Raw genomic sequence first — 53,199 nt, 5'->3', positions numbered from 1 at the left:
GCTGGGGCGCGACACCCGGGCCCCCCCCCGCGGCCGCGGCTGTAACAGCTGGTAAATCGTTTTGCCCGCGTGCGCGGGCTTTTTTAAGATGCGCTCGACCGTTTCCTCGTCGGTCGCGCTGTGCCAGGCGCGACGGGCTTTTCAAGGTAGTTTGCGCATGTTCAAGACCACTCGTTTCCTCGTTCGCGTCACCGTCGTCGCGGTGGTGCTCTCCAGCCTCGGCGCGTGCGCGATGACGCGCACCCAGCGCAATGCCGGGATCGGCGCCGCGGCGGGCGGCGCGCTCGGCTATCTCGTGACGGGCGGCCCGCTCGGCACGGTCGCGGGCGCGGCGGCGGGCGGGCTGGTCGGCGCAGGGGTGCGCTGAGCGCGCGGCGCACGCTTGTCGGACCGGCGCGCACGCGCGGCGGCGCGCCGGCGTCGCCGGGCTGCGGCCTCGCAGCCCGGTCCAACCCACCTCGCGCATGCGATTTCAGATCGCCCGCGCCGCCCGCAACGCCGCGATCGCGGCGTCGTCATAGCCCAGCACCTCGCGCAGCACCGCGTCGGTATGCTCGCCGAGCAGCGGCGGCGCGCTTTTCGCCTCGGGCGGGGTGCCGCTCATCCGGATCGGATTGCGCACGAGCCTGACGTTCGCGCCGCTCGGATGCGGCAATTCGACCTCCAGCCCGCGCGCGACCACCTGCTCGTTCGCGAACACCTCGTCGAGCGAGTTGATCGGCCCGCACGGTACGCCGGCCGCCTCGAGCGCATCGATCCATTCGCGCCGGCTCAGGGTCCGCGTCATCGCTTCGAGGATCGGCACCAGCGCGTCGCGGTGCCGGACCCGTTCCGGATTGGTCGCGAAGCGCGCGTCGTCGGCGAGCTCGGGGCGTCCGCCCGTCTCGACGAACTTGCGGAACTGGCCGTCGTTGCCGACCGCGACGATGATCCAGCCGTCGCGGGTCTGGAAGGTTTGGTAGGGCACGATGTTCGGGTGCGCGTTGCCCCAGCGGGTCGGCGCCTGGCCGCTCGCGAGATAGTTGGTGTTCATGTTCGCGAGCAGCGCCACCTGCACGTCGAGGAGCGCCATGTCGATGTGCTGGCCTTCGCCCGTGCGGTCGCGGTGCGCGAGCGCGGACAGCACCGCGATCGTCGCGTAGAGCCCGGTCGCGAGGTCGGCGATCGCGACGCCGGCCTTCTGCGGGCCGCCGCCGGGCTGGCCGTCGCGCTCGCCCGTGATGCTCATGAAGCCGCCCAGCCCCTGCACGATGAAGTCGTAGCCCGCGCGGTGCGCGTAGGGGCCCGTCTGGCCGAAGCCCGTCACCGAGCAGTACACGAGATCGGGCTTGAGCGCCTTCAGCGACGCGTAGTCGAGCCCGTACTTGCTCAGCTGGCCCGCCTTGTAGTTTTCGAGCACCACGTCGCTCTGCGCGGCCAGTTCGCGGATGATCCGCTGGCCTTCCGGCGTCGCGATGTCGACCGTGACCGAGCGCTTGTTGCGGTTCGCCGCGAGGTAGTAGGCGGCCTCGCGGGTGTCCCGGCCGTCCGGCGTCTTCAGGTACGGCGGCCCCCAGTGGCGGGTGTCGTCGCCCGCGCCGGGGCGCTCGATCTTGATCACGTCGGCGCCGAAATCGGCGAGCGTCTGCGCGCACCAGGGTCCGGCGAGCACGCGGCTGAGATCCAGCACGCGGATATGGCTTAAGGCACCCATCGTCTCGTTGTCTCCTTCCGTTGTGTTGCACGACGCGCGGGCGGGCCGGTCCGGCCGCGCCCGCGCGCGGGATGCACGCATCTTAAGGGATTTGTAACAGTCGGCGCGCGCGGACGCGAGGCGGGCGCGGCGGCGGGCCGCGCCCGGGGCGCTATCCCGTATAATCGATCGTTTCAGAAACCCAGAAACCCGCGCCGCCGCCCGCGAGGGCCGCAGGCGCCCACAGACAGCCTTCGTCAAGACCGTCCCCGCCCGCCATGAAAGCCGCTGAAATCCGCGAGAAATTCCTCAAGTTCTTCGAATCGAAGGGCCATACGATCGTCCGTTCGTCGAGCCTCGTGCCCGGCAACGACCCCACGCTGATGTTCACGAACTCGGGCATGGTCCAGTTCAAGGACGTGTTCCTCGGCACCGATCACCGCCCGTATTCGCGCGCCACGACGTCGCAGCGCAGCGTACGCGCCGGCGGCAAGCACAACGACCTCGAGAACGTCGGCTACACGGCGCGCCACCACACGTTCTTCGAGATGCTCGGCAACTTCTCGTTCGGCGACTACTTCAAGCACGACGCGATCAAGTACGCGTGGGAACTGCTGACCACGGTCTACCAGCTGCCGAAGGAAAAGCTGTGGGTCACGGTCTACCAGGAAGACGACGAGGCGTACGACATCTGGGCGAAGGAAGTCGGCGTGCCGGTCGAGCGCATCATCCGGATCGGCGACAACAAGGGCGCGCGCTACGCGTCGGACAACTTCTGGACGATGGGCGACACCGGCCCCTGCGGCCCGTGCACCGAGATCTTCTACGATCACGGCCCGGATGTCTGGGGCGGCCCCCCGGGGTCGGCCGAGGAAGACGGCGACCGCTACATCGAGATCTGGAACCTCGTGTTCATGCAGTTCAACCGCGACGCGCAGGGCACCATGACGGCCCTGCCGAAGCAGTGCGTCGACACCGGCATGGGCCTCGAACGCCTCGCCGCGGTGCTGCAGCACGTGCACAGCAACTACGAGATCGACCTGTTCCAGAACCTGATCAAGGCGGCCGCGCGCGAAACCGGCATGACCGATCTGTCGAACAACTCGCTGAAGGTGATCGCCGATCACATCCGCGCGTGCTCGTTCCTGATCGTCGACGGCGTGATCCCGGGCAACGAGGGCCGCGGCTACGTGCTGCGCCGGATCGTGCGCCGCGCGATCCGCCACGGCTACAAGCTCGGCCGCAGGGGTTCGTTCTTCCACAAGCTGGTGGCCGATCTCGTCGCGGAAATGGGCAGCGCCTATCCGGAGCTGAAGGACGCGGAGCAGCGCGTGACCGACGTGCTGCGCCAGGAGGAGGAACGCTTCTTCGAGACCATCGAGCACGGCATGACGATCCTCGAGGCCGCGCTCGGCGACCTCGATGCGAAGGGCGCGAAGGTGCTCGACGGCGAGCTGGCGTTCAAACTGCACGACACCTACGGCTTCCCGCTCGACCTGACGGCCGACGTGTGCCGCGAGCGCGGCGTGACGGTCGACGAAGCGGCGTTCGACGACGCGATGGCGCGTCAGCGCGAGCAGGCGCGCGCGGCAGGCAAGTTCAAGGCGGCGCAGGGGCTCGAGTATTCGGGCGCGAAGACCACTTTCCACGGCTACGACAAGCTCGTGTTCGACGACGCGAAGGTCGTCGCGCTGTACGTCGAGGGCGTGGCGGTCGACGAGGTCAAGACGGGCCAGCAGGCGATCGTCGTGCTCGACCATACGCCGTTCTACGCGGAGTCGGGCGGCCAGGTCGGCGACCAGGGCGTGCTCGCCAACGCGAGCGTGCGGTATGCGGTGGGCGACACGCTGAAGGTCCAGGCGGACGTGGTCGGCCATCACGGCGTGCTGGAGCAGGGCGTGCTGAAGGTCGGCGATGTCGTGAAGGCCGAGGTCGACTCGGCGCGGCGCGCGCGCACGGAGCGCAACCACTCGGCGACCCACCTGATGCACAAGGCGCTGCGCGAGGTGCTCGGCGCGCACGTGCAGCAGAAGGGGTCGCTCGTCGACGCGGACAAGACCCGCTTCGACTTCGCGCACAACGCGCCGATGACGGACGACGAGATCCGCCGGGTCGAGGCGATCGTCAACGCGGAAGTGCTCGCGAACGCGCCGGGCATCGTGCGCGTGATGGCGTACGACGACGCGGTGAAGGGCGGCGCGATGGCGCTGTTCGGCGAGAAGTACGGCGACGAGGTGCGGGTGCTCGACCTGGGCTTCTCGCGCGAGTTGTGCGGCGGCACGCACGTGCATCGCACGGGCGACATCGGCTTCTTCAAGATCGTGATGGAAGGCGGCGTCGCGGCGGGCATCCGCCGCGTCGAGGCGATCACGGGCGACAACGCGCTGCGCTACGTGCAGGAACTCGACGCGCGCATCAACGCGGCGGCCGCCGCGCTGAAGGCGCAGCCGTCGGAGCTGACGCAGCGGATCGGCCAGGTGCAGGATCAGGTGAAGGCGCTCGAGAAGGAGCTGGGCGCGCTCAAGTCGAAGCTCGCATCGAGCCAGGGCGACGAGCTGGCGCAGCAGGCGATCGAGGTCGGCGGCGTGCAGGTGCTCGCCGCGACGCTCGACGGCGCCGACGCGAAGACGCTGCGCGAGACCGTCGACAAGCTCAAGGACAAGCTCAAGCATGCGGCGATCGTGCTCGCCTCGGTCGACGGCGGCAAGGTCAGCCTGATTGCCGGCGTGACGCCGGAAGCGAGCAAGAAGGTGAAGGCGGGCGAGCTGGTGAACTTTGTCGCGCAGCAGGTCGGCGGCAAGGGTGGCGGCCGTCCCGACATGGCGCAGGCGGGCGGCACCGAGCCGGCGAACCTGCCGGCCGCGCTCGCGGGCGTGAAGGGCTGGGTCGAAGGCCTGCTCTAAGCGCCGCCGGGGCCGCGCAGGCGGCCCGTCCGGCAGCGTTCCTCGAAACCCCGCACCGGTTCGGCGCGGGGTTTTTTATTGGGCGGCGCGCGCGTTCAGGCCGGCTGCGCCGCCGCGCCGCGCCGCGCGCGGGATCGCGTCGTGGCGGCGGGCTGCGCCGTCGCACCGTCGAGCAGCATGTCGCGCAGCGCGCGCAAGGCCGCCGACGCGTGCCCCTGGCGCCAGACGAGCAGCGTGTCGATGGGCGGGATCCCGGGCAGCGGATGCACGCCGAGGTTGTCGGCTTCGATCTGCAGGTCGAGCAGCGCGCGCGGCGCGACCGCGACGCCCGCGCCGGCGGCCACGCACGCGATGATCGCGTGATACGAGCCCAGTTCCAGTTCCCGGTGCGGCTTCACGCCGTGCTCGGCATACCAGCGCTCGGCGTAGCTGCGATAGGCGCAGCCGCGTTCGAACGCGACGAGCGTCGGCAGCAGGATGTCGCGCGGCGTGCGGACGGGCGGATGGCCGCGCGGCGTCAGCAGCACCAGCTCTTCGCGGAAGATCGCCGCGGTCTCGAACGGCTCGCCCAGCGGCGCGGGCGCGAGCGGCGTCGCGACCAGCGCGACGTCGACCTCGAATTCGCGCACCTTGCCGATCAGGCAGCCGGTGGTGCCGGTCAGCAGTTCCAGCTCGACGTCGGGCCAGGCCTGGTGATAGTGCGCGAGCAGCCTGGGCAGGCGGCAGGCCGCGGTGCTTTCCATCGTGCCGAGCCGCAGCCGGCCGCGCGGGCGGTCCTCGCGCACCGCGTGCGCCGCCTCGTCGGCGAGCGCGAGCAGGCGTTCCGCATAGGGCAGCAGGGTTTCGCCCGCGGGCGTCAGCACGAGCCGGCGGCCGTCGCGCACGAACAGCGCGGTGCCCAGCTGTTCCTCGAGCTGCTTGATCCGCGTCGTCACGTTCGACTGCACGCGATTGAGCTTGGCTGCGGCGCGCGTGACGCCGTTCTCGCGCACGACCGCCCGGAAGATCGCCAGTTCGGCCAGATCCATGATTCTCTCCTTGGAATCGATTTGATCTCAATTATTCATTTTTAGAGATGATCGGGTCAAGCTACATTGAGCGCATTCCAATTCCCCGCGCGCGTCCATCATCGTGATGGCGCCCCTGTTGTGCGATGAGCGATATGTCCCTGTCCCGTACGCCGGCCGCGATCCCGCGGTCCCTCTCCTCGGTTGAAACCCTGCCCGACGACGATCGGCCCGCGCGTCGCGCGGCCTGGGCGTGCGCGCTCACGCTCGCGGTCGCGCTCGGGATCGGCCGGTTCGCGTTCACGCCGCTGCTGCCCTTGATGCTCGCCGGCGGCGAACTCGACATCCGGCACGGCGGCTGGCTCGCGTCCGCGAATTACGCGGGCTATTTCGTCGGCGCGCTGACCTGCGCGCGGTTCATGATCGCGCCCGCGCGCATGGTGCGGGCGGGCCTCGCGGCGACCGTGCTGCTGATGCTCGCGATGGGCGTCGCGAGTCCGTTCGCGGTGTGGGCGGGCGTGCGCTTCGTGGCCGGCGCGGTCAGCGCGTGGACCTTCGTGTTCGCTTCGCAATGGGGGCTGCGGCGGCTCGCGGAGCTGGACGCGCCGGAATGGAGCGGCGTGATCTACACCGGGCCGGGTTTCGGGATCGTCGCGACGGGGCTGCTCGGCAGCGCGCTCGCCGGGCAGCGCGCGGCCTACGGATGGATCGGCTTCGCCCTGCTGTCGGCGGTGCTCGCGGCGTGCGTGTGGCGCGTGTTCACGCCGTCGGCCGCGCATGCGACCGTGGCCGCCGGCGCGTCGCCGACGGCTCATGCGGAGGCCGCGCCGCGCGGCGCGGCGGGGTGGCTCGTGGTGTTCTACGGCTTGCCGGGCTTCGGCTACATCATCACGGCGACCTTCCTGCCGGTGATCGCGCGCGCCGCGCTGCCGGCCGGCTCGGCGTGGCCGGACCTGTTCTGGCCGATGTTCGGCGCCGCGCTGATCGCGGGCGCGCTGCTCGGCGCGCGGCTGCCGATCCGCTGGGACAATCGCGCGCTGCTCGCGGGCAGTTGCGCGCTGCAGGCGGCGGGCGTCGCGCTCGGCATCGCGTGGCCGACCGTGGCGGGCTTCGCGCTGGGCAGCGTGCTGCTCGGGCTGCCGTTCACCGCGATCACGCTGTTCGCGATGCGCGAGGCGCGCCGTCTGCGCGGTGAGCGCGCGGCGGGCCTGATGGGCTATGCGACCGCGTCGTATGGCATCGGGCAGATCGCCGGACCGCTCGTCGCCGCGCCGCTCGTCGCGCGCGCGGGGACATTCGCGCCGGCGCTGGGGCTGGCCTCGGCGTCGCTCGTGCTCGGCGCGGCGGGTTTCGCGACGATGGCCTGGCGCGCCTCGTCGCGCATGCGACAAACTCGCTAGAATGCTGGCTGTCCCGCGCTCCGCGGGCGTGGCGCGCGCAGGCCGCTGTACGCGCGTCCGCGCCCGCCTCATCCCCACAATGACCACTGCCGATTACCGTTTTTGCCCGCGTTGCGCCCGCCCGCTGGCCGACCGCACCGATCTCGCCGAAGACGGCGGCGGCCGCCTGCGGCGCGCCTGTCCCGACGACGCCTGCGGCTATGTCCACTGGAACAATCCGCTGCCGGTCGTGGCCGCGATCGTCGAATACGACGGGCGCATCCTGCTGGCCCGCAACGCAGCCTGGCCGGAAGGCATGTTCGCGCTCATCACGGGGTTCCTCGAAAGCGACGAGACGCCCGAGGCGGGCATCGCGCGCGAGGTGCTGGAGGAAACCGGGCTGCGCGCCGAATCGGTGGAACTGATCGGCGTCTATGAATTCATGCGCAAGAACGAGCTGATCGTCGCGTATCACGTGCGCGCGTCGGGCACGATCGCGCTGTCGCCCGAGCTGCTCGAATACCGGCTGGTCGAGCCGGCGCGGCTGCGGCCGTGGCGCGCCGGCACCGGGCCGGCGGTCGCCGACTGGATGCGCGCGCGCGGCCTGCCGTTCGAGTTCGTTGAGCGGCCGGGGCAGTAAGGCCGGGCACGGCCGCTTGCTGCCCTGACTGATCCTGCGCGCCGGGGGAGCCGTGGCGCGGCGTTCGCCCGGCCGCCTGCGCCCCGAGCGCCGCGCGCCGGCCGCGTCAGCGATCCGCCGCGACGACCCGCACCACCGTGCCGTAACACAGCACCTCGGTCACGCCGTTGCCGATTTCCGTCGCGTCGTAGCGCATCCCGATGAGGCCGTTGCCGCCCAGTTCGTTCATCTGGGCGAGCATGCGCTCGTAGGCGTCCTGCCGCGCGCGCTCGCACAGCGACGTATAGAGCGAGATATTGCCGCCGAACAGGGTTTGTATCGCCGCGCCGAACGAGCCGACGATCGAGCGCGAGCGCACGACGATGCCGCGCGCGACGCCGAGGCTGCGTTCGATCCGGTAGCCGGGCAGGTCGAAGGCGGTGGTGATCAGGTGCGGGTCGGTCATGGCGATTCCTCGGAAAAGATCGGCGGGTCACGACGGGCCGCACGACGTCCGCCGCCGTCGCGCGGTATGCTTGCCGCTGCGGCGCGCTCGCGCCGCGGACGCCGCATGTTCGCCCGCGCGGCGGCGTCCTGTCCAGCACGACGGGGGCGAGGAGGGGACGCGGTGGCCTATCTCTACTATCTGACCCACATCCATCTCGGCGACGACGCGCTCGCCATGCTGCCGTCCGAATGCGCGCGCAACGGCATCGCGCGGCCGCTCGTCGTGACCGACCGCGGCGTGGCGGCGGCAGGGCTCGTCGCGCGCGCGCTCGACGCGCTCGGCATGGGCGCGCCGCCTGTGTTCGACGAGACGCCGTCCAATCCGACCGAGGCCGCGGTGCTGGCCGCCGCGCAACGCTATCGCGACGCGGGCTGCGACGGCCTGATCGCGATCGGCGGCGGGTCGTCGATCGACCTCGCGAAGGGCGTCGCGCTCGCCGCGACGCATCCCGGGCCGCTGGCCCGCTACGCGACGATCGAGGGCGGCAGCGCGCAGATCACGGCCGCCGCCGCGCCGCTGATCGCGGTGCCGACCACCTCGGGCACCGGCAGCGAGGTCGCGCGCGGCGCGATCCTGATCCTCGCGGACGGCCGCAAGCTCGGCTTCCATTCGTGGCATCTGCTGCCGAAGGCGGCGATCTGCGACCCGGCGCTCACGCTCGGCCTGCCGCCCGGGCTCACGGCCGCGACCGGCATGGATGCGATCGCCCACTGCATCGAGACCTTCCTCGCGCCCGCGTATAATCCGCCCGCCGACGGCATCGCGCTCGACGGGCTCGAACGCGCGTGGGCCCACGTCGAACGCGCGACCCGCGACGGCGGCGACCGCGAGGCGCGTCTCGCGATGATGAGCGCGTCGCTGCAGGGCGCGCTGGCGTTCCAGAAAGGGCTCGGCTGCGTGCACTCGCTGTCGCACCCGCTGGGCGGCGTGAAGGTGAACGGCGCGACCTCGCTGCATCACGGCACGCTGAACGCGGTGGTGCTGCCCGCGGTGCTGCGCTTCAACGCGGATGCGCCGAGCGTGGTGGCTGAACGCCGCTACGCGCGCATGCGCCGCGTGATGAACCTGCCCGAGCGCGCGGACCTGCCGCAGGCGCTGCACGACCTGAGCGCGCGGCTCGGCCTGCCGACGGGCCTGGCGCAGATGGGCGTGCGCGCGGACGTGTTCGATCACGTGATCGAGGGCGCGTTCGCCGACCATTGCCACAAGACCAATCCGCGCCTCGCGACCGCCGACGACTATCGCCGCATGCTCACCGAATCCCTCTGACCGACCATGTCCGACGCCAAGCCCGTCGCGCTGCCGCGCAGCGCCTATCCGCATAGCCTGCCGATCAGCACGCGCTGGATGGACAACGATGTCTACGGCCACGTGAACAACGTCGTCTACTACAGCTACTTCGACACCGTGGTGAACGAATACCTGATCCGCGCGCGCGTGCTCGACGTCGAGCACGGCGCGACCATCGGGCTCGTCGTCGAGACCCACTGCAACTACTTCGCGCCGCTCGTGTTTCCGCAGCGCGTCGACGCGGGCCTGCGGGTCGCGAAGCTCGGCAATTCGAGCGTGCGCTACGAGATCGGGCTGTTCGCGGAAGGCGAGGCGACGGCGGCCGCGCAAGGGCACTTCGTGCATGTCTACGTCGATCGCGCGAGCCGCCGGCCGGTCGCGCTGCCCGACGCCTTGCGCGCCGCGCTCGCGCCGCTCGCGCGGTAGAGGCGCCCGCGTGCAGTCGCTGATCGTCACCACGCTGAACGGCGTGAGCTACGGGCTGTTGTTGTTCATGCTGTCCGCCGGGCTGACGCTCGTCTTCAGCATGCTCGGCGTGCTCAATTTCGCGCATGCGGGCTTCTACATGCTGGGCGCGTACGCCGGCTACGCGATCGCCGCGCACGCGGGCTTCTGGGCGGCGCTCGTGCTCGCGCCGCTCGCGGTCGGCGGCCTCGGCGCGCTGATCGAGCGCGGCCTGCTGCGGCGCGTGAAGGCGCGCGGACACCTGGGCGAACTGCTGCTCACCTTCGGCCTCGCCTACCTGATCGCCGAGGCGGTCAAGTTCGCGTGGGGGCTCGCGCCGCTCGCCACCACGGTGCCGGCCGCGCTCGACGGGCCGTTGGCGACCTGGGGCGGCGTCACGTTGTCGCGCTATCGCGCGTTCATGATGGCCGCGTCGGTCGCGATGCTGGTCGCGCTGGGGGTGGGCTTGCGCGTGTCGCGCACGGGCCTCGTGGTGCGCGCGGCGCTGACGCACCGCGGGGCGGTCGAGGCGCTCGGCCACGACGTGCCGCGCCTGATGACGGTCGTGTTCGCGGCGGGCGCCGCGCTGGCGGCGCTCGCCGGCGTGATCGGCGCGCCGCTCGCGGTGCTCGAACCCGCGATGGCCGAGACGATGGGCTCGGTCGTGTTCGCCGTGGTCGTGATCGGTGGGCTCGGCTCGCTCGGCGGCGCGCTCGCCGCGTCGCTGCTGGTCGGTTGGGTGCAGACCTTCGCCGCCGCGAGCAGCGCCTCGCTCGGCGCGCTCGCGGAACGGGCGGGCATCGCGCTGCCGCCCGCCTGGGGCGCGCTGACCTGCGCGCAACTCGCGCCGCTGACGCCTTATCTGCTGCTCGTCGCGGTGCTCGCGTGCCGGGCGCGCGGCCTGTCCGGCGAGCGCGCCGATGCGTAGCGCCGCGCGACGCGCGTGGCCCTGGGCCGCGCTGCTCGTCGGCCTGGGCGGCCCGGCGTGGCTGTGGCCGCAGGACTGGGTGCTCGGCTACCTCGCGCAGACCGCCGCGCTGATCGTGCTCGCGCTGTCCTACAACCTGCTGCTCGGCGCCACGGGCCTGCTGTCGTTCGGGCACGCGGCGCTCGCCGGGCTCGGCGCGTTCGCCGCCGCCCACGTGTTCGCCCGCCACGGCCTGCCCTTGCCGCTGCTGCCGCTCGCGGGCGGGCTCGCGGGCGCGGGTTTCGGCGCGCTGTTCGGCAGCGTCGCGACCCGCCGCGCGGGCACCGCGTTCGCGATGATCACGCTCGGGCTCGGCGAGCTGGTCGCGGCCGCGGCGTGGAGCGTGCCCGACTGGTTCGGCGGGCCGGGCGGCGTGCCGATCGACCGCGCGCGCGACGCCGCCTGGTACGGTCCGTCGCCCCATGCCTATGCGCTGATCGCCGGCTGGTGCATGCTGGCCGCGCTGGCGATGCGCGCGTTCACGCGCACGCCGTTCGCGCGTCTCGCGAACGCGGTGCGGGACAATCCGGCGCGGGTCGCGGCGCTCGGCACCGATCCGCGCCGGGTGCGTTTCGCGATGATGGTCGTGGCCGGATTCTTCGCGGGCATCGCGGGCACGCTGACCCTGATCGACGTCGAGGTCGCGTCGACCGAGAGCGTCGGCATGCTGCGCTCGGGCGCGGTGTTGTTCGCGGTCGTGATCGGCGGCACGGGCACGTTCTTCGGGCCGGTCGTCGGCGCGGCGCTGCTGGTCTTCTTCAGCGTGTTCGTCGCGAGCGTATCGCGTGCGTGGCTGCTGTACCTGGGCATCGGTTTCGTCGCAGTCGTGGTGGCCGCGCCGGACGGCCTCGGCGGCATATGGACGCGCCATGCCGCGCGCCGCGCCGCGGGTACGCGCGTCAACCGGCCGCGCGCGGCCTGCGCGCTGCTGGCCGCGCTCGCGGGCGTGGTTGCGTCGGTGATCGTGGTCGAGCTGGGCTATGCCTGGCGTTTTGCGCAGGACGCGGGCGGCGTGGCCGCGCTGGGCCCGTGGCGGGTCGCGGCCGATGCGCCGGCGGGCTGGTGCGCCGCGCTGGGCGCGGCGCTGCTCGCCCTCGCCCTGGGGCTGGCGGCGCGCCGCGCCGGCGGCGCGGAGCCGGCGCGATGACGGCGCCCGCGCTCGTGTTGTCCGGCATCGAGAAGCGCTTCGGCGCGACCACGGTGCTGGCGGGCGTCGACCTCACGGTCGAGGCGGGGGAGCGCCATGCGCTGATCGGGCCGAACGGCGCGGGCAAGTCGACGCTGTTCGACGTGATCGCGGGCGCGACGCCGCCGAGCCGCGGCCGGCTCCAGCTGCACGGCGTCGCGCTGCGCGCGCGCTCGCCCTACGCGGCCGCGCGGCGCGGCATCGCGCGCAGCTTCCAGCAGACGGCGCTGTTCGAGCGCCTGTCAGTGTTCGACAACCTGCGCTGCGCCGCCGAGCAGGCGGGCGCGCAGCGCCGTCGGTGGTGGGCGCGGCTGCGCGAATCGGGCGCGGTCGACCGTGCCGCGCGCGAGGTGCTCGAGGCGATCGGGCTCGCCGCGCGGCGCGACCTGCCGGCCGGCGCGCTGAGCTATGCCGAGCAGCGCGCGCTCGACGTCGGCGTCGCGCTCGCGAGCGGCGCATCGCTGTTCCTGTTCGACGAACCGACGGCCGGCATGAGCCGCGAGCAGGCGGCGCGCATCGTCGAACTGATCCGCACGACCACCGAGGGGCGCACGCTGTTGATGATCGAGCACGACATGGACGCCGTGTTCGGGCTCGCCGATCGCATCTCGGTGCTGGTGCGCGGCGCGGTGATCGCGACCGGCACCCCCGCCGAGATCCGCGCCGACGCGGCAGTGCGCGCGGCCTATCTGGGCGAGGCGGGCGCGGCATGAGCGGCCTGCTCGAATTGCGCGCGGTGCGGGCCGGTTATGGCGCGCGGCACGTGTTGAACGGCGTCGACCTGACGCTCGCGCGCGGCGAGGCGCTGGCGCTCGTCGGCCGCAACGGCTCGGGCCGCTCGACGCTCGCGAAGGCGATCATGGGCATGCTGCCGGTGGCCGGCTCGATCCGTTTCGACGGCGTGGAACTGGCGGGCGCGCCGACCTTCGCGATCGCGCGGCGCGGGCTCGGCTACGTGGCCGAGCAGCGCGACGTGTTTCCGCTGCTGAGCGTGCGCGACAACCTGCGCCTGGGGCTCGGGCCCGATTCCGCGCGCGACGCGCTCGATGCGGCGCGCGCGCGCTTCCCGGGGCTCGCCGCGCGCTGGGACGCGCGCGCGGGCGTGCTGTCGGGCGGCGAGCAGCAGATGCTCGCGCTGGCGCGCGCGCTGGTCGGCGCGCCGCGCCTCCTGATCGTCGACGAGCCGGCGGAAGGGCTCGCGCCGGCCGTGGTCGCGCAGGTGCGGGCCTGCCTCGTCGAACTGCGCGCGCGCGGCGTCGCGATCCTGCTCATCGAACAGCGCATGCAGCTCGCCCCGGCGGTCGCGTCGCGCGTCGCGGTGATGGGGCGCGGCGAGATCGTCCATGAGGGGCCGGCCGATGCGCTCGATCCGGACGTCGTCGCACGCTGGCTCGCAGCCGGCTGACCGCGTTTGATTTTTTTCGAGACAAATCCCCGCCGGGCAAGGGTCGCGAGGCCGTGCGGGCCGCGCCGGGCTGACCAGGCTTGCAGCGATCGCCCGGGCGCCGGAAAATTCTTATTTGGGATAGTTGTTTCCTGTTTGGTTGAAGTTTGGCGCGGTTGATTGATCGCATGGCGCGGCGCGGGCGACACAATCCCGGCTATGCCGACGCCCGAAGAAAAAGCGGCCTTCGCCGCCCGTCTGAAACTGGCCATTCAGCGCCGCCACGGCCGGATGCCGGGCCCGACCGAACTGGCGAACCGCTTCAACCTGCGCTACCCGGGCATGTCGGTCTCGCCGCAAACCGCCCACAAATGGCTGACCGGGCGCACGATCCCGGCCCGCGACAAGCTCGAAACCTTCGCCGACTGGCTCGACGTCGACCTGCACTGGCTGCACTACGGCCCGGCGCCGGCCGCGCGCAAGCCGGCGCGGCTGCCGCGCGACACCCGCTATCCGCCGACCGCCGAGACGCTCGAACTGGCCTCGCGCATCGGCGCGCTGTCGCCGCAGCGGCGCTACCTGATCCATCAATTGATCGATCAGTTTCCCGACGACGCGCCGGGACTCGACGCGCCGCCGGCCGACGACCCGCCGCGCTGAGCGCGCGCCGTCAGCGCGGCTCGATCATCCATTCGTGCGCGGGGTCGTTCTTGAAGTGCCAGACGCGCGTCGGGCCCGCCATCACGTTCAGGTAATAGGACTCGTAGCCGTACGGCACGACGACCGGGTGATAGCCGCGCGGCACCAGCACGACGTCGTGGTCGCAGGCGGCCATCGATTCGTCGAGGTCGCGCGCATCCGTGTACACGCGCTGGAACACGAAGCCCTGCGGCGGATGCACGCGGTGGTAATAGGTTTCCTCGAGCGCGCTTTCGGCGGGGATCGCATCGGTGTCGTGCTTGTGCGGCGGATAGCTCGACGAATGCCCGGACGGCGTGCGCACCTCGACCACGAGCAGCGCTTCCGCATCCTCGCCCTGCGGCAGGATATCGCACACGTAGCGGGTGTTCGCGCCGCTGCCGCGCACCGAGCGCTTCATCTGCGACGGCTTGATGAGGCGCGCCGGATAACGGCCGGTCGCGGGCGCGCTCGCGACGCCGAGTTCGGCGTCGCGCGTCGCGTGCACGGTCACGCGCCGCCCGGGCGGCAGGTACAGCGCGTAGGGCGCGACGCCGTCGAACACGCTGTCGCGCGAGCCGAGCGCGGTCCAGCGCGTGCCGTCGTCGGCCTCGATGTCGACGGAGCCCGTCAATACCACGATGCACATCTCGCGCGACGTCTCGTGCAGCGCGCGCGCCTCGCCGGCGGCGAGGCGGTAGGCGGCGAAGCCCACGTGCTTCCAGTGCGCGGATGCCGGCGTGACCTCCGCGATGGTCGCGCCGGCCGCGCCCTTGACGAGCAGGCTCATGACAGTACCTCCTCGATCGCGCGCGGCGCGTCGACCAGCGCGCGCAGGGTCTGGTAGCCGCGCTGCGCATAGGCGTAGCTCGGCGCGACGACGGGATCCTGCTCGGCCTCGACGACCAGCCAGCCGCGATAGCCGTGCTGCTTGAGCAGGCCGATCAGCGCGGGGAAGTCGATCGCGCCGTCGCCCGGCACCGTGAACGCGCCGTTGATCACCGCGTCGAGGAAGCTCCAGTTGCGATTGCGCGCGAGGCGGATCACGGCGGGGCGCACGTCCTTGCAGTGCACGTGGCAGACGCGCCCGATGTGCTTGCGCAGTTCGGTCGGCGCGTCGCCGCCCGCGAACGTGATGTGGCCCGCGTCGAACAGCAGCCCGACCGCGTCGCTCGTGGCGGCCATCAGGCGGTCGACGTCGGCGGGCGTCTCCACGTAGGCGCCCATGTGATGATGGTAGGCGAGCCGCACGCCGTGCGCGAGCGTATGGCGCGCGAAGGCGTCGAGCCGCGCCGCGTAGGCGTCCCACTGCGCGGCGCTGACGAAGCGCGGCCGCTGGTACAAGGGCCGCGGCGCGCCCTGGATCGAATTCGACACCTCGCCGTAGACCATCACGGTCGCGCCGTTCCGGGCGAGCAGTTCGAGGTGCGGCCCGACGGCGTCGATTTCCTCCTCGGCGCTGCGCTCGGCGAGCCGGCCGGAGTACCAGCCCGACACGAGCGCGAGATCGTACTGCGCGAGCAGCGCCTTGAGCGCCTGCGGTTCGCGCGGAAACTTGTTGCCGAGTTCGAAGCCCGCGTAGCCGATCTCGCGGCCTTCCGCGAGCGCGACGTCGAGCGGCGTCTCGCCGCCGAGCGACGGCAGGTCGTCGTTCATCCACGACAGCGGATTGATGCCGATGCGAAGGTCGAAAGCACTCATGTCGATGATTCCGGGGAAGACGGGGAAAGGGGCGCCGCCGCGCGCGCCGCGCACTGCGCGTCGTAGCGCGCGCGGGCCTCGCGCACCGCGGCGCGCGGCGAGACTTCGGGCACCGCGACCTCCCACCACCAGCCGCCGTCGGCGGTGGTGCGGGCGGGATCGGTGTCGATGCTGATCAGGCAGGTGCGGTCGGCCGCGCGTGCGCGGCGCAGCGCGGCGTCGAGCGCGCCGAGGTCGGCGACGTGCTCGGCCTGTGCGCCGAGCGCGCGCGCGTGCGCGGCGAAATCGATCGGCGGCGCGCCGAGCGGACCCTGCGCGCAATCGTCGAGCAGGTTGTTGAACGGCGCGCCGCCGCAGGCCTGCTGCAGCCGGTTGATGCAGCCGTAGCCGCGATTGTCGAGCACGACGATGATCAGCTTCGCGCCGAGCATCACCGAGGTCGCGATCTCGCTGTTCATCATCAGGTAGCTGCCATCGCCGACCGTGACGATCACCTCGCGATCGGGCCGCGCGAGCTTCACGCCCAGGCCGCCGGCGATCTCGTAGCCCATGCACGAATAGCCGTATTCGACGTGATAGCCGCCGGGCTCGGCCGCGCGCCACAGCTTGTGCAGCTCGGCGGGCAGCGTGCCGGCCGCGCACACGACGATGTCGCGCGCGGGCGAGTCGGCCGTCGAGCGCCGGATCGCGCCGATCACGTTGGCCTCGTAGGGCAGCGGCGCGCCGCCCGGCGTCGCGACATCCGACGCGGCGCCGCCCGACGCGCCCGTGAGCGCATCGACGCTCGCGCGCCATCGCGCGGCGTCCGCCTGCGCGCGCTCGGTCCAGGCGGGTTCGGCGCGCCAGCCGTCGAGCCGCGCGGACAGCGCGTCGAGCGCGCCGCGCGCATCGGCCTCGACGCTCGTCGCGCGGTATTTGAGCGCGTCGAACGGATGCGCGTTGATGCCGATCACGGCGGCGTGCGCGAACAGCGTGTTCGAACCGGTCGTGAAGTCCTGCAGCCGCGTGCCGACGGCGAGCACGCAGTCGGCCTCGCTCGCGAGCGCATTGGCGGCTGGGGAGCCGGTGACGCCGACCGCGCCCGCGTTGAGCGGGTGATCCCACGGCAGCACGCTCTTGCCCGCCTGGGTCTCGCCCACCGGCACGCCGTGACGCTCGGCGAACGCGCGCAGGGCCGCCGCGCCGCCCGCGCTGTACAGCGCGCCGCCGCCCGCGACGATGAACGGCCGGCGCGCGCCGCGCAGCCGCGCGAGGGCGGCGTCCAGCTCGGCGTCGATGGGGGCCGGGGCGTGGAAGGTCACGAGGCGCGGCGCGAACCAGGCGGCCGGATAGTCGTAGGCCATGGTCTGCACGTCCTGCGGCAGCGCAAGCGTGACGGGGCCGCACAGCGCGGCGTCGGTCAGCACGCGCAGCGCGCGCGGCAGCGCGGTGAGCAGCTGGGCCGGATGCACGATCCGGTCGAAATAGCGCGACACCGCCTTGAAGGCGTCGTTGGCCGACAGGCCGCCGTCGTGGAAGTCCTCGATCTGTTGCAGGACCGGGTCCGGCGCGCGCGACACGAACACGTCGCCGGGCAGCAGCAGCACCGGCAGGCGGTTCACGTGCGCGAGCGCGGCGGCGGTCACGAGGTTGGTCGCGCCGGGGCCGATCGAGGTGGTGACGGCCATCATGCGGCGGCGGAAGTGCGCCTTCGCATAGGCGATCGCGCTGTGCGCCATCGCCTGCTCGTTGTGCGCGCGATAGGTCGGCAGCGCGTCGCGGTGCTGGTACAGCGCCTCGCCGAGGCCGGCGACGTTGCCGTGCCCGAAGATCGCGAAGACGCCGCCGAACAGCGGCTCGGTGCGGCCGCTGCCGTCGTCGGCCGCGACCCGCTGGGCCGCGAGATAGCGCACCAGCGCCTGCGCCATGGTCAGCCGCAGCGTGCCGGGCGGCGCGTCGGCGCCCGGCGCGTCGGCGCCCGGCGCGGGGGACGGGATTCGGTCGTTCATGGTCCGTGCTCCTAGGCGACGCGCCGTTCGACGCCCCGGCCGCCCGCGCGGGCGGCGCGCCAGGCGCCAATCAGGGTCTCGAAGATGCCGCGCACGCCGGCGATCAGTGCGGCGTCGTCGATCTCGTTCGCGAGCCAGGCGCGGCTCGGCTCGTGGAAGATCGTGCGGCCGACCGTGAAGCCGCGGCAGGTCGCCGAGGCGGCGGCCGCGCGGAACCCGCCGATCATCTGCTCGACCGGCGCGGACAGGCCGAGCAGCACGACCCCGCGGCAATACGGATCGCGCTCGGCGATCAACTGGTCGACGGCCTGCCACTGCACGGCGTCGAGCGGGGCGAGCTTCCACCATTCGGGCTGGATGCCGAGGTTGTAGAGCCGCTTGAGCGCGCGGTAGACGGTGTCGGGCGCGTGCGGCAGGCCCGTGTGACGCGCCGGGATCACCTCGAGCAGCAGTTCGTGGCCGCTCGCCTGCACGGCGTCGTACAGCGCGCGCAGCTGGGTTTCCTGTTCGAGGCGCTGTTCGAGCGGCTCGTCCGGATGGTACTGGACGAGACACTTGACGATGTGCTCGGCCGGCCAGCTCGCGAGCGTCGTGCCGATCGAGCGGCCGTGGTCGAATTCGAGCGGCAGCGAACCGGGCAGCTCGACCGGCCGGCCGATCCACCAGCCGCGGCCGGTCGCGGCGTTGAGCGCATCCTGGCCGTAGCGGTCGTCGATCAGCACGCCGATCCGGCCTTGCAGGCCGAGTTGCGCCTCGGTCTGCGCGACGGCCTCGACGAACAGCCGCTTGAGCGCGTCGATGCGCGCGAGGGGCGCGCCCGTCTGCTGCGCGAGTTCGAAGAACTGGTTGCGGTGATCGAATGCGAAGCCGAGCACTTCGTCGCGCGGCGTGCGCGCGGGCGTCACGCGGTGCAGCCGCGCGAGCGCGTGGTCGAGGTCCGGGCGGCGCATGCGCGCGGGGTCGCGGGCCGCCTCGGCGACGAAGTAGTCGAGTTCGGCCGGCGTCGGCATCGCGGGCGAGCAGCCGTGGCGCGACACCACCAGCGCGCCGCAGGCATTCGCCGCGCGCGCGGCGATCTCGGGCGGGTCGCCGCGCAGCCAGTGCGACAGGAAGCCGGCCGCGAACGCGTCGCCGGCGCCGAGCACGTTCATCACCTCGACCTCGACGCCGCCGATCAGCGGCAGCGCGTCGAGGCTCGCGGGCACCGCGCCGTCGACGATCGAGCAGCCGAGCGGGCCGCGCTTGACGACGAGCAGCGCGGGCGTGACCGCGCGCACCATCGCGAGCGCGTCGGGCAGCGCGTCCTTGCCGCCCGCGATGCGGAATTCCTCCTCGGTGCCGATCACGATGTCGAACAACGGCAGGATCCGCTGCAGGTGCGCGGTCACGTCCTCGTTGGCGATGAAGCGGGTCTCGCCGTCGGCCTTGCCGGTCAGCCCCCACAGCACCGGGCGGTAGTCGATGTCGAGCACGGTGCGCACCTGGTGGCGGCGCGCGTAGTCGAGCGCGCGGCGGCTCGCGCGGTTCACCTGGCCGGTCGAGAAATGCGTGCCGGTGATCAGCAGCGCCTTCGACGACGCGATGAAGTCCTCGTCGATGTCGGCTTCGTCGAGCGCCATGTCCGCGCAGTTCTCGCGGTGGAACACGAGCGGGAAGGTGTCGCGGTCCTTGATGCCGAGCAGCACGAGCGCGGTCAGGCGCTCCGGATCGACGTGGAGATGACGGGTGTCGCAGCCTTCGTGTTCGAGCGCGTCGCGCAGGAAGCGGCCGAAGTGATCGTGGCCGACGCGCGCGAGCATCGCCGATTTCAGGCCGAGCCGCGCGCAGCCGAACGCGATGTTGCCGGACGAGCCGCCGAGGTAGCGGGCGAAGCTCGTCGCGTCCTCGAGCCGCGCGCCGATCTGCTGCGCGTACAGGTCGACCGCGACCCGGCCGACGCAGATCACGTCGAGCGGCCGGTCGGGCGCGAAGGAAAGGGCAGAGCGTGTCATGGGGAGTCCTGTATCAGATCGTGGCGCCGTCGAGTTCGCCGATCATCTTCTGCATCTCGGCGCCGCCCGCCATCATGTCGAGCACCTCGTCCTTGCTGATGGTGTCCTTCGTGTAGGTGCCGAGCGAGCGGCCGCGGTTGAGCAGCGTGAACGAATCGCCGATCGGATAGGCGTGGTGCACGTTGTGGGTGATGAAGATCACCGAGATGCCTTTCGCGCGCGCGGTGTGGATCAGCCGCAGCACGTTGAAGCTCTGCTTGACGCCGAGCGCGGCGGTTGGCTCGTCGAGGATCAGCACGCGCGCGCCGAAGTGGATCGCGCGCGCGATCGCGAGGCACTGCCGCTCGCCGCCCGACATCGTGCCGATCGGCTGGTGCGGATCGCGCACGTGGATGCCCATTTCGGCGAGCTTCTCGCGCGCGGTCTCGGCGCAGGTGTCGAGATCCATCACGCTCAGGCAGCCGAACAGCTTCTTCTGCGGTTCGCGGCCCATGAAGAAGTTGCGCGCGACCGACAGCAGCGGCACGAGCGCGAGATCCTGGTAGACGGTGGCGATGCCGAGGTCGAGCGCGTCCTTCGGCGATTCGAAGCGCACCGGCTGGCCGTCGACCAGATACTGGCCGTCCGAGGGCGTGTGCACGCCGGCCAGCGTCTTGATCAGCGTCGACTTGCCGGCGCCGTTGTCGCCGAGCAGGCAGTGCACTTCGCCGCGCTTGAGCCGCAGCGTGACGCCGGACAGCGCGATCACCTTGCCGAAGTACTTGCTGACGTTTTCGAGGGCGAGGATCGTCTCGCCGGATTGCGGAGTGGACATGGGCGGCTCCGTTACGACTGCGACACGCGGCGGCGCACGTAGTGGTTGAACAGCACGGCGATCAGCAGCATCACGCCGAGGAACACCCGGAACCAGTCCGAGCTGATGTTGGTGTAGGTGATGCCGATCTGCACGACGCCGAAGATCAGCGCGCCGAACGCCGCGCCGATCACCGAGCCGTAGCCGCCCGTGAGCAGGGTGCCGCCGATCACCGCGGCGATGATCGCCTCGAATTCCTTCTGCAGGCCGCGGTCGGCCGCGGCGGAGCCGATGTCGGCCACCTGCAGCACGGCGAACAGGCAGGCGCAGAACGCGGTCAGCACGAACAGCGAGATCTTCACGCGGCGCACCGGCACGCCGACGTTCTTCGCGGCATTGGCGTCGCCGCCGACCGCGAGGATCCAGTTGCCGTAGCGCGTCTTGGCGAGCACGAACGCGCCGAGCGCGGTGATCGCGAGCCACCACAGGATCACCTTCGGCACGCCGGGCACGAGCGGTTCGCCGGTGTCGAGCAGCTGGCCGATGCCCGCGTGCGCGAGCCAGCGGAACAGGTCGTGGAACGCGACGCCCTGGAACAGGAAGTGGATGACGGGGTCCGCGTGCGCGTAGTCGCCGAGCCCGGAGATGATGGTGCGGTCGGCGAACAGGATCGACAGCGCGAGCGTGAGGCCGCGCAGGATGAACAGGAAGGCGAGCGTGACGATGAACGAGGGCAGCCGCGTGCGCATCACCAGGTAGCCGTTCAGCGCGCCGAGCGCCATCGAGCCCGCGAACGCGAACAGCACCGCGGCCCAGAGCGGCCAGTGGAAATAGGCGGTCGGGATCGCCACCATCATGCCGGCGAAGCCGATCATCGAGCCGATCGACAGGTCGAATTCGCCCGCGACCATCAGGAGGCACGCGCCGACCGCGAGGATGCCGAGATACGCGGCCACCTGCGACCAGTTCATGATGCCGTCGAGATTGAACATGCCCGAGCCGCCCGCGCCGATCGCGAACACCGCGAACACGAGCGCGGCGCCGGAAATCGCGGCGAATTCGGGGCGGTTGAGGAAGCGCTGGAACCACGCTTCGCCGCGCACCCGCTCGTCGGCGCGCGCCTCGGGCGGGGAAGGCTCGCGCGCATGCGCGGGCAGCGGTTTGCCGGCTACACCCATGATGTCTCCTTGAAGCCCGGCCGGGGCGGGGTGCTCCGGCTGGTTAAGTGCGCGGCGCCCGGCGCCGCGCGGACTACGAAAACGCGCGCCGTTCAGCGGTACTGGCCCGCGTACTTGAGCACCTTGTCGAGATTCGCCTTGGTGATGAAACCCGGGCCCGAACGGATGTTCTTCGGGCCGTAGGACGGCTGCAGCCCGTAGGTGGCGAGGCGCGCCTGGAACTTCGGATTCGCCTCGAGGATCTGGCGGATCTTGACCGGGTCGGTGGTCTTGTCCTTGCGGACGATCGCGAGCACCGCGACCGGGATATAGCCCTGCAGGTACGGCTGCTGGTCGATCGCGAACTGGATCGTGCCGGCCTGGATCGCCTTCGCGATATCGTCGGAGAAATCGAAGGTGGCGAAATACACCTTGCCGGCCAGCCCCATCTGCTGGAGCGCCTTGAGCGTGGCGGCGGCGGGCACGGGGCCGAGCGTCAGCACCGCCTGGGTGCCCGGGTTGCGGCGCAGATAGGCGCTGACCTTCGACTGGATCTCGGTCGGATCCTGGCCGGAATCGATCGTCGAGGTCTTGTAGTCGGCGCCGATCGCATCGGCGAAGCCGCGGCAGCGGTCGAACGACACGGTGTTGGTCGCGAGGTGGTTCACGCACACGAACGACTTCACGCCGGCCGCCTTCGCCTTCTCGCCCGCCGCATGGCCCGCGACGTATTCCGGCTGGCCGACGTGCATCAGCGCGCCGAGCTGCGCGCTCTGCTCCTCGGTGCCCGAGTTGATGGTGACGAGCGGGATCTTCTTCGCGGTGACCTTGCCGATCGAGTTCTTTAGGACATCGAAATCGGCGATCGTCGTGATCACGCCGTCGTAGTCGCGCGCGGCCGACTGCTCGACGAGGCGCGCCATGTCCGCGATGTCGCCGTTGGGCGGGTTGCGGTAGTCGGTCGTGACGTTGAAGTCCTGGTCGGCCTGCTTGATCGCGTTCTTGATCGTGTTCCACCACGAGTCGGAGTCGGGTGCATGGCTGATCAGCACGAAGCGGGCGTCGGCGGCGTGCGCGGCCGGCGCCGCGACGCCCGCGGCAACCGCGAACGCGACGGCGAGTGCCCGCACGGCGGCCTTGCCTGAGCAAAGTTTCATGTCTCCACCTATCTCTATCTGTCGTTTTGGGTCGGGCGCGGCGGCATCGTTCCCGCCGTGCTCACGAGCAAGAATAGGCGAACTGCCCAAGCCTTGCAAAGGAAATTTCAATAAAAATAATTTTGGAAAATCTGTTCCATTTCGATCGAGGCGTGCCTATACTCGGCACACATCCAGAACCAGCCGGTTCGGTCGCGCGGCGTGTGCGCGCGGCGGGGCCGGCGCTCCCGACATCATGGAAGAGACCTCCCAGCCCGATCTTTCGGGCCTCGACGAACTGCTGCAGCGCATCACCGATGCGTACGACACGCTGCCGCGTCAGTTGAAAAGCATTGCGTCCTATATCGACGAGCATCGCGCGAGCGTGATGATGGATCGCACGAGCGACATCGCGACGCGCTGCGGCGTGCATCCGTCCGCGGTGGTGCGGTTCGCGCAGCGTTTCGGCTTCTCGGGCTTCTCCGATCTGCAGGCGGTTTTCAAGGAGGCCTACACGGGCCAGAACCCGAGCGCGCAGAGCTACCAGCAGCGCATCCGCACGCTGATCGACGGCGAGCACGGCACGCTCACGGGCGGCATGGTCGCGCGCCAGTTCATCGACGCCGCGCGCGCGGGGCTCGACGAGCTGGCGGCGGGCCTCGACGACGCGCAGTTCGATGCGGCCGTCACGATGCTCGAACAGGCCGACAACATCTACGTGATCGGCGTGCGCCGCTCGTTCCCGGTGGCGAACTACATCGTGTATGCGCTGCAGCACACGGCCAAGCGCGTGCATCTGGTGTCCGGGCTCGGCGGCATGTATCGCGAGCAGATCCGCAGCGTGAGGAAGGGCGACGTGGTGATCGCGATCAGCTTCGCGCCGTACGGCAAGGAAACCCAGTATTGCCTGCGCGCCGCGCGCGAGCATCACGCGCAGACGCTCGTGATCACCGACAGCCGGCTGTCGCCGCTCGTGCGCGACGCCGGCGCCCATCTGCTCGTGAAGGAGGGGAGCGCGTTCGCGTTCCGTTCGCTGACCAGCACGATCTGCCTGTGCCAGGCGCTGTTCATCGCGCTCGCGTACCGGCTCGAATTGAACGTGGAAGAAGTCAAGGACACTGGAGGATACGATGACTGAAGCAGTTCCGACGCTCGACGTCGCGGTATTCGGCGCGGGCCGGATCGGCCGCATCCATGCGGCCAACCTCGCGCGCCAGCCGCGCGTGCGGCTTCGCTACGTGGTCGACGTGAACCGCGCGGCGGCCGAGGCGCTCGCCGCGCAGCACGGCGCGCAGGCCGCCGATCTCGACGGTGCGCTCGGCGATGCGTCGATCGGCGCGGCGATCGTGTGTTCGAGCACCGACACCCATGCGGACCTGATCACGCGCGCCGCGCAGGCGGGCAAGCACGTGTTCTGCGAGAAGCCGGTCGACCTCACGGTCGAGCGCGCGCGCGCCTGCGAGACGGCGGTCGAACGCGCCGGCGTGGTCTGCATGATCGGTTTCCAGCGCCGTTTCGACCCGACCTTCGAGGCGCTGAAGGCGCGCCTCGACGCGGGCGAGATCGGCGCGCCGGAGATGCTGGTCGTGACGAGCCGCGATCCGGGCGCGCCGCCCGTCGACTACATCCGGCATTCGGGCGGGATCTTCAAGGACATGCTGATCCACGACTTCGACATCTTCCGCTGGATCCTCGACGACGAGGCCGAGACGCTGCACGCGACCGGCAGCTGCCTGTCCGATCCGGCGATCGCGGAGGCGGGCGACATCGATTCGACGGCGGTCACGATCCGCACCCGGCGCGGCCGGCTGTGCCAGATCAACACCGCGCGGCGCGCCGCGTACGGCTACGACCAGCGCTTCGAGGTGCTGGGCAGCGCGGGCATGCTGCAGGCGGGCAACCTGCGGCCGACCGAGGTCACCGCGTACTCGGCGCAGGCGGTGTCGAGCGATCTGCCCGAGGCGTTCTTCCTCGAACGCTACCGCGACGCCTACGCGCGCGAGATCGCGCATTTCCTCGCGGCGGTCACGCGCGGCGAGGCGGTGCGCACGAGCATCGCGGACGGCGTGAAGGCGCTCGAACTGGCCGAGGCCGCGACCCGCTCGTGGCGCGAAGGCCGCGCGCTGCGTCTCGACGAACTGGCCTGAAGGAGGGCGCATCCATGACTGATCATTCCTCGCTTGCGCCGGTGCGGATCGGCATCGCGGGCCTCGGCCGGCTCGGCCGCCGCCATGCGGAAAACCTCGCGCGCCGCGTGCCGGGCGCGCGGCTCGACGCGGCGTGCAGCCCGCTCGACGACGAACGCGCATGGGCGCGCGACGCGCTCGGCGTGCCGCGCCTCTACGCCGACTACGACGCGCTCGTCGCGGACCCCGACCTCGACGCGCTGTGGCTCGTCACGCCGTCCGCGCTGCATGCGGGGCAGATCGTCGCCGCGCTGCGCGCGGGCAAGCACGTGTTCTGCGAAAAGCCGTTGTCGCTCGATCTCGACGAATGCGAGCGGGTGTGCGCGGAAGCCGCGGCGCGCCCGCACCTGCGCGCGATGATCGGTTTCATGCGCCGCTTCGATCCGAGCTATCGCGACGCGCAGGCGCGGATCGGCGCGGGCGGCATCGGCCGGCCGTTCCTGGTGCGCTCGCAAACCTGCGACCGCAACGATCCCGAGGGTTTCTTCGTGCGCTTCGCGCCGACCTCGGGTGGAATTTTTCTCGACTGCACGGTGCACGACATCGACGTGGCGCGCTGGCTGCTCGGCGGGCCGCGCGCGACGCGGGTGTTCGCGGCGGGCACGATCGCGCTGCACGAAGGGCTGCGCGCGAGCGGCGACGTCGACAACGGCGTCGCGATCTGCGAATTCGAGGGCGGCGGGCTCGCGATGTTCTACGCGTCGCGCACGATGGCGCACGGCAACGACACCCATTCCGAGGTGATCGGCACGGCCGGCGCGCTGACCATCGGCCGCGACCCGCGCGCGAACCGCGTCGAGGTCTACGATGCCGAGGGGATCCGCCACGCGTGCACGCCGACCTTCTTCGAGCGCTTCGAGGAGGCGTTCCTGGCGGAGGCGCAGGCGTTCGTCGACGCGGTGCGCACGGGCGAGGACTCGGGCGGCGCGACGCTCGCCGATGCGCTCGAGGCGACCCGCATCGGCCACGCGCTGCGCGAGGCGCTGCACGGCGGCCGCGCGGTTGCGCTGTAGCCCGGGTGCGTAGCCCGGGGCGCGCGGCCGCGCGCTGCGGTAAAATCCGGCCTTCCTCCCGCGCCGTGCCGGCGCGTCATTCGAAGGTCGAAAGCCGATGCAAGTTCATAAGGAAGTGGATGCGCGCGGGCTCAACTGCCCGCTGCCGATCCTGCGTGCGAAGAAAGCGCTGGCCGACATGGAAAGCGGCCAGATTCTGAAGGTGCTCGCCACCGACCCGGGATCGCAGCGCGATTTCGCGGCGTTCGCGAAGCAGACCGGCAACGAGATTGTCGAGACGTCGACGCAGGACAAGACCTACGTGTTCCTGATGCGCCGCCGCTGATCGGGCAACTGCGTCAATCCACCACTGGTGTTTTCTGAATGCCGCCCGGGGTAAGCCCGGGCGGCATTTTATTTGGGTTTCCGAAACGGCTCGCTGCCGTTCGCCATTATGGCTCCGACATTATTTTCCGGGAATGTCGTTTAACTGAGTTTGATGATTGATTGGGCAAAATTTAATAATAGGTAACAGAAGGCTTACGGTCATATCTCGATAATGACCCGGTCGCGACGGACGGGGATGTTGATTTTTCGTCGCGTCCGACCATTGCTCCAACACCAATCAATCGCAGAGGTATTACATGAGGCAGATGCGCACGGGGATCCTGGCCGTGGCGGCGCCCGCCGCCTTCGCGGCGGACGGCACGATCACGATCAATGGCCAGGTGACGGCCCAGACCTGCACGATCAGCGGCAACGGCGGCGGCAAGGACTTCACGGTCACGCTGCCGACAGTTTCGGCATCCGCGCTGACGACGCCGGGTGCCACGGCCGGCCGCACGCCGTTCAACGTCGCGCTGTCCAAGTGCACGCCGAATTCGGGCAACGTGGCGGTTTACTTCGAGCCGGGCGCGACCGTCGACGCCTCGACGGGCCGTCTCGTCAACACGGCGAGCAGCGGCGCGGGCAACGTGCAGGTCGGCCTCCTGAACAGCGACAACAGCGAAATCCGCCTGGGCGGCGCGCTGGCGACCCAGAACTCGAAGCCGGTGGCGCTGACGGGCGGCGCGGTGACGCTCGGCTACTTCGCGCAGTACGTGGCGACGGGCCAGGCGACGGCGGGCAGCGTGACGACCTCGACGCTGTACTCGATCGTCTACCAATAAGCCGCGCGGCACGCATCGCGCGCAGCGGCCGGCGGGCATCGCGCCCGCCGGCCGGATACGGGGAAGCGGGCGCCACAGCCCGCATCATGATTCGGAATTCGAAATGTCTATCCGTCGGACCTGGCGCGCCGCGTTCGCGGCGTGAGCCATCGCGGCCGCCGTGTCGGCCGCGCACGCTTCCGTCGTGCTGAACGGCACGCGGGTGATCTATCAGGCCAAGGAGCGTGAAGTCACGCTCAAGCTCAACAACGAAGGCGATGCGCCGGCGCTCGTGCAGACCTGGGGCGACGACGGCAACGCGAACGCGCAGCCCGACGACGCGAAGGCGCCGTTCACGCTGACGCCGCCGCTGTTCCGCCTCGACCCGAAGAAAGTCCAGACGCTGCGGATCATCTATACGCAGGAGCCGTTGCCCCAGGACCGCGAGTCGGTGTTCTGGCTCAACGTGCTCGAGGTGCCGCCCGTCGCATCGACGGCGGCCGACGCGCCGAACTCGCTGCAGCTCGCGTTCCGCTCGCGGATCAAGCTGTTCTTCCGTCCGGCGGGCCTGCCGGGCGACGCGAACGACGCCGCCGCGCAGGTCGGCTGGAAGTTCGTGCGCCGGGCGGCTGCGCGCTGGCCGCGACCAACCCGACGCCGTACCACGTGACCTTCAGCGCGGTCGCGGTGCGCATGGGCGGCGCGACCCGGCGCGACGACCGCGGCGCGATGGTCGCGCCGCACGCGACGGTCGAGTTCGACCTGGGCGCGCTCGACGCGGTCGGCGCCGAGGTGCCGGCCGAAGTGGACTACACGACGATCAACGACTACGGCGCGGGTGTCGCGGGAACGTTCCGTGCGCGGCCGCAGCGGCCCTGACGGGCGCAGGCCACGCGAGGCACCGCGCGAGGAGACGCGGGCCGTCACACGAACGGGGTGCCGCTTCCCAGCGGGAGGCGGCGGTCGGCAACACGTCGCCTAGACGTAATTAGCAAAACGATGCGAACGAGAGACCAGCATTTGCGATCGCGCGCCGAGCGACGGCCCGCGGTCCGGCGCAGCCATGCCGTGATCCTGGGCGTGCTGGCGTCCCAGCTGAGCGCGAGCGCGCTCGCGGGTGAAGGCAACGCGGGCGAGGTCCTTACTGTCCGATCCACAAGCGCGCGACCGTCAACGGAATGCCGGTGCCGGGGATGCCGGACACTTATCAGACGAATGTGCCGGGCGTCGGCGTGCGCTTTTTCACGACGACGGACTGGAACGGCACGTGGGAGCGCGCGCCGTCGTCGACCGCCTACTATCCGCCGTCGTCCTGGTACGCATCGACCGCGTGGTACACGTCGGCGGCGCTGGTCGTGACGGGGCCGGTGGGCAGCGGCCGCCTGACGTCGCTGCCGAGCATGACGGTCGAATTCACGGGCAGCTGCTTCCGTTCGGTGACGCGGATCCAGACCATCGCGCCCGGCACGGTGATCACGCCGGCCACCTGCATGGTGACCACGCCGTCGGTCTCGGTCACGCTGCCGAACGTGAAGGCCAGCGATTTCAGCGGCGTCGGCGCGACGCGGGGCGACACCGGGCTGCGCATCGGTCTCAGCTGCCGCGGGGGCGTGGGCGCGGATGTCCACATGACGCTCACCGATGCGACCGATCCCGGCAATGCCACGAACCGGCTGACGCCGGTGCCGGGCTCGACGGCGCGCGGCGTGCAACTGCGCGTGCTGTACAACGGCATGCCGGTGAATTACGGACCGGACTCCGCGATGGCGGGCAACCTGAACCAGTGGCGGGTAGGGCCGTCGTCGAGCGTCACGAGCGTGCCGCTGACCGCGCAGTACATCGCGACCGGCACGGTCCTGCCGGGCATTGTGAAGGGGGGGCAACGTTTACGATGAGTTATCAGTAAATCAAGAAAAGGGCGGCCATTCGCGGAAAGTAAATGATTGCAATTGCGCGAGGCGACAGGAATGTTCGGCAAATGTCGAAAAGAAAAGACCGCAATATCTAACAATTCTTAAACCACGGGACGTACCGCGCTGCTTATACTCCCTGCCTGATGATCCATCGTTGCGACCACCCTGGTGGGCGCGGCGGTCAATCGGGTCACCGTACGGGGGACATGCCCAGCGCGTGTCGTTGCTGCAAACTGGGAGATGTCATGCTCTTCAGATCGGGGACGATTCGAATACCGTTCGAAGGAGGCGGCAAGGCACGGGAACGCGCGCAGTCGGTGCACCGTGTCGAGCTGGATCCCGAGCACGACCGCCATGCGCGGGCCGCGCTCGAGGCCTATGCGGATTCGAGCGGGCGCGAAATGCCGTGGCTCGCCGAGTGGTTGCGCGAGGCGATGGGTGATCCGCAGCCGGATCTCACGCGCTGCGCGGCCACGGTCGAACGCGTGTTCGATCTGGCCCATGCGTGGGCCGCCGGCCAGCCCGACTACGCCCGCGCCGCGTGGGAGCACGTGCGCACGCAGCTCCATCATGCGCTGCAACGCCAGCCGCAGATCGCCGAACAGGATCCGGTCAGCCTGGACTGACCGCGCCGCGCGCCCTTGCGCCATTCCCGCCCCGCCTGCCGCGCGCGTCCAATCTGTATTATTTCTGGACAGTTTTCACGCACTATGGTGAAAATGCCGGTTACCCGCGCCCATTTTTTGAGATATGACGTAATCCAAATAAAATGCGTTTTTTCGACGACGCAGACGGGCAGTATGGCGCAGACCAGCAGATAATAGCGGGTTACGAGTCGGGAAACGTGCCGCGGCATGCTGGGGTGCAGCGCGGCGGGCCAGGAACGACGTGTCGATTTCGCTTTGCGGGGTGATATGAGAATTGCTGTATTGGATGACGATCAGGCCCAGACGGATTTTGTCAGTCAGACGCTGACGGCCGCGGGACACACATGCTATGCCTTCAAGGAAGGCAAGGCCCTGAAGAAGCGCCTGCAGCGCGAGACGTTCGATCTGCTGGTGCTCGACTGGAACGTGCCCGACATGTCCGGCGAGGAAGTGCTCAAGTGGGTCCGGGCGAACCAGGTCGAACACCGGCTGCCGATCATCTTCATGACGAGCCGCGACGACGAGGCGGGCATCACGCAGATCCTCAACGCGGGCGCCGACGACTACGTGGTCAAGCCCGTGTCGGGTCCGATCCTGCGCGCGCGGATCGGCTCGCTGCTGCGGCGCGCCTATCCGGCCAACGCGGAAGCGACGGTGCGCGAGTTCGACACCTACAAGTTCGACGTGAACCTGAAGCAGGCCTACGTCGGCGACAAGCCGGTGAGCCTCACGCAGAAGGAATTCGAGCTGGCGCTGCTGCTGTTCCAGCATCTCGACCGGCCGCTGTCGCGCGCGCACATCCTCGATCTCGTCTGGAAGCAGGCGACCGATATTCCGTCGCGCACGATGGATACGCATATCTCGATGCTGCGCACGAAACTGGGCCTGCGTCCCGAGAACGGCTACCGGCTCGCGCCGATCTATGGCTACGGGTATCGGCTGGAACGGGTGACGCAAGGGGAGACGGAGTGAGCACGAGCAGGAGCATGACCACGCGGGTGCTGGCCGCCTGCGTCGCCGTCGGCGCGGCGCTGGCGCTGCAGGTCGCCGACGCGCAGCAGACGCCGTCGCGTCAGACTGTCAAAACGGTCCAGTACACGACCCGCCAGGGCGACACGCTGTACGACGTCGCGGATCGCTATCTGCAGGGCCCGGACGATTGGGCGCTGATCGCGCAGCTGAACGACGTGCCCGCGCCGAAGCAGCTGCAGCCCGGCATCGTGCTGAACCTGCCGGCGGGGCGGCTGCGCAAGGAGCGCCTGTCGGCGCGCGTGGTCGCGGCGCAGGGGCCGGTCGAGCGCGCCGCGAGCGGCACCGTCGGCTTCGTGCCGGTGGCGGTCGACTCGACCCTCAGCGAGGGCGATCGCGTGCGCACCGGGAGCGGCGGCTTCGTCACGCTCGAGCTGGCGGACGGCACGCACCTGAGCCTGCCGCCCGACAGCCAGATCGATTTCGCGACGCTGCGCCGCACGGTGCTGACCGGCACGCTGGAGCGCGTGATCGACCTGCAGCGCGGCTCGGTCGACAGCGACGTCACCCACCTGAAGAAGAGGGATGACCGCTTCCAGATCCGGTCTCCGTCGGTGGTGGCGGGGGTGCGCGGTACGCGCTTCCGGGTCAACTACGATACCGACGGCAAGGCCTCGACGATGGTCGAAGTGCTGGACGGCGCGGTCGGCGTCGCGCCGAGCGCGCAGCCCGCGCGCGATGCGGCGCTCGTGCATGCGAACTATGGCAACGTGACGCGCGCGGACGGCCAGGTCGGCGGCCCGATCGCGCTGCTCGAAGCACCGCGGCTCGTCGATCCGGGCAAGGTGCAGGATGAGCCGAAGGTCGGCTTCACGCTCGCGCCGCTCGAGGGCGCGCGCGCCTACCGTGTGCAGATCGCGCGCGACGCGGGGCTGCTCGACCTGTTCAAGGAAGTGCGGGCCGACGCGCCGCGCGCCGAATTCGCGGACGTGCCGGACGGCACCTATTTCGCGCGCGTGTCGGCGGTCGACGTGAACGGCCTCGAGGGCCTGCCGCGCACCTACGCGTTCGAGCGCCGCCGGTTCGGCCTCGCGACGGCGGCCGGGCCCGGCGCGGGCGGCTACGAGTTCCGCTGGTCGACCCACAGCTCGGCGGACCCCACGCGCTTCCGCTTCGTGCTGTCGGCGTCGAAGGATCTCGGCAACCCGATCGTCGATCAGGTCGATGTCGAAGGCGGGCGCGTCGTGGTCGCGAACCTGCCGCCCGGCGATTATTACTGGACGGTGATCGCGGAGCAGTTCAGCGGCGGCCGTTTCTACGAAAAGGCCAGTCCGGTCAACGCGTTCACGCTCGCGCGTTGACGGGCGGCGGATGAAAGTTGACCCGCGCATCGATCCGCGCATGCAGCGGCGGCGGCTGCTCGGCCGCCGCTTTCTCATCGAATGGATCGCGATCGGCTGTCTCGGCATCGCGATGATTCTCGCCGGCGTCGCCGGCCGCACGACCTCGAGCGTCGACCGGATCATCTACGACCGGCTGCTGACGCTGCGCAATCTGCCGATCGAATCGAACCTCGTGATCGTCGAGATCGACAACCCGAGCCTCGCCTCGCTCGGGCGCTGGCCCTGGGCGCGCAGCGTGCACGCGCAGTTCCTCGACGCGCTCGCCAAGGCGCAGCCGGCGGCCGTGGTCTACGACGTGCTGTTTACCGAACCGTCGACGGACGATCGCGAGTTCGCGCGCGCGCTCGACAAATTGTCGACCTATCTGCCGATCCTGCTGAGCCCCGAGGAGCACGACGGCACGCGCACGGTCGTGCCGCCCGTGCCCGAGCTGGCCGAGCATGCGGCGGGCGTCGGCCATATCAACCTCGAGGTCGATCCGGACGGTATCGTGCGCAGCGTCGCGCTGTACGAGAGCGACGGCCGGCACCGCTGGCCGCAGCTGATGGTGCCGGTGTTCCATGCGTTCGAGAACGGCCAGTTCAAGCTCGCGCAGGCGCTGTCCGTCACGCGGCGCGCGCACGATCTCGCCCAGGACGACAACGGCGAGGCCCGCTACCTGATTCCGTTCAGCCGCTATACGCAGACCTATCCGTCGGTGTCGTTCGCCGACGTGCTGGCCGGGCGCGTCGACCCCGAGCGCCTGCGCGGCAAGATCGTGATCGTCGGCGTGACCGCCTCGGGCCTCTACGATCGTTTCGCGACGCCGATTTCGGGTGAGTTCGGGCCGCTGCCGGGGGTTTACATCCACGCGGGCGTGCTCGACATGTTGATGACCGGGCGGGCGATCTCGCCTGTGTCGGGCGGCCTGCTGTTCATCGCCTCGCTGATGCCGCTCGTGGTGCTGCTCGCGGGCTTCCTGATGCTGTCGCCGTGGCGCTCGCTGCTGCTGACGCTGAGCCTCGTGGTGCTCGCGCTCGCGTCGAGCGCCGCGCTACTGTACGAGGCGCGCCTGTGGCTGTCGCCCGCGCCGGCGATCTTCGGGCTGATCGCGGTCTACCCGATCTGGAACTGGCGGCGGCTCGAAATGACCATGTCCTATCTGCGCCACGAGCTGCAGCGGCTCGCGGACGAGCCGCACCTGCTGCCGGAGGCGCCGCGCGAGCGGGGCGAGTTCGGCGGCGACGTGCTGGAGCGTCAGATGAGCCTGATGGCGCAGGCCGCGCAGCGTGTGCAGGACATGAAGCGGTTTGTCTGGGACAGCCTCGACAGCATGCCGGAACCGGTTCTCGTGACCGACATCGGGGGCACGGTGCTGATCGCCAACCATGCGGCGAAGAAGCACTGCGCGCGCCTGAACGTGCCGGCGCCGGAAGGGCGGCCGCTGCGGGTCGCGCTGGGCGAGCTGACCTTCATGAAGACGGTCGACGGCAATCCCGAGCGCGAGGCGGAAATGCGCGCGCACTGGCCGGCCGCGCTCGACCCCACCCGCGACTTCGATAACGATCTGATGGAGCGCGGCATCGAAGTTCGTGACAGTGACGGGCTCGATCATCTGTTACGCTACGCGCCATGCACCAACGCGCAGGGCAAGGTGACCGGCTGGATCGCGGGCCTCGTCGACGTGACCGAACTGCACGCGGCGGAGCGGCAGCGGGAAGAGGCGCTGCATCTGCTGTCGCACGACATGCGTTCGCCGCAGTCGTCGATTCTCGCGCTGGTCGAGATCGAGCGGCAGCGGCCGCAGTCGGGCGAGATCCGCTCGATGCTCGCGCGCATCGAGCGCTATGCGCAGCGCGCGCTGATGCTGGCGGACGAGTTCGTGCAGCTGGCGCGCGCCGAGTCGCAGACCTATCAGCTGGAGCCCGCGAGTTTCGCGGACCTGCTGATCGATGCGAGCGACGAGGTCTGGCCGCAGGCCCAGGCCAAGCGCATCCGCATCGATACGCAGTTCGGCGACAATCTGTGCTGGGTCAGCGCCGACCGCTCGCTGATGACGCGCGCGCTGGTGAACATCCTCAACAACGCGGTGAAGTACAGCCCCGCCGATACGGTGATCACCTGCACGCTGTCGGTGGAGCGCGCATCGAAGCGGACGATCTGTACGATTCGCGATCAGGGCTACGGCATCTCGCCCGACGACCAGCGGCATCTGTTCGAGCGCTTCAAGCGCTTTCACACGAACGAGCGGCCGGAGGTGGCGGGGGCCGGGCTGGGTATGGCGTTCGTCAAGACCGTGGTGACGCGGCATGGCGGCAGCGTGGTGGTCGACAGTGCGCTCGGCGTCGGCACGGCGCTGATCGTGACGCTGCCGCTGCTCGACGAGCCGGCCGCGTGACGCGGCGGGCGAACTGGCAAGTATGGGAGAAGCTATGAAAATCTTGTGGGCGGAGGCCGCGCTGGCGGTCGCGCTGTTGTCCGGATGCGCGTCGGTGACGACGGGCGTCAGTGCGTCGGGGAAACCGGGTGGATTCGCGGCCGGCGGCGAGCGCTCCTACGAGGTCGCCCGCACGGACGCGCAGTCGGCCAACGCCGGCTATCGGAAGGTGGAGGCGCTGGTGCGCGACGAATTGGCGCGGCGCGGGCTCGGTGAGCAGCCGGGCGGCCACGCGCGCTACCGGCTCACGATCGCCTATGCGACGCAGCCGGCCGCGGTCGCGCTCGCGACCGCGCACTGCGGCGGCGAGCAGGCGCCGTGCCTCGACGTCGACGGCCCCGCGCCGTTCGCGCTGCCGTTCGCGGGCACCGTCTATCGCCACGTGCTGACGCTGCGCTTCATCGACCGCAAGAGCGGCGCGGAAGCGTATCGCGTGTCGGCGGCCGTCAAGGACCGCCGGCCGGACGCGTTGCAGGCGGCGCCGACGCTGGTGCGCAGCGCGCTCGCGCAGGTGCCGTTCGGCGCCGCGGGCGGCTGGCTCGTGAAGACGAAAAAAGACGACGCGGGCGGCATGCCGGGCGTCGTCTCGGTGACGCCGGCCGACGCGCCGCACTGACGCGCCACGGGCCGGCGGGGGCGCGCGGCCCGCGCGCTCAGCTTTGCGGCGTGCCGCGCTGACGCAGGTAGGTGTCGAATTCCTGCTTCACTTCCGGGTGGCGCAGCGCGAACTCGACCGTCGCCTTCAGGTAGCCGAGCTTGCTGCCGCAGTCGTAGCGGGTGCCCTGGTACTTGTACGCCAGCACCTGCTCGTCCGCGAGCAGCGCCTCGATCGCGTCGGTCAGCTGCAGCTCGCCGCCCGCGCCGGGCTTGAGCGCACGCAGGTGCTCGAAGATCCGCGGCTTCAGGATGTAGCGGCCGACCACGCCGAGGTTCGACGGCGCGACTTCGGGCGCCGGCTTTTCGACGATCGCCGACATCTTGATGATCGACTCCTCCCACTCCTTGCCGTCGACGATCCCGTAGGATTTCGTTTCCGACGGCGGGATCTCCTCGACCCCGATCACCGAGCTGTGATAGTGGTCGAACACGTCGACCATCTGCTTCATCACGGGCGGCTGGCCATCGAGCAGGTCGTCGGCCAGGATCACCGCGAACGGGTTGTCGGCGACCAGCTTCTCGGCGCACAGCACGGCGTGGCCGAGGCCGAGCGCCTCGGGCTGGCGCACGTAGAAGCAGTCGACGTGGCTCGGCTTGATGCTGCGCACGAGTTCGAGCAGCTTTTCCTTGCCGCGCGCCTCGAGCTCCGCCTCGATCTCATACGATTTGTCGAAATGATCCTCGATCGCACGCTTGCTGCGCCCGGTCACGAAGATCATCTCGGTGATGCCGGCCGCGATGGCCTCTTCCACCGCATATTGGATCAACGGCTTGTCGACGACGGGCAGCATCTCCTTCGGACTCGCCTTGGTCGCGGGCAGGAAGCGCGTGCCCAATCCCGCGACCGGGAAAACTGCCTTGGTGACTTTCAGCATAGATAAACCCTTGTTTCTCGAATGAATTCGGCTATTCGAATTCAATGATCATTCCGCCATTATAGTGAACGCAATGAAGATTACCGATTGTTACGCCGGAAGGCGGACCAATTGGGCGCCCAGCTTCGTCAGCGTGCTCTTGAATTCGGCGAGGCGCTTCTGCTCCTGCTCGACCACGGCGGCGGGCGCCTTGGCGACGAACGCCTCGTTGCCGAGCTTGGCCGCGCATTTCGTGATCTCGTTCTCGAGCCGGGCGATTTCCTTCGACAGGCGCTCGCGTTCCGCCGCCACGTCGATCTCGACCTTCAGCACCAGCTTGCTGTTTCCCACGATCGCGATCGGCGCGCCGTGCGCCTGCTGGTCGAGGGTCGCCTCGTCGGCGAGGATCTGGACGTCGGACAGGCGCGCCAGCGCCTTCACGTAAGGCGCGAACGAGCCGAGGCGCGCGGCGTCGCCCGCCACCAGCAGCGGCGCCTTGGTCGCCGGAGACAGATTCATCTCGCCGCGTAGATTACGACATGCATCGACCACTGCCTTCAGTTCGGCCGCCCACTGTTCAGACGTTTCGTCGAGCTTGCCGGGTTCGGCGCGCGGGTAGGGCTGCACCATCAGCGACGCTTCGCCTTCCGCCTTGCCCTGCGGATAGCGGCCGGCGAGCGGCGCGACCTTCTGCCACAGCGCCTCGGTGATGAACGGAATGACCGGATGCGCGAGGCGCAGCACGGTCTCGAGCACGCGCAGCAGCGTGCGGCGCGTGGCGCGCTGCTGCTCCGGGGTGCCGTTCTGGATCTGCACCTTCGCGAGTTCGAGGTACCAGTCGCAGTACTCGTCCCAGACGAACTTGTAGAGGCTGGTCGCGATGTTGTCGAAGCGGTAGTCGGCGAAGCCCTTGGCGACATCGCCCTCGACCCGCTGCAGCAGCGACACGATCCAGCGGTCCGCCGCCGAGAAGTCGAGATAGCCGCCGGGGCCGCAGTCGCCCGCGCCGCACACTTCGGGCTTGTCGAGGCCGCAGTCGTGGCCCTCGCAGTTCATCAGCACGAAGCGGGTCGCGTTCCACAGCTTGTTGCAGAAGTTGCGGTAGCCCTCGCAGCGCGCGAGATCGAAGTTGACGTTGCGGCCGAGCGTGGCCATCGACGCCATCGTGAAGCGCAGCGCGTCGGTGCCGAACGCGGGAATGCCGTCCGGGAATTCCTTGCGGGTCTTCTTCTCGATCGTCGCCGCCTGCTTCGGGTTCATCAGGCCGGTGGTGCGCTTCGCGACGAGCGTGTCGAGGTCGATGCCGTCGACGATGTCGATCGGGTCGAGCGTGTTGCCCTTGCTCTTCGACATCTTCTGGCCTTCCGCGTCGCGCACGAGGCCGTGCACGTAGACGGTGTGGAACGGCACCTGGCCCGTGAAGTGGGTGGTCATCATCACCATCCGGGCGACCCAGAAGAAGATGATGTCGAAGCCGGTGACGAGCACCGACGACGGCAGGAAGTGCTTGAGTTCGGGCGTTTCCTCCGGCCAGCCGAGCGAGGAGAACGGCACGAGCGCGGACGAGAACCAGGTGTCGAGCACGTCCTCGTCGCGGCGCAGCGCGCCCGCATAGCCCTGCGCGGCGGCCTGCGCGCGCGCGTCGTCCTCGTCGCGCGCGACGAAGATCTCGCCGTTCTCGCCGTACCACGCGGGGATCTGGTGGCCCCACCACAGCTGGCGCGAGATGCACCAGTCCTGGATGTTCTCGAGCCACTGGTAGTAGGTGGTGGTCCAGTTCTCGGGCACGAACTTGATCTGGCCGTCGCGCACCACGTCGAGCGACGCCTCGGTGATCGACTTGCCCGGCTGGAAGCTGCCTTCCGGCGCCGGCTTCGTCATCGCGACGAACCATTGATCGGTCAGCATCGGCTCGATCACGACGCCCGTGCGGTCGCCGCGCGGCACCATCAGCTTGTGCGGCTTCACCGAGTCGAGCAGGCCGAGCGCCTCGAGATCGGCGACCACCCGCTTGCGCGCCTCGAAGCGGTCGAGGCCGCGGTACGTGTCGGGCGCGTTGTCGTTGATCTTCGCGTCGAGCGTGAGGATCTCGATCTGCGGCAGCTGGTGACGCTGGCCGACCTGGTAGTCGTTCTGGTCGTGCGCGGGCGTGACCTTCACGACGCCCGTGCCGAATTCGCGGTCGACGTAGTCGTCGGCGATGATCGGGATCTCGCGGCCGGTGAGCGGCAGCTGCACGTGTTGGCCGATCAGGTGCGCATAGCGCTCGTCCTCGGGGTGCACCATCACCGCGACGTCGCCGAGCATCGTCTCGGGGCGCGTGGTCGCGACGGTCAGGTGGCCGCCGCCGTTCACGAGCGGGTAGTTGATGTGCCACAGATGGCCGTTTTCCTCCTCGCTCACGACCTCGAGGTCGGACACCGCGGTCATCAGGACCGGATCCCAGTTCACGAGGCGCTTGCCGCGATAGATGAGGCCCTGTTCGTACAGGCGCACGAACACCTCGCGCACGACGTTCGACATCTTGTCGTTCATCGTGAAGTATTCGCGCGACCAGTCGGTCGACGCGCCGAGGCGGCGCACCTGGCGCGTGATCGTGGAGCCGGACTGTTCCTTCCATTCCCACACGCGCTCGACGAATTTCTCGCGGCCGAGGTCATGGCGCGACTGGCCCTGCGCATCGAGCTGGCGTTCGACGACGATCTGCGTGGCGATGCCCGCGTGATCGGTGCCGGGCACCCACAGCGTGTTCGCGCCGAGCATGCGGTGGTAGCGCGCGAGGCCGTCCATGATCGTCTGGTTGAACGCGTGGCCCATGTGCAGCGTGCCCGTGACATTGGGCGGCGGCAGTTGGATCGCGAAATCCGGGCGGGACGGATCGAAGGCCGGGGCGGCATAGCCGCGTTTTTCCCACTCCGGCCCCCATTGGGCTTCGATGGTGTGGGGCTCGAAACTTTTCGCAAGCGTGCTGTCGCTCATGGTTGGAAATCTGCCGAAAGATGCGTGTTGGATAAGTAAACCCTGGATTATAAAGCCCGCGGGGTAGGTGGGGCGGTGCGATCGGGTTCGGATTTCCGGTCGCGTCGTCGCGCCGCCGCGTGTCCGGCCGCGCGAGGGGCGGGCGGATCGGTGCGGGCGGGGCGCGGAAACAGGCGTCGCATCGCCCGCCGATCCGCGCTCCGGACCCGGCGCGGGGCAGGCGGCGGCGCGCCTCGGCGGGATGCGCCGCATCGGTTCCTCAGTGCCCCCTTATAATGTCCGCTTTGCGTTCCCGCGCCATTCCGCCTCGTCTTTATGCCCGATCTGCTCGCCAACCTGAATCAAGAACAACACGCGGCCGTCACGCTGCCGAACGAACCGGCGCTGATCCTCGCCGGGGCGGGCAGCGGCAAGACCCGGGTGCTCATCACGCGCATCGCGTGGCTGATCCAGCAGGGCTATGCATCGCCCCCGACGGTGCTCGCCGTGACCTTCACCAACAAGGCCGCGCGCGAGATGATGGCGCGCCTGACGGCCTTGCTGCCGATCGATACGCGCGGCATGTGGATCGGCACCTTCCACGGCCTCTGCAATCGCATGCTGCGCGCGCATCACCGCGACGCCGGGCTGCCGCAGACCTTCCAGATCCTCGATACGGCCGACCAGCTGTCCGCGATCAAGCGGCTGATGAAGGCGGCCAACATCGACGACGAGAAGTATCCGCCGAAGAACGTCCAGTACTTCATCAACAACGCGAAGGAGCAGGGCCTGCGGCCCGACAAGGTCGACGCGACCGACAACTTCAACCGCAAGTTCGTCGAGATCTACCAGGCGTACGACCAGCAGTGCCAGCGCGAGGGCGTGGTCGATTTCCCCGAGCTGCTGCTGCGCTGCTACGAGCTGCTCGCGCACAATCCGCCGTTGCGCGCGCATTACCAGGCGCGCTTCAAGCACATCCTGGTCGACGAGTTCCAGGACACCAACAAGCTCCAGTACGCGTGGCTCAAGCTGCTCGCGGGTTCGCACAACGCGATCTTCGCGGTCGGCGACGACGACCAGTCGATCTATGCGTTCCGCGGCGCGAACGTCGGCAACATGCGCGACTTCGAGGACGAGTTCCGGGTGCGCAACCTGATCAAGCTGGAGCAGAACTACCGCTCGCACGGCAACATCCTCGACGCGGCGAACCAGCTGATCTCGAACAACGCGCACCGGCTCGGCAAGAACCTGCGCACCGACGCCGGGCACGGCGAGCCGGTGCGCGTGTACGAGGCGGCGACCGATTCGCAGGAGGCGGGCTGGATCGTCGAGGAGATCCGCTCGCTGATCGGCAGCGGGATGGCGCGCAGCGAGGTCGCGATCCTGTATCGCAGCAACGCGCAGTCGCGCGCGATCGAGCACACGCTGATGACGGCGGGCATTCCGTATCGGGTGTACGGCGGGCTGCGCTTCTTCGAGCGCCAGGAAATCAAGCACGCGCTCGCGTATCTGCGCCTGATCGACAACCCGAACGACGACACCGCGTTCGTGCGCGTCGTGAACTTCCCGACGCGCGGCATCGGCGCGCGCTCGATCGAGCAGCTCGCCGATGCCGCGCGTCTTTACGATTGCGCGATGGCGGCCGCGATTCCCTACGTGACCGGCAAGGCCGGCACGAGCCTCGGCGGATTCGCGAACCTGATCGCGAAGATGCGCGCCGAGACGCTGCAGATGAGCCTGCCCGAGACGGTCGAGTACGTGGTGCGCGCGAGTGGCCTCGCGGACTTCTACCAGGGCGAGCGCGAGGGGCAGGACCGGCTCGAGAACTTGCAGGAACTGGTCAACGCGGCTGCCGCGTTCGTCGGCGAGGAGGGCTACGGGCTCGACGCGCCGGCGCGCGCGATCCCGCTGCGCGCCGGCGCGACCGCGGCGCCCGGGCTCGCGGCGGCGAGCGACGATCCCGCCGACGCGGTGCTCGATCCGTTCGCGCTCGATGCGCCCGCGCAGAACCCGGACACGATGACGCCGCTCGCCGGCTTCCTGTCGCACGCCTCGCTGGAGGCGGGCGACAACCAGGCGCAGGCCGGCCAGGACGCGGTGCAGCTGATGACGGTGCACGCGGCGAAGGGGCTCGAATTCGCCGCGGTGTTCATCACGGGGCTGGAGGAAGGCCTGTTCCCGCACGAGAACAGCGCGCTCGAATCCGACGGCCTCGAAGAAGAGCGCCGCCTGATGTACGTCGCGATCACGCGCGCGAAGGAGCGGCTCTACCTGTCGTTCGCGCAGAGCCGCCTGCTGCATGGCCAGACCCGCTACAACATCCGCTCGCGCTTCTTCGATGAATTGCCCGAGCACGTGCTCAAGTGGCTGACGCCGAAGGTCGAGGCCTCGGCGCGCTGGGGCGGCCGCGCCGACAACGCCGGTTGGGGGCGCGACTGGTTCTCGCGGCCGGGCGGCGGCAGCCGGGAGAGTGTGGTCGATGCGGCCGTGACGGCGCCGCTGCCCGCGTTCGCGAACCAGCAGCGCGCGGCCGAGGGCGGCTTCCGGGTCGGCCAGCAGGTCTTCCACACGAAGTTCGGCGAAGGCACGGTGACGGCGCTCGAAGGCAGCGGCGCCGATGCGAAGGCGCAGGTCAAGTTCAAGCGCCATGGCGAGAAGTGGCTCGCGCTCGCCGTCGCGAAACTGCAGGCGGTCGAATGACGCCGTCCTCCCTGACGTTGCCGGCCGGGCAGCCGCTCGGCATTCTCGCGGCGCTGCCCGAGGAACTGGGCGACCTGGTCGCCGCGATGCGCGCCGAGGGGCCCGTCGAGACGGTTTCGCTGGGCGGGCGCGATTATCACGTCGGCACGGCGAGCGGCGTGGCCTGCGTCGTCACGCTCGCGCGGATCGGCAAGGTCGCGGCGGCGGCCACCGTCAGCGCGCTGCTGCTGCGCTTTCAGGTGCGCGCGGTCGTGTTCACGGGCGTGGCGGGCGGGGTCGCGCGCGAGGTCGCGGTCGGCGACATCGTGGTCGCCGATGCGCTGCTGCAGCACGATCTCGACGCCTCGCCGCTGTTTCCGCGCTTCGAGGCGCCGCTGCTCGGCGTCGCGCGTTTCCCGGCCGACGCGGCGCTTGCCGCGCAACTGCGGGCGGCATGCGAGCAGTTCATCGCCGAAGAGGGCGAGGCGCTGCGGCAGCGCTTCCGCCTGCGCGCGCCCCAGGTGCGCACGGGGCTCATTATCAGCGGCGATCGTTTCGTGTCGAGCGAGCGCGAGGTGATCGCGCTGCGCGACGCGCTGCCCGCGGCATGCGCGGTCGAGATGGAGGGCGCGGCGCTCGCGCAGGTGTGCCACGAGTACGGCGTGCCGTGCGCGGTCGTGCGCACCATTTCCGATACCGCGGACGATCACGCGAGCGCGTCGTTCACGCGTTTTCTCGCCGATATCGCGGGCGCCTATTCGTCGGGCATCCTGCGGCGCTTCCTCGCGATTCACGCGCAGGCGCGCTGAACTCCTGCGGCGGCGCAAGCGCGCCGCCGGTTCGGGCCTGGGTCGTCTCAGGCGGCTTTCGCCGCCGCGCGCCGCATGCCCTCGATGTCGGGCAGGAACACGGTGAGGATCCCGAGCAGCGGCAGGAACGAGCACACCTTGTAGACGAAGCCGATGCTGGTCGCGTCGGCCAGCTCGCCGAGCGCCGCCGCGCCGACGCCGCCCAGCCCGAACGCGAAACCGAAGAACAGCCCGGCGACCATCCCGACCTTGCCGGGGATCAGCTCCTGCGCGTAGACGATGATCGCGGAGAACGCCGACGCGAGCACCACGCCGATGATCACGGTCAGCACGCTGGTCCAGAGCAGGTTGGCGTACGGCAGCAGCAGCGTGAACGGCGCGACGCCGAGAATCGATACCCAGATCACGTACTTGCGGCCGATGCGATCGCCGATCGGGCCGCCGATCACGGTGCCGGCGGCGACCGCCGCGAGGAACACGAACAGGTGGAACTGCGCGGCCTGCACCGACAGATGGAACTTGTCGATCAGGTAGAAGGTGAAATAGCTGTTGAGGCTCGCGAGGTAGATGTACTTCGAGAACACGAGCATCACGAGCACGCCCATCGCGAACGCGACCTTGCGGGGCGGCAGCAGCGACTGCGCGTCGCGCGCGAGCTTCTTGCGGGTGGCCGGGTGGCGCTGGTACCAGCGGCCGATCTGCCACAGCACGACGATGGCGACCAGCGCGGCCAGCGAGAACCACGCGATGCTGCGCTGGCCGTGCGGGATCACGATCAACGCGGCGAGGAGCGGTCCGAGCGACGAGCCCGCGTTGCCGCCCACCTGGAACAGCGATTGCGCGAGCCCGTGCTGGCCGCCCGACGCCATCCGCGCGACGCGCGACGATTCCGGATGGAACACCGACGAGCCGCAGCCGACCAGCGCGGCCGCGATCAGCAGGATCGAGAAGTTCGGCGCGATCGACATCAGCACCAGCCCGCCCAGCGTGAAGCTCATCCCGACCGGCAGCGAGTACGGCTTCGGATGCTTGTCGGTGTAGTAGCCGATCAGCGGCTGCAGCAGCGACGCGGTGATCTGGTAGGTCAGCGTGATGAGCCCGATCTGCGCGAACGACAGCGCGAAATTCGCCTTCAGCATCGGATAGATCGCGAGGATCAGCGACTGGATCATGTCGTTGAGCAGGTGCGAGAAGCTGATCGCGCCGAGCACCGGATAGACGGTGCGCGTGATGGCCGGCGCGGGTGTGGCGGCGGGCGGAACGGGAGCGGAGCGGTTGTCGAGACTGGTTTCCATGATGCGGCGGGTCGAGGAGGCGGAAGGGCGCTTGCCGGAAGCCGGGTGCGCGTTGTTCATTCATGCGTGAACGCAGTCTAATGTGGCGTCTGTTCATTGTCCGGCCAACCTTTGTCGAGAATGAGACATTCGATTTGCCTGTTGAATCAAGGTGCGCCGATTTTTGGATGGGTATAAGGGGAGACGCCCGCGGCCGTGCGCGCCGCGCCCGCGGGTTTGGCCGGACTCAAGAAGCACGCGCCGTTGCCGTAGAAGCGGCGGAAGCATCGTGAAAGAATGAAATGAAAGCCGCGTACACCGGATTCGACCGATCCGGCCAGTGGACACGCCTGGCCAGGGGCGCCCGGCCGGCGTGCGTGGCATGTCGACGGCCAGGCCGGGACCGACCTTCCCGGTTGCAGCAGCAGACCAGAACGGGGACATATCAATGAAAGGCGTAGCGCTGCGTGGGCGACGTGGGCCCGGATTCTTGCCGGATGACGAAGCGACGGGCCGGGGGGCGGGCGCGTCGGGGAAGCGGAGCACCGCGCGCAAGCCCTGGTCGGTGAAGACGACCTTGCGCGTGGCGTTCGGCACGCTGCTGGTGGGCACGCTCGTGATCGGCCTGTTCTCGCTGATGCAGATCAGCCGTCTGCACGGCTCGATCCGTTCGGTGTATGAGCAGGGGTACGTCGCGAGCCGCTCGGCGGAGGAAGTGCGCGGCTACGTGCTGCGCGCGAGCCGCGCGCAGAAGATGCTGCTGACCGCGACCACCGCGAAGGAGCGCGACGATCTCGGCGGCGACATCGACAAGGGGCTCGACGCGATCGGCGCCGAGCTGGCCACGCTGCAGCGTTTCACGCATCCCGCCGATACGGACGACAGCGCGAAGCTCAAGGCGTTCTCGACCTCGGTCGGCGCATGGAGCGGCCACCTGCGCGACTTCGTCAAGCTCGTGCGCGAGCAGCCGCTCGACCTGTCGCAGATGAGCTGGCAGGTCGGCACCCAGGACGTCTCGCTGATCGTCGAGACGGGCAAGCTCGAAACCCTGGTGGACGGGCTAGTGAAGGCGCGCGGCGACGCCTCGCGCGCGACGCTCGACACCTCGACGACGCTGTTCCGCGCCTCGTTCGCGATGATCGCGATCATGACCGTGGGGCTGATCGCGCTCGCCTTCGTGATCGCCGAGTGGGTCGTGCGGCGGCTCGGCACGCAACTGGGCGGCGAGCCGGCCTATGCGAAGAAGATCGCCGGGCACATCGCGCAGGGCGATCTCACGAATGCGATCCGCCTGAAGCAGCGCGACCGCGACAGCATGCTGCACGCGCTGCGCGACATGCAGGACGGCCTGGCCGGCACGGTGCGCGACATCGCGGCGAGCGCGGAGGCGATCGCGGCGGCGTCGGGGCAGATCTCGATGGGCAATCTCGACCTGTCGCAGCGCACCGAGCAGCAGGCGGTCGCGCTCGAGAAGACGGCGGCGAGCATGGAGCAGCTGACCTCGACGGTCCACCAGAACACCGAGAACGCGAAGCAGGCGAGCGCGCTGGCCGCGAATGCGTCGGCGGTCGCGGAACAGGGCGGCGAGGTGGTCGGCCGGGTGGTCGCGACGATGACCGAGATCGACGACAGCGCGAAGAGCATCCGCGACATCACCGGCGTGATCGAGAGCATCGCGTTCCAGACCAATATCCTCGCGCTGAACGCGGCGGTCGAGGCCGCGCGCGCGGGCGAGGAGGGGCGCGGCTTCTCGGTGGTGGCGAGCGAGGTGCGCTCGCTCGCGCAACGCTCGGCGACCGCGGCCAAGGAGATCAAGACGCTGATCGGCGCGTCGGTCGAGCGGGTCGCGAACGGTGCGCTGCTCGCGCAGGACGCGGGCCGCACGATGAACGAGGTGGTGCGCGCGGTGAAGCGCGTGACCGACATCATGGGCGAGATTTCGAGCGCGTCGAACGAGCAGAGCGCGGGCATCGACGAGATCGGGCGCGCCGTCTCGCAGATGGATTCGGGCACCCAGCAGAATGCGGCGCTCGTCGAGCAGGCGGCCGCGGCCGCGCGTTCGCTCGACGAGCAGGCGCAGTCGCTCAAGGCGATGGTCAGTCATTTCCGCGTGCCCGCGCGCGCGGCCGCGACGGCCTGACTGCGCGGATGAGGGGCGCGGCCGCCTGCGTCGGCGGCGTGCCCTGGCGCAGCGCTCAGCTGCGCTTCTTGCTGTCCTGCTTCTTGTCCTGCTCGACGATCACGGTGCAGGTGGTGCCCGCCGACAGCACGACGTCGTCCGGCACCGCGTCGATCCTGATGCGCACCGGCACGCGCTGCGCGAGGCGCACCCAGTTGAAGGTCGGGTTCACGTCGGCGACGAGGTCGCGGCTTTGCGGATTGTCGCGATCGTAGATGCCGCGCGAGATGCTTTCGACATGGCCCTTCAGCACGCCGCCGCTCATCAGCCGCATTTCCGCCTTCGCGCCGATCTTCACGCGCGGCAGCTTGGTTTCCTCGAAATAGCCGTATACCCAGAACGAATGACTGTCGACGATCGCGAGCTTGGCCGCGCCGGCCGTCGCGTAGTCGCCGCGGAACACGTTCAGGTTGGTGATGTGGCCGTCGACCGGCGCGACCACCGTGGTGCGCGCGAGGTTCAGCTTGGCGGCGTCGAGCGCGGCGAGCGCCTGCTGGTATTGCGCGTCCGCGCTGGAGGCGGTCTGGGTCGCGTTCTCGCGGTTCTCCTTCGACACGACGAGCGCGTCGAGATCGGCGCGGCGCGCGGCGTCGGCGCGCCGCATCTGCAGCTCGGCGCGCCGGGCCGCGACCGCGGCCTGCGCCTGCTCGACCGCGATCTGGTAGTGCGACGGATCGATCTGCATGATCACGTCGCCCTTGTGCACGAACTGGTTGTCGCGCACGGGCAGCGCGACCACGGCGCCCGACACGTCGGGCGCGACGTTGACGATTTCCGCGCGCACGCGGCCGTCGCGGGTCCAGGGCTCGTCCATGTAGTACACCCACAGGGTGCGCCCGATCAGGATCGCGACGATCAGGATGGCGGCTGTCGCGACGAAGCCGAAGAGTTTTCGCAGGATCATGGTTCGATTCATATCAACGATAGACGGCAAGGCTCAGGCCGCCGCAGATGCAGACGAGCAGGCTTGCGCGGAACAGCGACGGGTGCCAGACGACGCGGTAGAGCCCGGTGTGGGCAAGCAGGCGGTCGAGCGCCCAGGTCAGGATCGCGCCGATGACGAACATCAGCACGACGGTGGGCATGTAGGCGTCGAGAATGGCGATTTCGCGCGGCATCATGAGGGCGTTCCTGGTTGGGCGGGCGAAGGCGCGCCGAGCGTGGCGAGCGGCGATTCCGGATCGAGCAGCGCCGTGCGGATGAAATGCAGGTGGCTCAGGATCCGTTGCAGCCGGCGGCGCTCCTCGCGCGGCGGCTCGAAGGTGGCGAGCGCCTGCTGGGTCGAGGCGATCGCGTCGATGGTCGCCGCGAGCGCGCGGTCGAAGCGCGCGCGCGCCGGTTGCGCGTACAGCGCGGCGACCGCGTCGCGCGCGACGTCGATCGCGCGTCGCCACGGCATGGTGGCCGCGTAGCGCGGGTCGGGCGACAGGGTCGCCAGCTCGTTGCGCAGGTCGATCACGGCATTGCCGGTCTCGAGCACCGCGAACATCCAGCGCAGCGCGTCGCGCTGCGTGCCGGGCTGGTCGGCGGCGAGGCCGTGGGCCTGGAACATCAGGTCGCGCGCGCCGCTCTCGAAGCGCGTGCGCAGCCCGGCGAGGCGCGCGCGGCAGGCGGCCACGGCCTGGTGGCGCAGGTCGGCGAACAGCCGGCGCTTGAGCCAGGGTCCGGCCGGCGGGAACAGCACCGCGAACGCGACCGCCGACACCAGCATCGACAGGATCAGCGCGAGCGCGTCGTTCATGAAGCCGGTCGGATCGTAGTGGGTGACGTTCTCCGGCCCGGCGAGCGTGCAGAAGAAGATCAGGTAGCCCATGCCGTAGCCCGCGAGCTTCGGCCGCACCGACATGAAGATGCCGATCGACAGGAACGGCACGAGCGCCGCGCACAGCATCACGAAGCCGTCGATGTGCGGATACACGCCGAACATCAGCAGCAGGCCCATGAGCACCGCGAGGGTGGTGCCGAAGCCCATCTGCGCGGACATGCGGGTCGGGTGCGGCGTCGACGAGGCCAGCGCGCATACGGCCGCCGCGTTCAGCACGAGCATCACGCCGCTCGGCCACGCGGTCGCGATCCAGAACCAGCCGAGCACGAGCACCACGATCGCGGTGCGCACGCCGGCGATCAGCGCGGCCGTCGGATTGGTGCGCGGCTCGTAGCGCTCGATCCAGCGTTCGCGCTCGTGGCTGCTGCTCGCGAGCGACGCATAGGTGGCCGAGTACGCGTGCAGGTCGGCGATGAAGCGGTACAGCAGCTCGGACGCGGTATCGAAGTCGAGCAGCGGGAACGCGGGATCGTTCTCGTGTCCGGCGCGCGTCGCGCGGATCCGGCGCGGCAGCGCGTCGCGATAGGCGAGCAGCTGCGCGGCGACCCGCGCGGCGTCGGCCGACGAGCGCACCGGCTCGCCCTCCGGGCTCAGCAGCGGCGCGATCTCGCGGAAGTACGGTTCGATCGCGGCGACGGCCTGCGCGCTCGCGGCGTGCAGCCGGTTCATCAACTGGTGCAGTGCGTGGAAGCGGCTCGACGCGGTCATGAACTCGCTGTTCAGGCGCGCGAGCCGGCCGCTGCGCATGCGGGTGTCGGGATTCTCGAACACGGCCATGCTGCGCGCGGCCTCGAAGCCGACCACGTCGGCCACGAAGCGCGTGTGCACGCGTTCGATGCGCGCGCGATCCATGTCGCCGGCCAGCGCGGCCGCGACGTAGTCGACGAAGCCCGTGAAGCGCTGGCGCACCGTGGTGCGCATCTGCTCGCCCGTGTACTGCGGGAAGATCAGCGCGCTGATCACGCCCGCCGACAGGATGCCGACCGTGATCTCGGAGACGCGCGTCATCGCGGTCATGAACGCGCCGTCCGGGTGTTGCGACGCGGGCAGGCCGATCAGCGCGGCGGTGTAGCCCGCGAGCAGGAAGCCGTAGCTGCGGAAGTTGCGGTTGCGCGCGGCGCCCGCCGTGCACAGCGCGATCCACAGCGCGAGCGAGATCAGGAACAGCACCGGCTGCTGCGGGAACAGGCCGACCAGCGTGAGCGTCGCCGTCAGTCCCACGAAGGTGCCGACCAGCCGATAGAAGCTCTTCGCGAACACCGCGCCGCTTTGCGGCTGCATCACGATGAACACGGTCGTCATCGCGGTCTTCGGCGCGGACAGGTCGAGCGCCATCGAGACGCCCAGCGCGAGAAACGCGGCCGCGAGCGCCTTGGCCAGGTAGATCCAGGCGTGCCCGTCGGTGCGCGCCCAATCGGCGGCGGCCGTGACGAACGCGGCGAACGGCGACGGGCGGGAGGCGGTGGAAGCGGACATGGCGGCCTCGTATCAGCGGCGCGTCGCCGGCGCGGCGGAAGCGGGCAAGGCGGCGTCGCGCGGCGCGTCCTCGGGCGCGTCGAGCCCGCCGCCGAGCGCGGCCATCAGCGACGCATGCGCGGCGAGCCGCTCGGCGTCGATCCGGGTCCGGGTGTCCTGCGCGCGCAGCAGCTGGCTTTGCGCGACCAGCACGTTCACGTAGTCGGTGAGCCCGCGCCGGAACCCTTCGCGCGACAGATCGTAGGAGCGCTGCGTGAGCGTGACCGAGCGGCCGGCGTCCTTCTGCTGGGTGTCGAGCGAGCGGATCCGCACGACGTTGTCGGCGATGTCCTTGAGCGCGCCGACGAGCGTCTGGTTGTAATGCTCGACCGCCTGGTCGTAGCCCGCCGCGGCCGCGCCGAGCTGTGCGCGCAGCCGGCCGCCCTCGAAGATCGGCAGCGTCAGCGCGGGGCCGGCCGACCAGCCGCCGTTCATCGCGCGCAGGAAGTCGGCGAACGGCGCGGTGACGCCGAAGCCGCCCATCGACGCGACGAGGTTGATGTTCGGATAGAAGTCGGCCTTGGCGACGTCGATGCCGCGGGCCTGGGCGTCGACGAGCCAGCGCGCGGCGACCACGTCCGGGCGGCGTCCGATCAGCTCGGCGGGCAGCGCGGACGGCAGGCCGGCCGGCGCGTCGAGCGCGAGGGCGGGGCGCGCGAGCGCCGCACCCGCGCCGGGGCCCTTGCCGGCGAGCGCGGCGAGTTGGTGGCGGCCGAGCGCGATCGCTTCCTCGTAGGTGTCGATCTGCCGTTCGTAGTCGGGCAGCGTGGCTTCCGCCTGGCTCACGTCGAGCTGCGTGCCGAGGCCTGCGATCAGGCGCTTGCGGGCGAGCTCGGCCAGCTCGTGCTGGCGCTCGTAGGTCGCATGCGCGATGTCGAGCAGCGCGAAGTTCATCGACAGGCTGATGTAGGTGCGCACGACATTGGTTTCCAGTTCGAGCCGGGCCGCGCGTTCGTCGGCGGCGCGCGCGCGGGCGACGTCGACCGCGCGTTCCGCGGTGTTCCGGTCCTTGCCCCACAGGTCGAGGTGGTACGACAGGCTCAGGGTGCCGGTGTTGTTCCAGGTATCGGCGTTGGCGAGCGGGCCGGGGCCGTAGTACACGTTGTCCGGCCAGTGCTGGCGGGCCAGCGACAGCGCGCCGTTCAGCTGCGGCAGCTCGTCCGCGTGGGCGGCGCGCGCCATCGACTGCGCCTCGCGCACGCGCGCCTGCGCGGCCGCGAGCGACGGGCTGCCGGCCTGGGCGGCGGCGACCCACGCGTCGAGCTGCGGATCGCGATAGGCGCGCCACCAGTCGGACGCGGGCCAGCCCGCGTCGCGGTTCGCCGCCTGGATCGCGGTGCCGGCGTCGAGCGCGGCGGGATCGATCTGCTTGGCTTGCGGTGCAATTCCGCCCATGCTCGCGCAACCGGCGATTGTCAATGAAATTGCAAGAACCGCGAGTGCAAACGTCCCTCTTGTTGCCGGAGACCGCACGATTTTCTCCCTTTCGGATAAAGATAACTCGGTGTCGATTATATTTTTGCGGGTATTGTTGGATAAATAGGCCGATATGAAACGCATTTTTACAGAACACGAGATAATATTCATTGTTCTTCGTGCAACAATCGGCGCTGATTCAATAGGGAAAGAGCATGGATACGCTACAAAACATGCGGGTGTTCGTGCGCGTGGTGGAGGCGGGGAGCTTCACCGCCGCGGCGCAGCAGCTCAATTCGACGACGGCCTACACGTCGCGCGCGGTGTCGGATCTCGAATCCCACCTGCGCACCCGCCTGTTGAACCGCACCACGCGCCGCATCGCGCTGACCGAGGCGGGCGAGCGCTACCTGCAGCGCTGCGAGCAGATCCTCGCGTACGTCGACCAGGCGGAAGCCGAGGCGGGCGACGCGCATGCGCGCCCGTCGGGCAAGCTGAAGGTGCATTGCATGACGAGCCTGGGCCAGCATTACGCGGTGCCGGCGATCTCGCGCTACCGCGAGCGCTATCCGGATGTGCACGTCGAGCTGACGCTCGCGCAGCGGATGCCGGACCTGCTGGACGAGGGCTACGACGTCGCGTTGATCGTCGACCAGGATCTGCCCGATTCGGGGCTCGTGTCGCAGCGGCTCGCGACGACCTTCAGCGTCGCATGCGCGTCGCCCGGCTATCTGGCGCGCTATGGCGTACCGCAGCGGCCGCAGGATTTGTCCGGGCACGTGTGCCTGGGGATGGTCGCGCCGGGCATGCACTGGGCCGAGTGGAAGCTCACCGGCCCGCACGGCGAGGAAACCGTGTCGCTGGCCTCGCCGCCGTTTCGCGTCAATGTCGCGGAGGCGCTGGCCGCCGCGGTGCGCGAGGGGATGGGCATCGGCGTGCTGCCGCTCTACTCGGCGATCGCCGGGTTCAAGCACGGCGACTTCGCCTGGGTGATGCCCGAGTACCGGTCGCACGTGATGAACATCTACGCGCTCTATCCGTCGCGGCAGTACCTGGACGCGAAGATCCGCACCTGGGTCGACTTCCTGCGCGAGGAACTGCCGGCGACCGTCGATGCCGACGTCGCCGCGCTCCAGCAATTCGCGCGCACGACCTGAGCGCGGCGCGCGGCATCTGACGAAATTTGTCGCCGGCGCAACATTTTTTTACCTTTGTGTCGCGCTGAGTTTGCTACTGTCTGATCAACGTGATTGGCTGAATCGGATGGAACCGGGAGAACGATGATGAACCTGCATTTGCTGATGGGATTGGGCGTGCTGCTGGGCGTGGTGGGCGTGGCGGTGTCGCGCGATCTGCTGCGCAGGATGACGAAGGCGAAGCCGCAGCCGGTGCGCGTCGAGCGCGCGCGCTGACGCGTTCAGTCGAGCGCGACGACCGTGTCCCAGGCGAACGACGGGTTCTCGCGTTCGCCGGTGCGGCGGTGCAGGTAGCCGCGCGGATTGCAGACGACCCGGGTGCCGCCCGGCGTCGTGTAGTCGAATGACGTATGGGTGTGGCCGTGCAGCCACAGCGCGACCGGCGCGCGCGCGAGCGCGTCGAGGTCGCTGACGAAGCCCGCCGACACCGGATCGTCCGCATAGCGCGCCGCGAGGCTCAGCCGGTGCGGCGCGTGATGCGTGACGACGATCGTGCGGCCCGCGAAGGGGCGCGCGAGTTCGGCCTCCAGCCAGGCGCGCGCGGTGCGATGCAGCGCGATCGCGTCGTCCGGCGCGAAGTCGCGCGGCACGCCGTGCGGCCAGTCCACCTGAATCACGCCCCTGAAATCGAGCATGACCTTGCGCGCGGCGTCGCACGCCGCGGCGGTGTCGCCGAACAGCGCGAAATCGCTCCACAGCGTCGTGCCGAGCACGCGGAACCGGCCGTCGGGATCGACGAAGGTCGCGTTGTTCAGGTAGTGCACGTGATCGAGCGCCTGCGCGGTGTCGCGCATCGCGGCCTCGAGCGCGCCGAATTCGCCGTCGTAGTACTCGTGATTGCCGGGGACGTAGACGACCGGGGTCGCCGGATCGAAGGTCTCGGCCGCCCACCGCAAGCCTTCCGCATGATTGTGAATGTCGCCCGCGAGCACGACGAGGTCGGCTTGCGCGTACGGGATCGCGTCGGGCGCATTGCCTTCGAGATGCAGGTCGGACAGCACGCGGATTTTCACGGTCGGACTCCTCGCGCGGCTAGCGCAGCACCTTGCCGGGGTTCATCAGGTTGAGCGGATCGAGCGCGCCTTTCAGCGTGCGCATCAGCCCGATCTCGACCGCCGACTTGTAGCGTTGCGCGTCGTCGATCTTCAGCTGGCCGATGCCGTGCTCGGCGCTGATCGTGCCGCGGTGGCGGTGCACGTTCTCATAGACGACCTGGTTGATCGGCGCCTGGCAGTCGGCGAGAAAGCGCTTCGCGTCTCCGCCTTCGGGCGTCTGCACGTTGTAGTGCAGATTGCCGTCGCCGAGGTGGCCGAAGGTCACCATCCGCGCGCCGGGCGCGACCTGCTGGATCGCCGCGTCG

Annotated in this window: 46 protein-coding genes and 1 pseudogene (1 of these 47 running past the window's edge); 29 read left to right on the top strand and 18 right to left on the bottom strand. The window is 69.8% G+C overall.

Features of this window, described 5'->3' with window-relative positions:
- Positions 1–157: 157 nt before the first annotated feature.
- Positions 158–367, top strand: a complete 210-nt coding sequence (locus tag AC1RQF_RS03185) for a YMGG-like glycine zipper-containing protein (RefSeq protein WP_274003727.1) — start codon at positions 158–160, stop codon at positions 365–367.
- A gap of 105 nt (positions 368–472) precedes the next feature.
- Here AC1RQF_RS03185 and AC1RQF_RS03180 read toward each other — a convergent pair whose 3' ends face one another.
- Positions 473–1,693: a CaiB/BaiF CoA transferase family protein gene (locus AC1RQF_RS03180; RefSeq protein WP_492871303.1), complete on the bottom strand. Its 1,221-nt coding sequence runs from the start codon at positions 1,691–1,693 to the stop codon at positions 473–475.
- A gap of 257 nt (positions 1,694–1,950) precedes the next feature.
- Between AC1RQF_RS03180 and alaS the strand changes: the two genes are divergently transcribed.
- Entirely contained in the window at positions 1,951–4,575 is a 2,625-nt protein-coding gene (gene alaS, locus AC1RQF_RS03175) for an alanine--tRNA ligase (RefSeq protein ID WP_274003723.1), read from the top strand.
- A gap of 95 nt (positions 4,576–4,670) precedes the next feature.
- Here the strand turns inward: alaS and AC1RQF_RS03170 are convergent, their stop codons facing one another.
- Complete coding sequence (locus tag AC1RQF_RS03170) at positions 4,671–5,603, bottom strand: LysR family transcriptional regulator (protein WP_274003721.1); 933 nt, start codon at positions 5,601–5,603, stop codon at positions 4,671–4,673.
- Between the two features lie 134 nt (positions 5,604–5,737).
- Between AC1RQF_RS03170 and AC1RQF_RS03165 the strand changes: the two genes are divergently transcribed.
- Both AC1RQF_RS03165 and AC1RQF_RS03160 read left to right on the top strand, forming a co-directional pair.
- On the top strand, positions 5,738–6,982 hold the full coding sequence (locus AC1RQF_RS03165) for a YbfB/YjiJ family MFS transporter (RefSeq protein WP_492871302.1): 1,245 nt from the start codon (positions 5,738–5,740) through the stop codon (positions 6,980–6,982).
- Between the two features lie 79 nt (positions 6,983–7,061).
- Entirely contained in the window at positions 7,062–7,601 is a 540-nt protein-coding gene (locus AC1RQF_RS03160; protein WP_274003718.1) for an NUDIX domain-containing protein, read from the top strand.
- 106 nt (positions 7,602–7,707) lie between these two features.
- On the opposite strand, the gene AC1RQF_RS03155 is transcribed toward AC1RQF_RS03160, so the two are convergent.
- Complete coding sequence (locus AC1RQF_RS03155) at positions 7,708–8,046, bottom strand: YbjQ family protein (protein ID WP_274003716.1); 339 nt, start codon at positions 8,044–8,046, stop codon at positions 7,708–7,710.
- 162 nt (positions 8,047–8,208) lie between these two features.
- Between AC1RQF_RS03155 and gbd the strand changes: the two genes are divergently transcribed.
- The 7 genes from gbd to AC1RQF_RS03120 all read left to right on the top strand — a co-directional run bounded on the left by gbd (position 8,209) and on the right by AC1RQF_RS03120 (position 14,019).
- Positions 8,209–9,357 carry a 4-hydroxybutyrate dehydrogenase gene (gene gbd / locus AC1RQF_RS03150; protein ID WP_492871301.1) on the top strand — a complete coding sequence of 383 codons (1,149 nt, stop codon included), beginning with the start codon at positions 8,209–8,211 and terminating at the stop codon, positions 9,355–9,357.
- A gap of 6 nt (positions 9,358–9,363) precedes the next feature.
- Positions 9,364–9,804, top strand: a complete 441-nt coding sequence (locus AC1RQF_RS03145; protein WP_274003714.1) for an acyl-CoA thioesterase — start codon at positions 9,364–9,366, stop codon at positions 9,802–9,804.
- A gap of 10 nt (positions 9,805–9,814) precedes the next feature.
- Complete coding sequence (locus tag AC1RQF_RS03140) at positions 9,815–10,750, top strand: branched-chain amino acid ABC transporter permease (protein WP_274003712.1); 936 nt, start codon at positions 9,815–9,817, stop codon at positions 10,748–10,750.
- Positions 10,743–11,936 carry a branched-chain amino acid ABC transporter permease gene (locus AC1RQF_RS03135; RefSeq protein ID WP_274003709.1) on the top strand — a complete coding sequence of 398 codons (1,194 nt, stop codon included), beginning with the start codon at positions 10,743–10,745 and terminating at the stop codon, positions 11,934–11,936. The genes AC1RQF_RS03140 and AC1RQF_RS03135 overlap by 8 nt, the downstream gene beginning before the upstream one ends.
- Entirely contained in the window at positions 11,933–12,688 is a 756-nt protein-coding gene (locus AC1RQF_RS03130) for an ABC transporter ATP-binding protein (RefSeq protein WP_492871300.1), read from the top strand. Before AC1RQF_RS03135 ends, AC1RQF_RS03130 begins: the two co-directional genes overlap by 4 nt.
- A complete protein-coding gene (locus AC1RQF_RS03125; protein WP_492871299.1) occupies positions 12,685–13,380 on the top strand; it encodes an ABC transporter ATP-binding protein in 696 nt (231 codons plus the stop codon). Before AC1RQF_RS03130 ends, AC1RQF_RS03125 begins: the two co-directional genes overlap by 4 nt.
- A 198-nt stretch (positions 13,381–13,578) precedes the next feature.
- On the top strand, positions 13,579–14,019 hold the full coding sequence (locus AC1RQF_RS03120; RefSeq protein WP_274003704.1) for a helix-turn-helix domain-containing protein: 441 nt from the start codon (positions 13,579–13,581) through the stop codon (positions 14,017–14,019).
- Between the two features lie 10 nt (positions 14,020–14,029).
- Here the strand turns inward: AC1RQF_RS03120 and iolB are convergent, their stop codons facing one another.
- The 7 genes from iolB to AC1RQF_RS03085 form a co-directional block, all read right to left on the bottom strand.
- Entirely contained in the window at positions 14,030–14,827 is a 798-nt protein-coding gene (iolB, locus tag AC1RQF_RS03115) for a 5-deoxy-glucuronate isomerase (RefSeq protein WP_274003702.1), read from the bottom strand.
- Positions 14,824–15,738: a myo-inosose-2 dehydratase gene (gene iolE / locus AC1RQF_RS03110; protein WP_492871297.1), complete on the bottom strand. Its 915-nt coding sequence runs from the start codon at positions 15,736–15,738 to the stop codon at positions 14,824–14,826. Before iolE ends, iolB begins: the two co-directional genes overlap by 4 nt.
- Positions 15,735–17,726: a 3D-(3,5/4)-trihydroxycyclohexane-1,2-dione acylhydrolase (decyclizing) gene (gene iolD / locus AC1RQF_RS03105; RefSeq protein ID WP_492871295.1), complete on the bottom strand. Its 1,992-nt coding sequence runs from the start codon at positions 17,724–17,726 to the stop codon at positions 15,735–15,737. The genes iolE and iolD overlap by 4 nt, the downstream gene beginning before the upstream one ends.
- Before the next feature lie 11 nt (positions 17,727–17,737).
- The gene (locus AC1RQF_RS03100) at positions 17,738–19,717 is read right to left on the bottom strand and encodes a bifunctional 5-dehydro-2-deoxygluconokinase/5-dehydro-2-deoxyphosphogluconate aldolase (protein ID WP_274003700.1); all 1,980 of its coding nucleotides are present in this window, start codon (positions 19,715–19,717) and stop codon (positions 17,738–17,740) included.
- A gap of 13 nt (positions 19,718–19,730) precedes the next feature.
- Positions 19,731–20,531, bottom strand: coding sequence for an ATP-binding cassette domain-containing protein (locus AC1RQF_RS03095; protein ID WP_274003699.1), 801 nt, complete (start codon positions 20,529–20,531; stop codon positions 19,731–19,733).
- Positions 20,532–20,542: 11 nt separating this feature from the next.
- Entirely contained in the window at positions 20,543–21,688 is a 1,146-nt protein-coding gene (locus AC1RQF_RS03090) for an ABC transporter permease (RefSeq protein WP_274003697.1), read from the bottom strand.
- 92 nt (positions 21,689–21,780) lie between these two features.
- Positions 21,781–22,824 carry a sugar ABC transporter substrate-binding protein gene (locus AC1RQF_RS03085; RefSeq protein ID WP_274003695.1) on the bottom strand — a complete coding sequence of 348 codons (1,044 nt, stop codon included), beginning with the start codon at positions 22,822–22,824 and terminating at the stop codon, positions 21,781–21,783.
- A gap of 235 nt (positions 22,825–23,059) precedes the next feature.
- Between AC1RQF_RS03085 and AC1RQF_RS03080 the strand changes: the two genes are divergently transcribed.
- The 13 genes from AC1RQF_RS03080 to AC1RQF_RS03020 all read left to right on the top strand — a co-directional run bounded on the left by AC1RQF_RS03080 (position 23,060) and on the right by AC1RQF_RS03020 (position 35,093).
- Positions 23,060–23,941 (top strand): MurR/RpiR family transcriptional regulator, encoded by an 882-nt coding sequence (locus AC1RQF_RS03080; RefSeq protein ID WP_274003693.1) that lies wholly within the window; start codon positions 23,060–23,062, stop codon positions 23,939–23,941.
- Positions 23,934–24,950, top strand: a complete 1,017-nt coding sequence (gene iolG, locus AC1RQF_RS03075) for an inositol 2-dehydrogenase (protein WP_492871294.1) — start codon at positions 23,934–23,936, stop codon at positions 24,948–24,950. The genes AC1RQF_RS03080 and iolG overlap by 8 nt, the downstream gene beginning before the upstream one ends.
- A gap of 14 nt (positions 24,951–24,964) precedes the next feature.
- A complete protein-coding gene (locus tag AC1RQF_RS03070; RefSeq protein ID WP_492871293.1) occupies positions 24,965–26,002 on the top strand; it encodes a Gfo/Idh/MocA family oxidoreductase in 1,038 nt (345 codons plus the stop codon).
- Between the two features lie 97 nt (positions 26,003–26,099).
- Positions 26,100–26,327, top strand: coding sequence for a sulfurtransferase TusA family protein (locus AC1RQF_RS03065; protein WP_274003689.1), 228 nt, complete (start codon positions 26,100–26,102; stop codon positions 26,325–26,327).
- A gap of 298 nt (positions 26,328–26,625) precedes the next feature.
- Complete coding sequence (locus tag AC1RQF_RS03060; RefSeq protein WP_492871292.1) at positions 26,626–27,150, top strand: fimbrial protein; 525 nt, start codon at positions 26,626–26,628, stop codon at positions 27,148–27,150.
- Positions 27,151–27,310: 160 nt separating this feature from the next.
- Positions 27,311–27,799 (top strand): fimbrial biogenesis chaperone, encoded by a 489-nt coding sequence (locus tag AC1RQF_RS03055; protein ID WP_492871291.1) that lies wholly within the window; start codon positions 27,311–27,313, stop codon positions 27,797–27,799.
- Complete coding sequence (locus AC1RQF_RS03050) at positions 27,736–28,008, top strand: fimbrial biogenesis chaperone (protein WP_492871345.1); 273 nt, start codon at positions 27,736–27,738, stop codon at positions 28,006–28,008. Before AC1RQF_RS03055 ends, AC1RQF_RS03050 begins: the two co-directional genes overlap by 64 nt.
- Before the next feature lie 314 nt (positions 28,009–28,322).
- Complete coding sequence (locus AC1RQF_RS03045) at positions 28,323–29,024, top strand: fimbrial protein (RefSeq protein ID WP_274003685.1); 702 nt, start codon at positions 28,323–28,325, stop codon at positions 29,022–29,024.
- Positions 29,025–29,287: 263 nt separating this feature from the next.
- On the top strand, positions 29,288–29,668 hold the full coding sequence (locus AC1RQF_RS03040; RefSeq protein WP_274003682.1) for a hypothetical protein: 381 nt from the start codon (positions 29,288–29,290) through the stop codon (positions 29,666–29,668).
- A gap of 288 nt (positions 29,669–29,956) precedes the next feature.
- Positions 29,957–30,661: a response regulator transcription factor gene (locus AC1RQF_RS03035; RefSeq protein ID WP_252986115.1), complete on the top strand. Its 705-nt coding sequence runs from the start codon at positions 29,957–29,959 to the stop codon at positions 30,659–30,661.
- Between the two features lie 14 nt (positions 30,662–30,675).
- A complete protein-coding gene (locus AC1RQF_RS03030; protein ID WP_492871290.1) occupies positions 30,676–32,019 on the top strand; it encodes a FecR domain-containing protein in 1,344 nt (447 codons plus the stop codon).
- A gap of 10 nt (positions 32,020–32,029) precedes the next feature.
- Positions 32,030–34,438, top strand: coding sequence for a CHASE2 domain-containing protein (locus tag AC1RQF_RS03025; RefSeq protein ID WP_274003679.1), 2,409 nt, complete (start codon positions 32,030–32,032; stop codon positions 34,436–34,438).
- Positions 34,439–34,472: 34 nt separating this feature from the next.
- Entirely contained in the window at positions 34,473–35,093 is a 621-nt protein-coding gene (locus AC1RQF_RS03020; RefSeq protein ID WP_274003678.1) for a DUF4136 domain-containing protein, read from the top strand.
- A 37-nt stretch (positions 35,094–35,130) separates the two neighbouring features.
- On the opposite strand, the gene galU is transcribed toward AC1RQF_RS03020, so the two are convergent.
- Together galU and AC1RQF_RS03010 are read right to left on the bottom strand one after the other, a co-directional pair.
- On the bottom strand, positions 35,131–36,009 hold the full coding sequence (gene galU, locus AC1RQF_RS03015) for a UTP--glucose-1-phosphate uridylyltransferase GalU (protein WP_274003676.1): 879 nt from the start codon (positions 36,007–36,009) through the stop codon (positions 35,131–35,133).
- 90 nt (positions 36,010–36,099) lie between these two features.
- Positions 36,100–38,967: a valine--tRNA ligase gene (locus AC1RQF_RS03010; RefSeq protein ID WP_492871289.1), complete on the bottom strand. Its 2,868-nt coding sequence runs from the start codon at positions 38,965–38,967 to the stop codon at positions 36,100–36,102.
- 315 nt (positions 38,968–39,282) lie between these two features.
- Here AC1RQF_RS03010 and AC1RQF_RS03005 point away from each other — a divergent pair, with 315 nt between their 5' ends.
- Together AC1RQF_RS03005 and AC1RQF_RS03000 are read left to right on the top strand one after the other, a co-directional pair.
- Positions 39,283–41,646: a UvrD-helicase domain-containing protein gene (locus AC1RQF_RS03005; protein WP_274003674.1), complete on the top strand. Its 2,364-nt coding sequence runs from the start codon at positions 39,283–39,285 to the stop codon at positions 41,644–41,646.
- On the top strand, positions 41,643–42,434 hold the full coding sequence (locus tag AC1RQF_RS03000) for a 5'-methylthioadenosine/adenosylhomocysteine nucleosidase (RefSeq protein WP_274003672.1): 792 nt from the start codon (positions 41,643–41,645) through the stop codon (positions 42,432–42,434). Before AC1RQF_RS03005 ends, AC1RQF_RS03000 begins: the two co-directional genes overlap by 4 nt.
- 47 nt (positions 42,435–42,481) lie before the next feature.
- Here AC1RQF_RS03000 and AC1RQF_RS02995 read toward each other — a convergent pair whose 3' ends face one another.
- Positions 42,482–43,729, bottom strand: coding sequence for an MFS transporter (locus AC1RQF_RS02995; RefSeq protein ID WP_274003671.1), 1,248 nt, complete (start codon positions 43,727–43,729; stop codon positions 42,482–42,484).
- 427 nt (positions 43,730–44,156) lie between these two features.
- On the opposite strand from AC1RQF_RS02995, the gene AC1RQF_RS02990 reads away from it, so the two are divergent.
- Positions 44,157–45,848 carry a methyl-accepting chemotaxis protein gene (locus tag AC1RQF_RS02990; RefSeq protein WP_274003669.1) on the top strand — a complete coding sequence of 564 codons (1,692 nt, stop codon included), beginning with the start codon at positions 44,157–44,159 and terminating at the stop codon, positions 45,846–45,848.
- A 55-nt stretch (positions 45,849–45,903) separates the two neighbouring features.
- On the opposite strand, the gene AC1RQF_RS02985 is transcribed toward AC1RQF_RS02990, so the two are convergent.
- From AC1RQF_RS02985 to AC1RQF_RS02975, 3 genes and pseudogenes are all read right to left on the bottom strand, one after another.
- Positions 45,904–46,791 carry an efflux RND transporter periplasmic adaptor subunit gene (locus tag AC1RQF_RS02985; RefSeq protein ID WP_274003667.1) on the bottom strand — a complete coding sequence of 296 codons (888 nt, stop codon included), beginning with the start codon at positions 46,789–46,791 and terminating at the stop codon, positions 45,904–45,906.
- A 13-nt stretch (positions 46,792–46,804) separates the two neighbouring features.
- Complete coding sequence (locus AC1RQF_RS02980; protein ID WP_252987007.1) at positions 46,805–47,008, bottom strand: DUF1656 domain-containing protein; 204 nt, start codon at positions 47,006–47,008, stop codon at positions 46,805–46,807.
- Positions 47,005–50,700, bottom strand: a pseudogene (locus tag AC1RQF_RS02975) (efflux transporter outer membrane subunit). The gene AC1RQF_RS02980 and the pseudogene AC1RQF_RS02975 overlap by 4 nt, the downstream one beginning before the upstream one ends.
- Before the next feature lie 158 nt (positions 50,701–50,858).
- Between AC1RQF_RS02975 and AC1RQF_RS02970 the strand changes: the two are divergent.
- Both AC1RQF_RS02970 and AC1RQF_RS02965 read left to right on the top strand, forming a co-directional pair.
- Positions 50,859–51,800, top strand: a complete 942-nt coding sequence (locus tag AC1RQF_RS02970; protein WP_274003660.1) for a LysR family transcriptional regulator — start codon at positions 50,859–50,861, stop codon at positions 51,798–51,800.
- 126 nt (positions 51,801–51,926) lie between these two features.
- Positions 51,927–52,055 (top strand): hypothetical protein, encoded by a 129-nt coding sequence (locus AC1RQF_RS02965; RefSeq protein ID WP_492871288.1) that lies wholly within the window; start codon positions 51,927–51,929, stop codon positions 52,053–52,055.
- Between the two features lie 5 nt (positions 52,056–52,060).
- On the opposite strand, the gene AC1RQF_RS02960 is transcribed toward AC1RQF_RS02965, so the two are convergent.
- Together AC1RQF_RS02960 and AC1RQF_RS02955 are read right to left on the bottom strand one after the other, a co-directional pair.
- Positions 52,061–52,852 carry a metallophosphoesterase gene (locus AC1RQF_RS02960; RefSeq protein ID WP_274003655.1) on the bottom strand — a complete coding sequence of 264 codons (792 nt, stop codon included), beginning with the start codon at positions 52,850–52,852 and terminating at the stop codon, positions 52,061–52,063.
- Between the two features lie 19 nt (positions 52,853–52,871).
- Positions 52,872–53,199: the end of an FAD-binding oxidoreductase gene (locus AC1RQF_RS02955; RefSeq protein WP_274003652.1), read on the bottom strand. It continues 1,091 nt past the right edge of the window; the window shows 328 of its 1,419 coding nt (coding positions 1,092–1,419); its start codon lies beyond the right edge, outside the window; its stop codon occupies positions 52,872–52,874.

This window comes from Burkholderia sp. GW821-FHT14F03 (assembly GCF_058803765.1).
This window is presented reverse-complemented; position numbering and strand designations above follow the sequence as displayed.

Excerpts from the sequence above, each read along its gene's own strand:
- AC1RQF_RS03040 (WP_274003682.1), top strand. The coding sequence starts at position 29,288 with ATGCTCTTCAGATCGGGGACGATTCGAATACCGTTCGAAGGAGGCGGC.
- iolB (WP_274003702.1), bottom strand. The coding sequence starts at position 14,827 with ATGAGCCTGCTCGTCAAGGGCGCGGCCGGCGCGACCATCGCGGAGGTC.
- AC1RQF_RS03065 (WP_274003689.1), top strand. The coding sequence starts at position 26,100 with ATGCAAGTTCATAAGGAAGTGGATGCGCGCGGGCTCAACTGCCCGCTG.
- galU (WP_274003676.1), bottom strand. The coding sequence starts at position 36,009 with ATGCTGAAAGTCACCAAGGCAGTTTTCCCGGTCGCGGGATTGGGCACG.
- AC1RQF_RS03125 (WP_492871299.1), top strand. The coding sequence starts at position 12,685 with ATGAGCGGCCTGCTCGAATTGCGCGCGGTGCGGGCCGGTTATGGCGCG.
- AC1RQF_RS03165 (WP_492871302.1), top strand. The coding sequence starts at position 5,738 with ATGTCCCTGTCCCGTACGCCGGCCGCGATCCCGCGGTCCCTCTCCTCG.
- AC1RQF_RS03130 (WP_492871300.1), top strand. The coding sequence starts at position 11,933 with ATGACGGCGCCCGCGCTCGTGTTGTCCGGCATCGAGAAGCGCTTCGGC.
- AC1RQF_RS03070 (WP_492871293.1), top strand. The coding sequence starts at position 24,965 with ATGACTGATCATTCCTCGCTTGCGCCGGTGCGGATCGGCATCGCGGGC.
- AC1RQF_RS03030 (WP_492871290.1), top strand. The coding sequence starts at position 30,676 with ATGACCACGCGGGTGCTGGCCGCCTGCGTCGCCGTCGGCGCGGCGCTG.
- AC1RQF_RS03005 (WP_274003674.1), top strand. The coding sequence starts at position 39,283 with ATGCCCGATCTGCTCGCCAACCTGAATCAAGAACAACACGCGGCCGTC.
- AC1RQF_RS02990 (WP_274003669.1), top strand. The coding sequence starts at position 44,157 with ATGAAAGGCGTAGCGCTGCGTGGGCGACGTGGGCCCGGATTCTTGCCG.
- AC1RQF_RS03010 (WP_492871289.1), bottom strand. The coding sequence starts at position 38,967 with ATGAGCGACAGCACGCTTGCGAAAAGTTTCGAGCCCCACACCATCGAA.
- AC1RQF_RS03025 (WP_274003679.1), top strand. The coding sequence starts at position 32,030 with ATGAAAGTTGACCCGCGCATCGATCCGCGCATGCAGCGGCGGCGGCTG.
- AC1RQF_RS03170 (WP_274003721.1), bottom strand. The coding sequence starts at position 5,603 with ATGGATCTGGCCGAACTGGCGATCTTCCGGGCGGTCGTGCGCGAGAAC.
- AC1RQF_RS03100 (WP_274003700.1), bottom strand. The coding sequence starts at position 19,717 with ATGACACGCTCTGCCCTTTCCTTCGCGCCCGACCGGCCGCTCGACGTG.
- AC1RQF_RS02985 (WP_274003667.1), bottom strand. The coding sequence starts at position 46,791 with ATGATCCTGCGAAAACTCTTCGGCTTCGTCGCGACAGCCGCCATCCTG.
- AC1RQF_RS03090 (WP_274003697.1), bottom strand. The coding sequence starts at position 21,688 with ATGGGTGTAGCCGGCAAACCGCTGCCCGCGCATGCGCGCGAGCCTTCC.
- AC1RQF_RS03060 (WP_492871292.1), top strand. The coding sequence starts at position 26,626 with ATGAGGCAGATGCGCACGGGGATCCTGGCCGTGGCGGCGCCCGCCGCC.
- AC1RQF_RS03155 (WP_274003716.1), bottom strand. The coding sequence starts at position 8,046 with ATGACCGACCCGCACCTGATCACCACCGCCTTCGACCTGCCCGGCTAC.
- AC1RQF_RS03160 (WP_274003718.1), top strand. The coding sequence starts at position 7,062 with ATGACCACTGCCGATTACCGTTTTTGCCCGCGTTGCGCCCGCCCGCTG.
- iolG (WP_492871294.1), top strand. The coding sequence starts at position 23,934 with ATGACTGAAGCAGTTCCGACGCTCGACGTCGCGGTATTCGGCGCGGGC.
- alaS (WP_274003723.1), top strand. The coding sequence starts at position 1,951 with ATGAAAGCCGCTGAAATCCGCGAGAAATTCCTCAAGTTCTTCGAATCG.
- AC1RQF_RS02965 (WP_492871288.1), top strand. The coding sequence starts at position 51,927 with ATGAACCTGCATTTGCTGATGGGATTGGGCGTGCTGCTGGGCGTGGTG.
- AC1RQF_RS03095 (WP_274003699.1), bottom strand. The coding sequence starts at position 20,531 with ATGTCCACTCCGCAATCCGGCGAGACGATCCTCGCCCTCGAAAACGTC.
- AC1RQF_RS02995 (WP_274003671.1), bottom strand. The coding sequence starts at position 43,729 with ATGGAAACCAGTCTCGACAACCGCTCCGCTCCCGTTCCGCCCGCCGCC.
- AC1RQF_RS03135 (WP_274003709.1), top strand. The coding sequence starts at position 10,743 with ATGCGTAGCGCCGCGCGACGCGCGTGGCCCTGGGCCGCGCTGCTCGTC.
- AC1RQF_RS02980 (WP_252987007.1), bottom strand. The coding sequence starts at position 47,008 with ATGATGCCGCGCGAAATCGCCATTCTCGACGCCTACATGCCCACCGTC.
- AC1RQF_RS03180 (WP_492871303.1), bottom strand. The coding sequence starts at position 1,693 with ATGGGTGCCTTAAGCCATATCCGCGTGCTGGATCTCAGCCGCGTGCTC.
- AC1RQF_RS02970 (WP_274003660.1), top strand. The coding sequence starts at position 50,859 with ATGGATACGCTACAAAACATGCGGGTGTTCGTGCGCGTGGTGGAGGCG.
- iolD (WP_492871295.1), bottom strand. The coding sequence starts at position 17,726 with ATGAACGACCGAATCCCGTCCCCCGCGCCGGGCGCCGACGCGCCGGGC.
- AC1RQF_RS03035 (WP_252986115.1), top strand. The coding sequence starts at position 29,957 with ATGAGAATTGCTGTATTGGATGACGATCAGGCCCAGACGGATTTTGTC.
- AC1RQF_RS03020 (WP_274003678.1), top strand. The coding sequence starts at position 34,473 with ATGAAAATCTTGTGGGCGGAGGCCGCGCTGGCGGTCGCGCTGTTGTCC.
- AC1RQF_RS03145 (WP_274003714.1), top strand. The coding sequence starts at position 9,364 with ATGTCCGACGCCAAGCCCGTCGCGCTGCCGCGCAGCGCCTATCCGCAT.
- AC1RQF_RS03185 (WP_274003727.1), top strand. The coding sequence starts at position 158 with ATGTTCAAGACCACTCGTTTCCTCGTTCGCGTCACCGTCGTCGCGGTG.
- AC1RQF_RS03080 (WP_274003693.1), top strand. The coding sequence starts at position 23,060 with ATGGAAGAGACCTCCCAGCCCGATCTTTCGGGCCTCGACGAACTGCTG.
- AC1RQF_RS03085 (WP_274003695.1), bottom strand. The coding sequence starts at position 22,824 with ATGAAACTTTGCTCAGGCAAGGCCGCCGTGCGGGCACTCGCCGTCGCG.
- AC1RQF_RS03120 (WP_274003704.1), top strand. The coding sequence starts at position 13,579 with ATGCCGACGCCCGAAGAAAAAGCGGCCTTCGCCGCCCGTCTGAAACTG.
- AC1RQF_RS03000 (WP_274003672.1), top strand. The coding sequence starts at position 41,643 with ATGACGCCGTCCTCCCTGACGTTGCCGGCCGGGCAGCCGCTCGGCATT.
- iolE (WP_492871297.1), bottom strand. The coding sequence starts at position 15,738 with ATGAGTGCTTTCGACCTTCGCATCGGCATCAATCCGCTGTCGTGGATG.
- AC1RQF_RS03045 (WP_274003685.1), top strand. The coding sequence starts at position 28,323 with ATGCCGGACACTTATCAGACGAATGTGCCGGGCGTCGGCGTGCGCTTT.